The 56,076-nt window shown below is 60.5% G+C and carries 55 protein-coding genes, 2 tRNA genes, 1 other RNA gene and 1 pseudogene (2 of these 59 cut by a window edge); 46 read left to right on the top strand and 13 right to left on the bottom strand.

Features of this window, described 5'->3' with window-relative positions:
- The 3 genes in view from fliQ to flhB are tightly spaced (at most 36 nt apart) and all read left to right on the top strand, a layout consistent with a single transcriptional unit that may run on beyond the window.
- A protein-coding gene (gene fliQ / locus GYM54_RS07250) for a flagellar biosynthesis protein FliQ (RefSeq protein ID WP_131650101.1) crosses the window boundary here: on the top strand, positions 1-164 show its 3' portion. 106 nt of this gene lie to the left of the window's left edge; the window shows 164 of its 270 coding nt (coding positions 107-270); the start codon falls outside the window, past its left edge; its stop codon occupies positions 162-164.
- A 33-nt stretch (positions 165-197) separates the two neighbouring features.
- Positions 198-977 (top strand): flagellar biosynthetic protein FliR, encoded by a 780-nt coding sequence (fliR, locus tag GYM54_RS07245; RefSeq protein ID WP_131650102.1) that lies wholly within the window; start codon positions 198-200, stop codon positions 975-977.
- Positions 978-1,013: 36 nt separating this feature from the next.
- Positions 1,014-2,150 carry a flagellar biosynthesis protein FlhB gene (gene flhB / locus GYM54_RS07240; RefSeq protein ID WP_131650103.1) on the top strand — a complete coding sequence of 379 codons (1,137 nt, stop codon included), beginning with the start codon at positions 1,014-1,016 and terminating at the stop codon, positions 2,148-2,150.
- Between the two features lie 203 nt (positions 2,151-2,353).
- On the opposite strand, the gene sodC is transcribed toward flhB, so the two are convergent.
- The gene (sodC, locus tag GYM54_RS07235; protein ID WP_131650104.1) at positions 2,354-2,875 is read right to left on the bottom strand and encodes a superoxide dismutase family protein; all 522 of its coding nucleotides are present in this window, start codon (positions 2,873-2,875) and stop codon (positions 2,354-2,356) included.
- Between the two features lie 266 nt (positions 2,876-3,141).
- On the opposite strand from sodC, the gene flhA reads away from it, so the two are divergent.
- The 15 genes from flhA (at position 3,142) to GYM54_RS07160 (ending at position 18,210) form a co-directional block, all read left to right on the top strand.
- Complete coding sequence (gene flhA, locus GYM54_RS07230; RefSeq protein ID WP_131650105.1) at positions 3,142-5,262, top strand: flagellar biosynthesis protein FlhA; 2,121 nt, start codon at positions 3,142-3,144, stop codon at positions 5,260-5,262.
- 15 nt (positions 5,263-5,277) lie between these two features.
- A complete protein-coding gene (gene flhF, locus GYM54_RS07225; protein WP_181100852.1) occupies positions 5,278-6,558 on the top strand; it encodes a flagellar biosynthesis protein FlhF in 1,281 nt (426 codons plus the stop codon).
- A 91-nt stretch (positions 6,559-6,649) separates the two neighbouring features.
- On the top strand, positions 6,650-7,477 hold the full coding sequence (fleN, locus tag GYM54_RS07220) for a flagellar synthesis regulator FleN (RefSeq protein WP_131650107.1): 828 nt from the start codon (positions 6,650-6,652) through the stop codon (positions 7,475-7,477).
- A complete protein-coding gene (gene fliA / locus GYM54_RS07215; protein WP_197446038.1) occupies positions 7,474-8,220 on the top strand; it encodes an RNA polymerase sigma factor FliA in 747 nt (248 codons plus the stop codon). The genes fleN and fliA overlap by 4 nt, the downstream gene beginning before the upstream one ends.
- A 115-nt stretch (positions 8,221-8,335) precedes the next feature.
- Positions 8,336-8,710, top strand: coding sequence for a chemotaxis response regulator CheY (locus GYM54_RS07210; RefSeq protein WP_177493042.1), 375 nt, complete (start codon positions 8,336-8,338; stop codon positions 8,708-8,710).
- A gap of 23 nt (positions 8,711-8,733) precedes the next feature.
- Positions 8,734-9,528, top strand: coding sequence for a protein phosphatase CheZ (locus GYM54_RS07205; RefSeq protein ID WP_197446028.1), 795 nt, complete (start codon positions 8,734-8,736; stop codon positions 9,526-9,528).
- A gap of 12 nt (positions 9,529-9,540) precedes the next feature.
- On the top strand, positions 9,541-11,727 hold the full coding sequence (locus tag GYM54_RS07200) for a chemotaxis protein CheA (protein ID WP_197446027.1): 2,187 nt from the start codon (positions 9,541-9,543) through the stop codon (positions 11,725-11,727).
- A 314-nt stretch (positions 11,728-12,041) separates the two neighbouring features.
- Positions 12,042-13,130: a chemotaxis response regulator protein-glutamate methylesterase gene (locus GYM54_RS07195; protein WP_197446026.1), complete on the top strand. Its 1,089-nt coding sequence runs from the start codon at positions 12,042-12,044 to the stop codon at positions 13,128-13,130.
- The gene (locus GYM54_RS07190; protein WP_131650113.1) at positions 13,130-13,870 is read left to right on the top strand and encodes a flagellar motor protein; all 741 of its coding nucleotides are present in this window, start codon (positions 13,130-13,132) and stop codon (positions 13,868-13,870) included. The genes GYM54_RS07195 and GYM54_RS07190 overlap by 1 nt, the downstream gene beginning before the upstream one ends.
- Positions 13,871-14,019: 149 nt before the next feature.
- Positions 14,020-14,847 (top strand): flagellar motor protein MotD, encoded by an 828-nt coding sequence (gene motD, locus GYM54_RS07185; RefSeq protein ID WP_197446025.1) that lies wholly within the window; start codon positions 14,020-14,022, stop codon positions 14,845-14,847.
- 89 nt (positions 14,848-14,936) lie between these two features.
- Positions 14,937-15,725, top strand: a complete 789-nt coding sequence (locus GYM54_RS07180; RefSeq protein ID WP_131650115.1) for a ParA family protein — start codon at positions 14,937-14,939, stop codon at positions 15,723-15,725.
- 84 nt (positions 15,726-15,809) lie between these two features.
- Positions 15,810-16,634 (top strand): CheW domain-containing protein, encoded by an 825-nt coding sequence (locus tag GYM54_RS07175; RefSeq protein WP_197446024.1) that lies wholly within the window; start codon positions 15,810-15,812, stop codon positions 16,632-16,634.
- Positions 16,635-16,731: 97 nt separating this feature from the next.
- Entirely contained in the window at positions 16,732-17,211 is a 480-nt protein-coding gene (locus GYM54_RS07170) for a chemotaxis protein CheW (protein WP_181100870.1), read from the top strand.
- A 3-nt stretch (positions 17,212-17,214) separates the two neighbouring features.
- Positions 17,215-17,628 carry a DUF2802 domain-containing protein gene (locus GYM54_RS07165; protein WP_131650118.1) on the top strand — a complete coding sequence of 138 codons (414 nt, stop codon included), beginning with the start codon at positions 17,215-17,217 and terminating at the stop codon, positions 17,626-17,628.
- Positions 17,629-17,769: 141 nt separating this feature from the next.
- A complete protein-coding gene (locus GYM54_RS07160) occupies positions 17,770-18,210 on the top strand; it encodes a rhodanese-like domain-containing protein (protein WP_197446023.1) in 441 nt (146 codons plus the stop codon).
- Here the strand turns inward: GYM54_RS07160 and GYM54_RS07155 are convergent.
- Both GYM54_RS07155 and GYM54_RS07150 read right to left on the bottom strand, forming a co-directional pair.
- Positions 18,191-18,514: an EscU/YscU/HrcU family type III secretion system export apparatus switch protein gene (locus GYM54_RS07155; RefSeq protein ID WP_131650120.1), complete on the bottom strand. Its 324-nt coding sequence runs from the start codon at positions 18,512-18,514 to the stop codon at positions 18,191-18,193. The genes GYM54_RS07160 and GYM54_RS07155 overlap by 20 nt on opposite strands.
- Positions 18,511-20,034 carry a flagellar hook-length control protein FliK gene (locus GYM54_RS07150; RefSeq protein ID WP_197446022.1) on the bottom strand — a complete coding sequence of 508 codons (1,524 nt, stop codon included), beginning with the start codon at positions 20,032-20,034 and terminating at the stop codon, positions 18,511-18,513. The genes GYM54_RS07155 and GYM54_RS07150 overlap by 4 nt, the downstream gene beginning before the upstream one ends.
- A 132-nt stretch (positions 20,035-20,166) precedes the next feature.
- Between GYM54_RS07150 and ccmA the strand changes: the two genes are divergently transcribed.
- From ccmA to GYM54_RS07075, 15 genes are all read left to right on the top strand, one after another.
- Entirely contained in the window at positions 20,167-20,802 is a 636-nt protein-coding gene (gene ccmA / locus GYM54_RS07145) for a cytochrome c biogenesis heme-transporting ATPase CcmA (RefSeq protein WP_197446021.1), read from the top strand.
- Positions 20,799-21,470 carry a heme exporter protein CcmB gene (gene ccmB, locus GYM54_RS07140; protein ID WP_131650123.1) on the top strand — a complete coding sequence of 224 codons (672 nt, stop codon included), beginning with the start codon at positions 20,799-20,801 and terminating at the stop codon, positions 21,468-21,470. The genes ccmA and ccmB overlap by 4 nt, the downstream gene beginning before the upstream one ends.
- 148 nt (positions 21,471-21,618) lie before the next feature.
- A complete protein-coding gene (locus GYM54_RS07135; RefSeq protein ID WP_197446020.1) occupies positions 21,619-22,371 on the top strand; it encodes a heme ABC transporter permease in 753 nt (250 codons plus the stop codon).
- Positions 22,368-22,544, top strand: a complete 177-nt coding sequence (gene ccmD, locus GYM54_RS07130; RefSeq protein WP_131650125.1) for a heme exporter protein CcmD — start codon at positions 22,368-22,370, stop codon at positions 22,542-22,544. The genes GYM54_RS07135 and ccmD overlap by 4 nt, the downstream gene beginning before the upstream one ends.
- Positions 22,541-23,008 carry a cytochrome c maturation protein CcmE gene (gene ccmE, locus GYM54_RS07125; RefSeq protein ID WP_131650126.1) on the top strand — a complete coding sequence of 156 codons (468 nt, stop codon included), beginning with the start codon at positions 22,541-22,543 and terminating at the stop codon, positions 23,006-23,008. Before ccmD ends, ccmE begins: the two co-directional genes overlap by 4 nt.
- Positions 23,005-24,978, top strand: coding sequence for a heme lyase CcmF/NrfE family subunit (locus GYM54_RS07120; RefSeq protein ID WP_197446019.1), 1,974 nt, complete (start codon positions 23,005-23,007; stop codon positions 24,976-24,978). Before ccmE ends, GYM54_RS07120 begins: the two co-directional genes overlap by 4 nt.
- Position 24,979: 1 nt before the next feature.
- Positions 24,980-25,513 carry a DsbE family thiol:disulfide interchange protein gene (locus GYM54_RS07115; protein ID WP_197446018.1) on the top strand — a complete coding sequence of 178 codons (534 nt, stop codon included), beginning with the start codon at positions 24,980-24,982 and terminating at the stop codon, positions 25,511-25,513.
- On the top strand, positions 25,510-25,983 hold the full coding sequence (locus GYM54_RS07110) for a cytochrome c-type biogenesis protein (RefSeq protein ID WP_197446017.1): 474 nt from the start codon (positions 25,510-25,512) through the stop codon (positions 25,981-25,983). The genes GYM54_RS07115 and GYM54_RS07110 overlap by 4 nt, the downstream gene beginning before the upstream one ends.
- Entirely contained in the window at positions 25,980-27,197 is a 1,218-nt protein-coding gene (gene ccmI / locus GYM54_RS07105; protein WP_197446016.1) for a c-type cytochrome biogenesis protein CcmI, read from the top strand. Before GYM54_RS07110 ends, ccmI begins: the two co-directional genes overlap by 4 nt.
- A gap of 88 nt (positions 27,198-27,285) precedes the next feature.
- On the top strand, positions 27,286-27,654 hold the full coding sequence (locus tag GYM54_RS07100; RefSeq protein ID WP_231752256.1) for a hypothetical protein: 369 nt from the start codon (positions 27,286-27,288) through the stop codon (positions 27,652-27,654).
- 122 nt (positions 27,655-27,776) lie between these two features.
- Positions 27,777-28,073: a flagellar protein FliT gene (locus tag GYM54_RS07095; protein WP_131650132.1), complete on the top strand. Its 297-nt coding sequence runs from the start codon at positions 27,777-27,779 to the stop codon at positions 28,071-28,073.
- Positions 28,074-28,418: 345 nt separating this feature from the next.
- Positions 28,419-29,888 (top strand): sigma-54 dependent transcriptional regulator, encoded by a 1,470-nt coding sequence (locus GYM54_RS07090; protein WP_131650133.1) that lies wholly within the window; start codon positions 28,419-28,421, stop codon positions 29,886-29,888.
- A 210-nt stretch (positions 29,889-30,098) separates the two neighbouring features.
- Complete coding sequence (locus GYM54_RS07085; protein ID WP_197446037.1) at positions 30,099-31,205, top strand: PAS domain-containing sensor histidine kinase; 1,107 nt, start codon at positions 30,099-30,101, stop codon at positions 31,203-31,205.
- Positions 31,206-31,210: 5 nt separating this feature from the next.
- Positions 31,211-32,617 (top strand): sigma-54 dependent transcriptional regulator, encoded by a 1,407-nt coding sequence (locus GYM54_RS07080; RefSeq protein ID WP_197446015.1) that lies wholly within the window; start codon positions 31,211-31,213, stop codon positions 32,615-32,617.
- 68 nt (positions 32,618-32,685) lie between these two features.
- Entirely contained in the window at positions 32,686-33,345 is a 660-nt protein-coding gene (locus tag GYM54_RS07075) for a thiopurine S-methyltransferase (protein ID WP_197446014.1), read from the top strand.
- A gap of 70 nt (positions 33,346-33,415) precedes the next feature.
- On the opposite strand, the gene GYM54_RS07070 is transcribed toward GYM54_RS07075, so the two are convergent.
- The 4 genes from GYM54_RS07070 to GYM54_RS07055 form a co-directional block, all read right to left on the bottom strand.
- Complete coding sequence (locus GYM54_RS07070; protein WP_131650136.1) at positions 33,416-34,060, bottom strand: DUF2959 domain-containing protein; 645 nt, start codon at positions 34,058-34,060, stop codon at positions 33,416-33,418.
- Positions 34,061-34,174: 114 nt separating this feature from the next.
- A complete protein-coding gene (gene htpX / locus GYM54_RS07065; protein WP_131650137.1) occupies positions 34,175-35,047 on the bottom strand; it encodes a protease HtpX in 873 nt (290 codons plus the stop codon).
- Positions 35,048-35,167: 120 nt separating this feature from the next.
- Positions 35,168-35,605, bottom strand: a complete 438-nt coding sequence (locus GYM54_RS07060; RefSeq protein ID WP_197446013.1) for a hypothetical protein — start codon at positions 35,603-35,605, stop codon at positions 35,168-35,170.
- 4 nt (positions 35,606-35,609) lie between these two features.
- A complete protein-coding gene (locus GYM54_RS07055; protein WP_131650139.1) occupies positions 35,610-36,821 on the bottom strand; it encodes a pyridoxal phosphate-dependent aminotransferase in 1,212 nt (403 codons plus the stop codon).
- Between the two features lie 508 nt (positions 36,822-37,329).
- Here GYM54_RS07055 and msrB point away from each other — a divergent pair.
- From msrB to GYM54_RS07040, 3 genes are all read left to right on the top strand, one after another.
- Entirely contained in the window at positions 37,330-37,728 is a 399-nt protein-coding gene (gene msrB, locus GYM54_RS07050) for a peptide-methionine (R)-S-oxide reductase MsrB (RefSeq protein ID WP_181100909.1), read from the top strand.
- A 33-nt stretch (positions 37,729-37,761) separates the two neighbouring features.
- Positions 37,762-38,244, top strand: a complete 483-nt coding sequence (locus GYM54_RS07045) for a glutathione peroxidase (RefSeq protein WP_197446012.1) — start codon at positions 37,762-37,764, stop codon at positions 38,242-38,244.
- A 110-nt stretch (positions 38,245-38,354) separates the two neighbouring features.
- Complete coding sequence (locus GYM54_RS07040; RefSeq protein ID WP_219853029.1) at positions 38,355-39,188, top strand: ATP-binding protein; 834 nt, start codon at positions 38,355-38,357, stop codon at positions 39,186-39,188.
- A 167-nt stretch (positions 39,189-39,355) separates the two neighbouring features.
- Here the strand turns inward: GYM54_RS07040 and GYM54_RS07035 are convergent, their stop codons facing one another.
- Positions 39,356-40,039 carry a glutathione S-transferase family protein gene (locus tag GYM54_RS07035; protein WP_181100917.1) on the bottom strand — a complete coding sequence of 228 codons (684 nt, stop codon included), beginning with the start codon at positions 40,037-40,039 and terminating at the stop codon, positions 39,356-39,358.
- Between the two features lie 125 nt (positions 40,040-40,164).
- Positions 40,165-40,932 (bottom strand): hypothetical protein, encoded by a 768-nt coding sequence (locus GYM54_RS07030; RefSeq protein ID WP_197446011.1) that lies wholly within the window; start codon positions 40,930-40,932, stop codon positions 40,165-40,167.
- A gap of 213 nt (positions 40,933-41,145) precedes the next feature.
- Between GYM54_RS07030 and GYM54_RS07025 the strand changes: the two genes are divergently transcribed.
- From GYM54_RS07025 to GYM54_RS07015, 3 genes are all read left to right on the top strand, one after another.
- Positions 41,146-41,221 (top strand) — tRNA-Glu (locus GYM54_RS07025).
- 19 nt (positions 41,222-41,240) lie between these two features.
- A tRNA-Gly gene (locus GYM54_RS07020) sits at positions 41,241-41,316 on the top strand.
- A gap of 288 nt (positions 41,317-41,604) precedes the next feature.
- Complete coding sequence (locus GYM54_RS07015) at positions 41,605-42,534, top strand: ZIP family metal transporter (RefSeq protein WP_181100921.1); 930 nt, start codon at positions 41,605-41,607, stop codon at positions 42,532-42,534.
- A 66-nt stretch (positions 42,535-42,600) separates the two neighbouring features.
- Here the strand turns inward: GYM54_RS07015 and GYM54_RS07010 are convergent, their stop codons facing one another.
- Positions 42,601-43,587 carry an NAD(P)/FAD-dependent oxidoreductase gene (locus GYM54_RS07010; protein WP_181100924.1) on the bottom strand — a complete coding sequence of 329 codons (987 nt, stop codon included), beginning with the start codon at positions 43,585-43,587 and terminating at the stop codon, positions 42,601-42,603.
- A 458-nt stretch (positions 43,588-44,045) separates the two neighbouring features.
- On the opposite strand from GYM54_RS07010, the gene ffs reads away from it, so the two are divergent.
- The 3 genes from ffs (at position 44,046) to efp (ending at position 46,190) form a co-directional block, all read left to right on the top strand.
- Positions 44,046-44,142, top strand: an RNA gene (gene ffs, locus GYM54_RS07005) — signal recognition particle sRNA small type.
- Positions 44,143-44,443: 301 nt separating this feature from the next.
- Entirely contained in the window at positions 44,444-45,583 is a 1,140-nt protein-coding gene (gene earP, locus GYM54_RS07000; protein WP_197446009.1) for an elongation factor P maturation arginine rhamnosyltransferase EarP, read from the top strand.
- A 40-nt stretch (positions 45,584-45,623) separates the two neighbouring features.
- Positions 45,624-46,190, top strand: coding sequence for an elongation factor P (efp, locus tag GYM54_RS06995; RefSeq protein WP_003296422.1), 567 nt, complete (start codon positions 45,624-45,626; stop codon positions 46,188-46,190).
- A gap of 242 nt (positions 46,191-46,432) precedes the next feature.
- Here efp and GYM54_RS06990 read toward each other — a convergent pair whose 3' ends face one another.
- Both GYM54_RS06990 and GYM54_RS06985 read right to left on the bottom strand, forming a co-directional pair.
- The gene (locus GYM54_RS06990; protein WP_197446008.1) at positions 46,433-47,881 is read right to left on the bottom strand and encodes a DASS family sodium-coupled anion symporter; all 1,449 of its coding nucleotides are present in this window, start codon (positions 47,879-47,881) and stop codon (positions 46,433-46,435) included.
- A 610-nt stretch (positions 47,882-48,491) separates the two neighbouring features.
- Positions 48,492-49,841 carry a class II 3-deoxy-7-phosphoheptulonate synthase gene (locus GYM54_RS06985; RefSeq protein WP_197446007.1) on the bottom strand — a complete coding sequence of 450 codons (1,350 nt, stop codon included), beginning with the start codon at positions 49,839-49,841 and terminating at the stop codon, positions 48,492-48,494.
- 115 nt (positions 49,842-49,956) lie between these two features.
- Here GYM54_RS06985 and GYM54_RS06980 point away from each other — a divergent pair, with 115 nt between their 5' ends.
- The gene (locus GYM54_RS06980; protein ID WP_181100935.1) at positions 49,957-50,706 is read left to right on the top strand and encodes a spermidine synthase; all 750 of its coding nucleotides are present in this window, start codon (positions 49,957-49,959) and stop codon (positions 50,704-50,706) included.
- A 436-nt stretch (positions 50,707-51,142) separates the two neighbouring features.
- A pseudogene (locus GYM54_RS06975) lies at positions 51,143-52,845 on the top strand (DEAD/DEAH box helicase).
- Between the two features lie 648 nt (positions 52,846-53,493).
- Here the strand turns inward: GYM54_RS06975 and GYM54_RS06970 are convergent.
- On the bottom strand, positions 53,494-53,940 hold the full coding sequence (locus GYM54_RS06970; RefSeq protein ID WP_197445960.1) for a transposase: 447 nt from the start codon (positions 53,938-53,940) through the stop codon (positions 53,494-53,496).
- Positions 53,941-54,384: 444 nt separating this feature from the next.
- Here GYM54_RS06970 and ihfB point away from each other — a divergent pair, with 444 nt between their 5' ends.
- Positions 54,385-54,669 carry an integration host factor subunit beta gene (ihfB, locus tag GYM54_RS06965; protein WP_045164450.1) on the top strand — a complete coding sequence of 95 codons (285 nt, stop codon included), beginning with the start codon at positions 54,385-54,387 and terminating at the stop codon, positions 54,667-54,669.
- A 134-nt stretch (positions 54,670-54,803) separates the two neighbouring features.
- Positions 54,804-56,076, top strand: partial view of a Wzz/FepE/Etk N-terminal domain-containing protein gene (locus tag GYM54_RS06960; RefSeq protein ID WP_197445961.1) — the 5' portion only. It continues 5 nt past the right edge of the window; the window shows 1,273 of its 1,278 coding nt (coding positions 1-1,273); it begins with the start codon at positions 54,804-54,806; its stop codon lies off the right edge, out of view.

The raw sequence follows: 56,076 nt of genomic DNA, 5'->3' as shown, positions 1-56,076 counted from the left end.
CGATGTTCCAGGCCGCCACGCAGATTAACGAACAGACGCTGAGCTTTCTGCCGCGCCTGCTGGTGATGCTGCTGACGTTGATCTGGGCCGGGCCCTGGCTGGTCAGGGAACTGATGGAGTACACCCAAGGCTTGATTCAGAACATTCCATTGATCATCGGCTAGTCGTGATGATCACCGCCCGCATGGTGCGCCCCGATGCTTGAACTCAGCGATGCGCAGATCGGCGCCTGGGTCGGGCAGTTCCTGCTGCCGCTGTTTCGCATCGCGGCGCTGCTGATGAGCATGCCGATCATCGGTACCCAGCTGGTGCCGATGCGGGTGCGGCTTTACCTGGCGCTCGCCATTTCGATCGTGTTGGTTCCCGGGTTGCCGCCAGTGCCGGTGGTGGAGGCGCTGAGCGCGCAGGCATTGGTGCTGATTGCCGAACAGATTTTGATCGGGGTGATGCTGGGCTTCGTGCTGCAGTTGTTTTTTCAGCTGTTCATCGTCTCGGGGCAGCTGCTCGCTATGCAGATGGGGCTGGGTTTCGCGTCGATGGTCGACCCGGCCAATGGTGTTTCGGTGCCGGTGATCGGCCAATTCTTCAACATGCTGGTGATCCTGCTGTTCCTGGCGATGAACGGCCACTTGGTCGTGCTGGAAATCCTCACCGAAAGCTTCACCACTCTGCCGATCGGCGGCTGGCTGGTCGGCACCAATCATTTCTGGGAAGTGGCGGGCAAACTGGGCTGGGTGCTGGGGGCCGGACTGCTGCTGGTGTTGCCGGCGATTACCGCGCTGCTGGTGGTGAATCTGGCCTTCGGTCTGATGACGCGCGCCGCGCCGCAGTTGAACATCTTTTCGATCGGTTTTCCGCTGACCTTGGTGCTCGGCCTGATCGTGGTCTGGATCGGCATGGCCGATATCCTCGCGCAGTACCAGACTTTCGTCAGCGAGGCGTTAGGCATGCTTCGCGAACTGATCGGACTACGCTGATGCCAATGTCTTGTTCACAGCTGCCGGAGGCCGCGCATGGCTGAGAGCGAAAGCGGTGCCGATAAAAGCGAGGAACCCACGGAGAAACGCCTCCGTGAATCCCGCGAAAAAGGTCAGCTCGCCCGTTCCCGTGAACTGAGCACCGTCGCGGTGACGCTAGGTGGCATCGGCGGTTTGCTGGCCTCTGGCGGCAGCCTGGCCGGTAGCCTGATGGCCATGATGCAAAGCAATTTCGAGCTCAGCCGCGAAACGCTGCTGGATGAGAGCGCCATGGTGCAACTGCTGATGAGCAGCGGGATGATTGCGCTGGAGGCCATCATGCCGCTGCTGATCGTGCTGCTGATCGTGTCCATTATCGGGCCGATCTCGTTGGGCGGCTGGTTGTTCTCGGGTAAGGCGATGGCGCCCAAGTTCAGCCGCATGAACCCCGGCCCCGGTCTGAAACGGATGTTCTCGACCAAGGCGCTGGTCGAGCTGCTGAAGGCGCTGGGCAAGTTTCTCGTGGTGTTGCTGGTGGCACTGGCGGTGCTCAACGCCTATCAGGACGACCTGCTGTCCATCGCCAAACAGCCGTTGGATCTGGCCATCATGCACAGCGCCGAGGTGGTGGGCTGGTGCGCGCTGTGGATGGCCTGCGGTCTGATCCTGATTGCCGCGGTGGACGTGCCGTTTCAGCTCTGGGACAACAAGCAGAAGCTGATGATGACCAAGCAGGAAGTGCGCGACGAGTACAAGGACAGCGAAGGCAAACCCGAAGTCAAATCGCGGATACGCCAGCTGCAGCGCGATGCCGCTCAGCGCCGGATGATGCAGGCGGTGCCGGAAGCCGATGTGGTCATCACCAACCCGACCCACTTCGCTGTGGCGCTGAAATACGACGGCGACAAAGGCGGGGCGCCGATGCTGGTGGCCAAGGGCGGCGATTTCGTGGCCTTGAAGATTCGCGAGATCGCCAACGAGCATCAGGTGACGGTACTCGAATCTCCGGCACTGGCGCGGGCGGTGTACTACTCCACGGAACTTGACCAGGAAATCCCGGCGGGGCTCTATCTGGCCGTGGCGCAGGTATTGGCGTACGTCTATCAGCTACGCCAGTACCGTTCCGGCAAGGGCAAACGGCCGGATCCGCTGGGCAATCTGCCGATTCCGCCAGATCTGCGAAGGGATGAATGAGTGGCCCGAAAGCTGCGTTCGAGTTTGAACCTTCGTAGTTGTCGTAGGGTGGGCTTCAGCCCACCGCAGGAAGGTAGCTCGAATCTGGTGGGCCGGGCGGCGCTCCGCTTCAGCCCACCGCCACCGCCACCGCCACCGCAGCACTGTAGCCTGGGTCTGGAGGGCTAAAGCCCACCCTACGTGCTACGTACTTCCAGCTGCTCTTACTCAATCACCCCGCAGGCAACCCGAGCGCCGCCGCCGCCAAGCGGCTGTGGATGGTCGGAATGGTTGTCGCCACCCTTGTGGACCATCAGCGCCAGGCCTTTGATGTCGCCAAGGCTTTTCAGGCGGGGCGCGAGAACCGGCTGGCTGGCGTTGCCGGCACCGTCGACCATCAGCGCCGGAAGATCGCCCATATGGCCGTCGCCCCAGGGCTCGCCATGCTTGCCGGTGTTCTGCGGATCCCAATGACCACCTGCTGCGCCTGCCGCGACGGCTTCGCCGTCCTTGTCGGCCGGCCCGCAATCGCCTTTTGCGTGAATATGGAAACCATGGGCGCCGGATTCCAGGCCCGACAGTTCGGGACGGAATACCAGCCCGTACTGGCTGCTTTCGATCTTGACGGTGCCGACGGATTCGCCAACGCCTTGGGCGGTCACGGCCTTGACCGGTACGCTGAGGGTTTCGGCATGCAGGCCCATGGCCGTGCAGCCGGCAAGCGCCGCGATAATCCACTGTTTCATGGCAAAACTCCTGGTAGGTGAATAAAGCGGCAGGGCCGCCAGTCGCAGCACCGTCAGCCACGCTTCGGGCTGGCGACGATGCTAGGAGTGAGACTGCCCAGTCCCCGGTCGGTTCGAATACCGCTATGCCAGTCGGCATCGTCCTGGACGGTGCGCGCCGCCCGAACCGAACTCAGTGGTCTTGAGCAAGTTGGACTCCTTCTTGCTATAGCCTCGGCAGGGCGCGCTTCGCGTCAATTCTTTGGTCTGCTTTGCCGGGGTCTACATTGGATCGCACGCAACTCATCAACATTCGCAATGGCCTGGCGGGCGCAGGTCGCGGCAACCTTGGCGTGCCGCTGCTGCTGCTTGTGATGATGGGCATGATGATGCTGTCGGTGCCGCCGTTCCTGCTGGATCTGCTGTTCACCTTCAACATCGCGCTGTCCATCGTCGTGCTGCTGGTCAGTGTCTATGCGCTGAGGCCGCTTGATTTTGCGGTGTTCCCGACGATCCTGCTGGTCGCCACGTTGATGCGATTGGCGCTGAACGTGGCCTCGACTCGGGTGGTGTTGATCAATGGCCACGAGGGTGGCTCCGCAGCCGGACACGTGATCGAGGCCTTCGGCAACGTGGTGATCGGCGGCAACTACGTGGTCGGTATCGTCGTCTTCGCGATCCTGATGATTATCAACTTCGTGGTGGTCACCAAGGGCGCCGGGCGGATTTCCGAGGTGAGCGCGCGCTTTACCCTCGACGCGATGCCTGGCAAGCAGATGGCGATCGACGCTGACCTCAACGCCGGACTCATCGACCAGGCCGAAGCCAAAAAGCGCCGCGTCGAAGTGGCTTCCGAGGCGGATTTCTATGGCTCGATGGACGGTGCCAGCAAGTTCGTGCGTGGCGACGCCATCGCCGGCCTGCTGATTCTGTTCATCAACCTCATCGGCGGCGTCGGCATCGGTATGGCGCAGCACGGCATGAGCTTCAGCGAGGCGGGTCAGGTTTACGCCTTGCTGACCATTGGTGACGGCCTCGTCGCGCAGATCCCTTCGCTGCTGCTATCGACCGCAGCCGCCATCATGGTGACTCGCGTGACCAGCTCCGAGGACATGGGCCAGCAAGTCAACCGGCAGATGTTCGCCTCGCCCAAGGCGCTGGCGGTGTCCGCCGGCATCATGATTGCCATGGGTTTGGTGCCAGGCATGCCGCATATGTCTTTTCTCGGTCTCGGCGCGGTTGCCGCGGGCGGTGCTTACTGGATCTGGCATCGCCAGAAGCAGGTCAAGCAGCAAACCGAGCAGGAAGAGCAGAAGCAGTTGGAAACGCTGCCTGCGCAGCGCGCGGCAGAAACCAAGGAACTGGGTTGGGATGATGTGACGCCTGTCGATATGGTCGGCCTGGAGGTGGGTTACCGGCTGATTCCGCTGGTCGATCGCAACCAGGGTGGGCAGCTGTTGGCGCGAATCAAGGGCGTACGCAAGAAGCTCTCGCAGGATCTCGGCTTCCTGATGCCCTCGGTGCATATCCGCGACAACCTCGATCTGTTGCCCAACGCCTATCGTTTGACGCTGATGGGGGTGAGCCTGGCCGAAGCCGAGGTCTATCCGGATCGCGAGCTGGCGATCAATCCGGGGCAGGTTTTCGGGCCGCTCAACGGCATCGCCGCCAAAGACCCGGCGTTCGGCCTGGAGGCGGTGTGGATCGAGCCCGGCCAGCGCGATCAGGCGCAGTCGCTCGGTTACACCGTGGTCGATGCTAGCACCGTGGTTGCGACTCACCTGAACCAGGTCCTGCACAAGCATGCCCACGAGTTGCTGGGTCATGAAGAAGTGCAGCAACTGATGCAGTTGCTGGCCAAGAGCTCGCCAAAGCTCGCCGAAGAGCTGGTGCCTGGGATGATTTCCCTGTCCACCTTGCTCAAGGTGTTGCAGGCGCTGCTGCAGGAGCAGGTGCCGGTACGCGACATTCGCACCATTGCCGAGGCCATCGCCAACGTCGCCGTCAAGAGTCAAGATCCCGCCGCCATGGTGGCTGCCGTGCGGGTCGCGCTCTCCCGCGCAATTGTGCAGAACGTTGTAGGGCTTGAGCCGCAGCTGCCTGTGATCACGCTTGAGCCCAGGTTGGAACAGATATTGCTCAACAGTCTGCAGAAGGCTGGTCAGGGCTCCGAAGATGGCATTCTTCTGGAGCCCGGAATGGCCGAAAAATTGCAGCGTTCCCTGGTAGAGGCGGCACAGCGTCAGGAAATGTTGGGTAAGCCGGCGATTCTGCTGGTGGCGGGTCCGGTCCGCGCGATGCTGTCGCGCTTCGCCCGGCTCGCGGTACCGAACATCCATGTCCTCGCCTACCAGGAAATACCGGATAACAAGCAGGTCACCATCGTTTCGACGGTGGGTCAGAATTAATCGAGGGTACAGGCCATGCAGGTCAAACGTTTCTTCGCAGCCGACATGCGTATCGCCATGAAGATGATTCGTGACGAGCTGGGCGCCGATGCCGTGATCACGGGCAACCGTCGTGTCGCTGGCGGCGTCGAGCTGACGGCCATGCTTGATTACCCGATGGAGCCCGCTGCGCCCAAGAAGCCGAACGCGGCCCTGGAAGCCGAGCTGCGCAAAACCCAGGCCCGTATCGCCAGCGCCCATGCCGAGCTGAGCGCGCCGTCGCGCAGTGCCGCTGGCCAGGATCGTCAACTGCTTGACGAGAAGCCGACAGCGGTCGCTCAGCCGAAGCCGGTCGCTGCTCCGGCAGCGGCTGACTCGCGTGCGATGGAAGCCATGCAGTCCGAGCTTCAGGGGCTGCGTGAGCTGATCGAAATGCAGCTCGGCTCGATTGCCTGGGGCCACGAGCAGAACCGCCGTCCGCAGCAGGCCAATCTCTGGCGCCGGCTGCAACGTATCGGCCTGCCCGCCGACCTGTCGCGCGCCTTGCTGGAAAAGGTTGCGAATGTGTCCGAGCCGCGCCAGGCCTGGCGAATGGTGCTGGCGCACCTGGCCCAGGCGGTCAAGGTCACCAAGGTCGAGCCGCTGGAAGAGGGCGGCATCATTGCGCTGGTCGGTCCGGCCGGTGCCGGCAAGACCACCACGCTGGCGAAACTCGCGGCGCGCTACGTGCTCAAGCACGGCGCCCAGAGCATCGCCCTGGCGAGCATGGATAACTTCCGCATCGGTGCGCAGGAGCAGCTGAAGACCCTGGGCCGCATCCTCGACGTGCCGGTCATTCAGATCGATCCCAGCCAGCCGCTGAGCAAGTCACTGGAGCCGCTGGCCCGCAAGCGCCTGATCCTTATCGATACCGCAGGGCTGCCGGCCAATGATCCGATGATGCGCGCGCAACTCGATACCTTGGCCGACCGCGGTATCAAATCGAAGAACTACCTGGTGCTGCCGGCGACCAGCCAGAGCCAGGTGCTCAAGGCGACCTGGCATCACTATCGCCGTTGTGGGCTGGCCGGCTGCATTCTGACTAAACTTGATGAAGCCGGTAGCCTGGGTGACGTGCTCGGCCTCACCATTAGCCAGCATCTGCCGATCGCGTACCTCACCGATGGGCCGCGCATCCCCGACGATCTGCAACTGCCGCGCAGTCATCAGCTGGTCAGTCGCGCGGTGAGCCTGCAATCGGAGGAGAATCCCAGCGAGGAAACCATGGCCGACATGTTCTCCGGTCTGTACAACGGTTCTTCACGGAAGGTCGGATGAACGCTTTGCTCCGTGATACACACAAAGAAGACGCGTTCGGGCTGAACGCATCGAAGGCCCAAGGGCTCAAGCAAGATATAGGCGTGTGAAAATGGGTATGCATCCCGTACAGGTTATTGCAGTTACCGGCGGCAAGGGTGGCGTCGGCAAGACCAACGTGTCGGTCAATCTGGCGCTGGCGCTGGCCGATCTTGGTCGTCGGGTGGTGCTGCTCGATGCCGACCTTGGCTTGGCCAACGTCGACGTACTGCTGGGTTTGACCGCCAAGCGAACGCTGGCCGATGTCATTGCGGGCGAATGCGACCTGCGTGACGTATTGATTCAGGGGCCGGGTGGCATCCGCGTCGTGCCCGCGGCATCCGGCACGCAAAGCATGGTGCAGCTGTCTACACTGCAGCATTCAGGACTGATCCAGGCGTTCAGCGATCTCGGCAACGATATCGACGTGCTGATCATCGACACCGCGGCAGGCATTGGCGACGGTGTCGTGAGTTTCGTTCGGGCCGCGCAGGAGATTTTGCTGGTGGTGACCGACGAGCCTACTTCGATCACCGACGCTTACGCGTTGATCAAGCTGCTCAATCGTGACTATGGCATCAGCCGTTTCCGTGTGTTGGCGAACATGGCACACGCGCCCCAGGAGGGCCGCAACCTGTTCGCCAAGCTGAGCAAGGTGACCGAGCGGTTCCTCGATGTAGCGTTGCAATACGTCGGCGCGGTTCCGTACGACGAGGCGGTACGCAAGGCGGTACAGAAACAGCGCGCCGTTTATGAGGCCTATCCGCGAGCCAAATGCTCGCTGGCGATCAAGGCCATTGCGCAGAAGGTGGATACCTGGCCATTGCCGGCGACGCCGCGGGGCCATTTGGAGTTCTTTGTGGAGCGCCTCGTCAGGCCCGCCACAGAGCCTAACGACTGACCGCGGCTGGACTCGTTATGTATTACAGCAAAGCTCAGGCAAAAGACTCGCAATACCAACTCATCGATCAGTACGCGCCGTTGGTCAAGCGCATCGCCTATCACCTGCTGGCGCGCTTGCCGGCCAGTGTGCAGGTCGATGACCTGATGCAGGCCGGCATGATCGGCTTGCTCGAGGCGTCGAAGAAGTATGACGCCGGAAAAGGTGCGAGTTTCGAGACCTACGCCGGTATCCGCATCCGCGGCGCAATGCTCGACGAGGTCCGCAAGGGCGACTGGGCGCCGCGTTCGGTGCACCGCAATTCACGCATGGTCAGCGAAGCGATCCGGGCGATCGAAGCCAGAACCGGTCGCGATGCTAAAGATCAGGACGTTGCGGCCGAACTTAAATTGAGTCTCGATGAGTACTACGGCATTCTGGGCGACACTCTGGGCAGCCGCTTGTTCAGCTTCGATGATTTGCTGCAGGAAGGTGAGCACGGGGAGTTTGGAGAGGATGCCGCCAGCGCCCATCCGGAGCCGTCCCGCGATCTTGAAGACGAGCGTTTTCAGCAGGCGCTGGCCGAGGCCATCGGCAACCTGCCCGAGCGTGAAAAGCTGGTGCTTTCGCTGTATTACGACGAAGAATTGAATTTGAAGGAAATCGGCCAGGTGCTAGGGGTCAGCGAATCGCGAGTGAGCCAGTTGCACAGTCAGTGCGCGGCGCGCCTGCGGGCTCGCCTTGGCGAGTGGCGCGGGCGCTGATCGATTCGCAAAAAAGCACTATAGGCCGCTTACGAGCTTCATTCATGAGGCCCGCAACAGACCGTGAGCAGGTTCTGGGGATTCGGGATTTACGGAGGTTTACTTGGACAAGAATATGAAAATCCTCATCGTCGATGATTTCTCGACCATGAGACGGATCATCAAGAACCTCTTGCGCGATCTGGGCTTTACCAACACTGCCGAGGCAGATGACGGCACCACCGCGCTGCCGATGCTCAAGAGCGGCGGCTTCGATTTCCTCGTCACTGACTGGAACATGCCCGGCATGAGCGGCATCGATCTGCTGCGTGCCGTCCGTGCCGACGAGCGCCTGAAGCATCTGCCCGTATTGATGGTCACCGCCGAGGCGAAACGCGACCAGATCATCGAGGCCGCGCAGGCGGGCGTAAACGGTTATGTGGTCAAGCCATTCACGGCTCAAGTGCTCAAAGAGAAGATCGAAAAGATCTTCGAGCGCGTCAACGGCTGAAGCAGTAACGCCGCGAGGGCACTATGACGCAAGCAGACCAAAGCCTGGCGGAGTTCGAAGCGACTCTGAAGGCTCACGCACCCCAACTGATCGAGAGTTTGCAGCAGGGCCGCTTCGACGAAGCGGCACAGATGTTCAACGAGCTCAATCAGGCCCGTAATAACGGGCTTTACCAGGAAGTCGGCAAGCTGACCCGCGAGCTGCATAACGCCATCGTCAAGCTCGAGATGGATACCTGCGCTACGGGCGGCGATCCGTCACCCATCACCGACGCCACCGATCGTCTTTCCTATGTCGTGGAAATGACCGAAAAGGCCGCCAACCGCACCATGGATCTGGTCGAGGAGTCGGCGCCGCTGGTGAACTACGTCAGTTACGAAGCGCAAAGCCTGGTCGCCGACTGGCAGCGCTTCATGCGCAGAGATATGAACGCCGAGGAGTTTCGGGAGCTGGTTCGCCGCATTGACCAGTATCTGCAACGCTCCCTGAGCGACAGCAGCCAGCTGTCGCAGAATCTCAGTGAAATCATGTTGGCGCAGGATTTCCAGGACTTGACCGGTCAGGTGATCAAGCGGGTGACCCGGCTGATCACTGAGCTCGAAAGCAACCTGCTCAATCTCGTGTTGATGGCCGGCCAAGTCGACCGCGTAGCGGGCATTCAGCATGACCGCGAAGCGATGCGCGTCGAGCAGGAAAAGAAAAAACAAGAAAAAGAGCCTTCCAATGGTGAAGGTCCGCAGATGCATGCCGATATACGTGAGGATGTCGTATCCGGGCAGGACGATGTCGATGATCTGCTTTCGAGCCTGGGCTTTTAGGGGAAGGTGAATATGAGCTTCGACGCCGATGAAGAAATCCTCCAGGACTTCCTGGTAGAGGCCGGCGAGATTCTCGAACTATTGTCAGAGCAGCTGGTGGAGCTGGAAAGCAGCCCCGATGACACCGCCTTGCTCAATGCGATTTTTCGCGGTTTCCATACGGTAAAAGGCGGTGCCGGCTTTCTCCAGCTACATGAGCTGGTCGAGTGCTGTCATATTGCTGAAAACGTCTTCGACATCCTGCGCAAGGGTGAGCGTCGCGTCGACTCGGAATTGATGGATGTCGTGCTGCAGGCATTGGATTCCGTCAATGAAATGTTTGCCCAGGTTAGAGAGCGCACCACGGTAACCCCGGCGACTCCAGAACTGCTGGCGGCGCTGACGCGTCTGGCCGAACCGGCCGGGGACGAGCCGGTCGTCGAGACCCTTGTCGAGCCCGAGCCCGAGCCCGAAGCCGCGACGGCGGACAACGAATTCGAGCAGTTCCTTGGCGCGCTGGAAAATTCCGCCGAGGCCTCGACCGCAAGCGTCAGCGATGAGATCACTGACGACGAATTCGAATCCTTGCTTGATCAGCTTCATGGCAAAGGCCAGTTTGCGGCGGAGCCCATTCCGGCATCGGCCGCACCGCTCGCTGAAGCGCCTGTCAGCGACGAGATTACCGACGACGAATTCGAGGCGTTGCTCGACCAGCTGCACGGCAAGGGTCACTTCTCCGAGCCGGCTTCTGCTGCGCCTGCGCCGCCTGTCGAGGCGAACAAGCCTGCTGCAGCAGGGGGTGATGAAATCACCGACGACGAGTTCGAAGCCCTGCTGGACCAGTTGCACGGCAAAGGTAAGTTCGAACCCGAAGCGGCGCCCGTAATTCCAACACCTGCTCCGGCCGCTCCTGTCGCCGCTGCATCCTCTGCAAAGAAAAGCGCGCCCGCGAAATCCGCGCCTGCGGCAGCGCCAGGCAAAGCCGCCGCTGCTCCGGCCAAAACGGACACGGCAGCCAAAGCTGCCCCTGCACCCGAAAAGCCGGCGAGCGAAGCCGAGACTACTGTGCGGGTCGATACCGCGCGGCTCGATGAAATCATGAACATGGTCGGCGAGCTGGTGCTGGTGCGTAACCGTCTGGTGCGCCTGGGCTCCAATAGCGGCGACGAAGCCATGGCCAAGGCCGTATCCAATCTGGATGTGGTGACCGCCGATCTGCAAAGTGCCGTGATGAAAACGCGCATGCAGCCAATCAAGAAGGTCTTCGGGCGCTTTCCGCGACTGGTTCGGGATCTGGCCCGCAGCCTCAAAAAAGAGATCAACCTGGAACTGGTCGGTGAAGAAACCGATCTGGACAAGAACCTCGTCGAAGCACTGGCCGATCCGCTGGTGCACTTGGTGCGCAACGCCGTCGACCACGGTATCGAGACGCCGGAGGAGCGCGAAGCAGCCGGCAAGCCTCGCACCGGCAAGGTCGTGCTGTCGGCCGAGCAGGAAGGCGACCACATCCTGCTACTTATCACCGACGATGGCAAAGGAATGGACGCCGAGGTTCTGCGTGCCAAGGCGGTCGAGAAAGGCTTGCTGGACAAGGATGCGGCCGACCGCCTGAACGACCTGGAATGCTACAACCTGATCTTCGCACCGGGCTTCTCTACCAAATCGGAGATCTCCGACGTGTCCGGCCGCGGTGTCGGCATGGACGTGGTCAAGACCAAGATTTCCCAGCTCAACGGCACGGTCAACGTGTTTTCCGCCAAGGGCCAGGGCTCGCGTGTGGTCATCAAGGTACCGTTGACGCTGGCGATCATGCCCACGCTCATGGTGATGCTCGGCAACCAGGCGTTCGCGTTCCCGCTGGTGAGTGTCAACGAGATATTCCACCTTGATCTGTCCCGCACCAACGTGGTGGACGGCCAGGAAGTGGTGATCGTGCGCGACAAGGCGCTGCCGCTGTTCTACCTCAAACGCTGGTTGGTGCGTGGTGCCGAGCAGGAGGAGCAGCGCGAGGGCCATGTGGTGATTCTGAACGTCGGCAATCAGAGCATCGGCTTCGTCGTCGATCAGCTGGTGGGCCAGGAGGAAGTAGTCATCAAGCCGTTGGGCAAGATGCTGCAGGGCACACCGGGCATGTCCGGCGCGACCATCACCGGCGATGGCCGCATCGCCTTGATCCTCGATGTTCCGAGCATGCTCAAGCGCTACGCGCGCCGGATCTGATCGGTTCGCAGCGGCCCCGAGCGGGCCGCCGTCGCTAGGGTCTGTTGACGTTTCGTTTGCGGCCGCGCCGGAGCCTGTTTTTGCGCGGAGCAAGGCATGAGGAGAGAAGTTTGGTTATTCCAAATGAACGACGAATAACGCCGCGCCGCGCAAAAACAGGCCCGGCGCGAAGGGTTGCGCGGCAAATGACGCCATGCGGCGTTGCGGGACTTGGCAAGGGAACAACCATTACCTGCGTCCCGCGCCTTGCCTGGCGTCATTTGGCGCAGCAACGCGGCTCGCGCCGAAGCGTCAACAGACCCTAGGAGTGTGTTATGGCAGTCAAGGTCCTGGTGGTGGACGATTCCGGCTTCTTCCGCCGCCGTGTCTCGGAGATCCTTTCTTCCGACCCGAATATTCAAGTGATCGGAACCGCCACCAACGGGCGCGAAGCCATCGATAAGGCCATCGAACTGAAGCCCGACGTAATCACGATGGATTACGAGATGCCGATGATGGACGGCATCACCGCCGTGCGACAGATCATGCAGCGCTGCCCGACGCCGGTTTTGATGTTTTCCTCGCTTACCCACGAAGGCGCACGGGTAACCCTTGATGCGCTGGATGCGGGAGCGGTGGATTTCCTGCCGAAGAATTTCGAAGATATTTCCCGTAACCCGGAGAAGGTCAAGCGACTGCTGTGCGAGAAGGTCAACACGATATCGCGCAGCAATCGCCGCTATAGCAGCACCGCGGCAGCCGTAGCACCGGCAGTTCGTCCTGCGGCTACTTCTTCGGGATCGGCTCCAGCGGCGCCACGCACCGCAGCCCCCGCACAGGCGTCGGCGGCGCCTCGGCGCAAGGCGTATCGACTGGTGGCCATCGGCACCTCGACGGGCGGCCCGGTAGCGCTTCAGCGTGTGCTGGCTCAGCTGCCTGCCAGTTTTCCGGCTCCTATCGTGTTGATCCAGCATATGCCGGCGGCCTTTACCAAGGCGTTCGCCGAGCGTCTGGACAAGCTCTGCAAGATCCGCGTCAAGGAAGCCGAAGACGGCGACCTGCTGCGTCCCGGACTCGCACTGTTGGCGCCGGGCGGCAAGCAGATGATGGTCGACGGACGCGGTGCGGTGCGCATCCTGCCCGGTGATGAGCGTCTGCATTATCGGCCCTGCGTGGACGTGACCTTCGGCTCCGCCGCCAAGGCGTTCAACGACAAGGTATTGGCGGTCGTGCTGACCGGCATGGGCGCCGATGGCCGGGAAGGCGCGCGCATGCTCAAGCAGAGCGGCAGCCAGGTGTGGACGCAAGACGAAGCCAGCTGCGTCATTTATGGCATGCCGATGGCGGTGGCCAAGGCCAACCTCAGCGACGCCGTCTATGGCCTCGATGACATCGGCCGCCATTTGAGCGAGGCGTGTATCTGATGGATGTACTCAGCCTGATCGGGCTGGTCCTCGCGTTCGTCGCCATCGTCGGGGGTAATTTTCTCGAAGGCGGTCACGTCTCGGCATTGCTCAATGGCCCCGCCGCCCTGATCGTGCTGGGCGGTACGCTCGGCGCGGTACTGCTGCAGACGCCTATGGCCGTGTTCATGCGCGCCATGTCGATTGTCGGCTGGATATTCTTCCCGCCGCGCGTTGATATGGCCCGTGGCATCAGCCTGGTGACTGGCTGGAGCGCCACGGCGCGCAAGGAAGGGTTGCTGGGCCTCGAGCCGATCGCCGAAACCGAGTCCGACCCCTATGCCCGCAAGGGCTTGCAGTTGCTGGTCGATGGCGCGGAGCCGGAAGTGATTCGCAGCATCCTCGAAGTCGATTTGTACACCCAGGAAACCCGCGATCTCCGTGCGGCGAAAGTGTTCGAAAGCATGGGCGGTTACTCGCCCACGGTAGGGATCATCGGAGCCGTAATGGGGCTGATCCATGTGATGGGCAATCTCGCCGACCCCAGTCAGCTGGGGAGTGGCATAGCCGTTGCATTCGTTGCCACCATCTACGGCGTCGCCTTCGCCAACCTGCTGGTATTGCCGATGGGTAACAAGCTTAAGAGCGTGGTGCAGAAACACACCACCTACCGCGAGATGTTGCTCGAAGGTGTTCTATCGATTGCCGAAGGCGAAAACCCCCGCTCGATAGAAATGAAGCTGCAAGGCTTCATGGACTGACCGCCTACGGCGCGCAATTTCGCCGCCGCAGACACGAGAACGAACATGGCAAGCGCTCCGATCACAGCCACTCATCGCTGTTATGCCGCCGTTCCGATGGTGTGTGTAGCTGTGCCTGGCCGCTCGTATCCTTTGCGAGGGGTCTGACCATGGCCCGACGCAGAGCACATGAGGAGCCAGAGAACCACGAACGCTGGCTGGTTTCTTACGCAGATTTCATCACGCTGCTGTTCGCTTTCTTCGTGGTGATGTATTCGATCTCCTCGCTCAACGAGGGCAAATACAAGATCCTCTCCGACTCGCTTGTCGGGGTTTTCAATCAGGTCGACCGGGCGGTCAAGCCGATCCCGATCGGCGAAGAGCGGCCCCGCACCACTGAACCCGACGTCTCGCAAGTAGACGAACCGCAATCATCACGAGAGCCGATCGACCCGCTACAGAGCATCATGCAGAGCATGCAAGAGGCCTTCGCCGATCTCATCGACGCGAAACAGCTCACCGTACGCGGCAACGAGCTCTGGGTGGAGATCGAGCTGAATTCCAGTCTGCTGTTCCCCAGCGGCGATGCGTTGCCCAACGATCATGCGTTCGACTTATTGGAGAGGGTTGCCGGGATTCTGGCGCCCTTCGATAACCCGATACATGTGGAAGGTTTCACCGATAACCTGCCGATCAGCACGAACAAGTTTCCGACCAACTGGGAGCTTTCCGCAGCACGCGCCGGTAGCGTGGTGCGGATGCTCGCGGCCGATGGCGTCGATCCATCGCGTCTGGCCGCGGTGGGCTACGGTGAGTTTCAGCCTATAGCCGACAACGCGACAGCGGAGGGCCGCGCGCGTAATCGCCGGGTGATACTGGTCATTTCCCGCAATCTCGATGTGCGGCGCAGCATCAGCGGGGTAGGGAGTAGTAATGCCCGCGCTGCCGGAGTGGCGCAGCACTCTGGCACACAATCTGCTTCCAGTGAGAGTCGTTAGGTGCCGCTTGCGGTGTCGTCAATTCTCCGTCGTCGGTCATGCCGACACGGCCTTTCCCGGTCTGGTTCGATCCGGATGGAAAACGAGTTATGAGAGTCTGGGCTGTAGCCAATCAAAAAGGCGGAGTGGGTAAAACCACCACCTCTATCGCACTCGCCGGATTGCTGGCCGATTCCGGCAAGCGGGTCGTGGCGCTGGATCTCGATCCCCATGGGTCGATGACGAGCTATTTCGGTCATGATCCCGATAATCTCGAGCACAGCGTCTTCGATCTGTTCCAGCACCAGGGTGCTGTGCCGGAAGGGCTGCCTTGGCAGTTGCTGTTGCCGACCAGTCACGAACGGATCTCGCTGTTGCCGTCGAGTACGGTACTGGCGACTCTGGAGCGCCAGTCACCAGGCCAGAACGGGCTCGGTCTGGTCGTTGCCAAGAGCCTTTCGCAGCTGTGGCAGGATTTCGATTACGCCATCATCGACAGCCCGCCGCTGCTCGGTGTGCTGATGGTCAACGCGCTGGCGGCCAGCCAGCAGCTGGTCATTCCGGTGCAGACGGAATTCCTGGCCATGAAGGGCCTTGAACGGATGGTCAGCACGCTCGCGATGATCAACCGCTCGCGCCGGCAGGCGTTGCCCTACACCATCGTACCGACCATGTTCGACAGGCGTACCCAGGCATCGATGAATACCCTGAAGGTGCTACGCAATAACTATCAGGCCAATCTCTGGCAGGCATACATCCCGATCGATACGCGCCTGCGCGATGCCAGCCGCGCCGGTGTGACGCCTTCGCAGCATGACCCCAACAGTCGAGGAGTCATTGCCTACCGCGCGCTGCTCAAGACGCTGTTGGCCGCGCAGGCTTCTCCTCAGGTTGCTTGAAGACGACGTACGGCCTGATCACGGTTCAAGTTCGCCGTGGTCGTGGCCGATAGCCTATCCAGTTGGTTCGCACGAGTTGGTTTCATGAGCCGTACCCTTCTTAAAGAAAGCCGATCGCAACAGACGCTGCAGTCCTATCTCGACGCGCTGCTGCAGGATGCCGTCATGGAGCTGACCGAATCGGTCAGCCACGACGAGTTCCAGGCTGCAGTGCTGGAAGAGCAGCAACGCGACGTCCAGCGGGTGGTTCCGCTGCGGCAGGTCGTGCCCGAGCCGGAGCCGATTCCCGCGCCTGTGCCTGTGCTGGTCGAGACGGAAGCCTTGCTTGAACTGCCGCCCGAAACGCCGGCTGAAAAGGCACCGGTACTGGTCGAACCGATTGCGGATATCAAGTTGCAGGCGCACCTGCCCGGTGGCCCGCCGGCACAAGGCGGCCAGCCGGAGTGGGGCGAGGAACCCTTCGAATGCTTGCTGTTCGATGTGGCCGGCCTAACCTTAGCGGTGCCTTTGGTCAGCCTCGGTTCCATTTATCCGCTCGCCGGTCAGGATCTGACGCCGTTGTTTGGCCAGCCCGCCTGGTTTCTCGGCATATTGCCAAGTCAGGCCGGCAACCTGAAGGTTCTGGACACGGCGCGCTGGGTCATGGCCGACCGTTATCGCGACGATTTTCGCGAGGGGCTTCAGTATGTGGTTTCGGTGCAGGGATATGAATGGGGGCTGGCGGTGCATCAGGTCAGCCGCTCGATTCGCCTGGACCCGAGAGAAGTCAAATGGCGCTCGCAGCGCACTCAACGGCCATGGCTGGCCGGAACGGTGATCGATCATATGTGCGCGCTGGTGGATGTGGCCGCGCTTGCCGAACTGATTGCCAGCGGCGCGACCCGTCATCTCAAGGGCGTACCGTCGTAGAACGAATTGCACAACCAGGGGCTCGCGACGAAACGTCAACAGACCCTGAATAACCGATAGAATCGACCGCCACAGCGGCATATGAAGAGGTGGGGCTATGAAGATGACTTCCGCACAGGGTTCCGATGATCCGGTTCTGCAGTGGGTAACCTTCCGTCTGGACAACGAGACCTATGGCATCAACGTCATGCAGGTCCAAGAGGTGTTGCGTTACACCGAGATCGCACCGGTGCCGGGCGCGCCTAGCTATGTGCTCGGCATCATCAACCTGCGGGGCAACGTGGTCACGGTGATCGACACGCGTCAGCGCTTCGGTCTCGACACGGCGCCTGTTTCGGACAACACCCGCATCGTCATCATCGAGGCGGATCGCCAGGTGGTCGGCATTCTGGTCGACAGCGTTGCCGAGGTGGTTTACCTGCGCCAGTCGGAGATCGAAACCGCACCCAACGTCGGTAACGACGAGTCGGCGAAGTTCATTCAGGGGGTCTGCAACAAGAACAACGAGCTGCTGATTCTTGTCGAGCTGGACAAGATGATGAGCGAAGAAGAATGGGCGGACCTTGAGAGCATCTGACAGATGATGGCGTCGCTGGTCGCGGCAGTCGTCGTGCTTGCCCTGTGCTGCCTGGCACTGCTGGGCTTCTGCATCTGGCTGTTCCGTCGCCAGCGGCAGCAAGCCCAGTTGCAAGTGCGTGAAGACGCCGCTCGCGACAAGCGCATCAAGGAACTTGCCGCACGTCTGGATACTTACCTCGATGGCAGCGTGCGCATGGGCAAGAATCTGCACGAACTGTCACGGGTCGTTGCGCCACTGCCTGAAAGGCTCACTCAGCTTGAGCAGCGCGATCCGAACAACTTCACCTTTTCCCAGGCTGCCAAGCTGATTGGCATGGGTGCCAGCGATGATGATCTGACGCAGTCCTGCGGGCTGTCCCAGTCGGAAGCCGAACTGATGCGCAAGCTGTATCAGGCGCGACGCAAACCGAGCTAGCTCCGCCCTTCCTTTCGTTGTTGCGGTTGCGTGACGAATGTCCGCAGCAGTGAACGATATGACTATTGCTTCCTCCAAATTAGGACAGGGTTCTGCCATTGTTCGTTGCAGACCCATGCCCAGAAAAGCGAGGAGGATGTGATGCTGCGCATTCTGATGCTGTGTCTGCTGGTCGCACCGATGTCGCTATGGGCGGCGGAAGCGCCGGTAGCGGTAGAAGGGGCGATGACCGTCAATGTGTTCCAGGCCAGGCAGCTGCATGATCTGGGGGCCGTGTTTATCGATGTGCGTCCGAGCCGTGAATGGGGCTGGGGACATGTCGAAGGCGCGGTGCATATGGATCTGGCTCGCGAATTTCTCGGGCTGGCGCATACCGATTGGCCTAGAACCGTGCCGCTGGTGGTCTATTGCGACAGCGAAGTCTGTCCGGCCAGCGCCGAGGCGGTTCGCCTCGCGGTCGCTTGGGGTTACGAGCAGGTGTTCTATTTCCGAGAAGGCTATTTCGCCTGGGTGCTGGCAGACTTCCCGCAGGAGAAGAATGGCTTCAGCGGCATCACGACGCTCAACGCTCAGGCCCATTGAGTAGCGGAACGTCCGGTGAATGCCGTTGCTCGGAAAAGCCGGGCGGGCATTTGCCCTTCAGATACCAGGCGAACGCGATGATTTCGGCGATGGTGCGATAAAGCGCCTCAGGTATGGCATCGCCCAGTTCCAGACGCGCCAGCAGTTTCACCAGCTCGGCATTTTCATAGATTGGTACTTCATGCTCACGGGCGATCGCCAGTATCGCTTCGGCTAGTTCATCGTCGCCTTTGGCCGAAAGTGTGGGCGTGTTGGCGCCGTCGTAGGTGAGCGCGATGGCCTGTCGTGGTGTGTGGGCTGTCATGCGGTTTCATCCACGAAGCGTTGATCGAGAGTGGTTCGCGGGCCTTGCGGTGGCGTTCCCTGGCGGCAGGCCAGCTCACTGACGGACAGCCCGGCGGTGACGAGACGCTGCCGCAGGTGATCCAGCTCCGCCGAGATCAGCGCAGCGGTACCGCTGCGTTCGGCCCATATCTGACTCGACAGGCTGCCCTGCAGCAGCTGCGCCTGCACCTGTATCAGGCCCAGGGGCGCCACATCGAAGGCCAATTCGACTTTCCAGAGGGTTTCCGGTTTCTCCTTGCGGTTTTGCGCGGGTTCGTCTTCACGCTGGAACTTCACCTGCAGCGGGACGATGTCGCGCTGATCGCGCATTGGAATTTCGATCTGCCATGTCGTGACCTGAGTGCCGTCCGGGTTGGTCTGGGTCTGGGCCAGGCTGGACAACTGATGCGTCTGTAGTCGCGATACCGCGGCCGCGGCAAGTTTCAGCAGCAACTCCAGGTCAGCCTCGTCGTCGGCATTTGGCGCCAACCGGTTCGGCAGTGGAAAGCTCTGCGCTTGGTGGCGTGCGTTGGGTTGTCCAAGCGCGCCCAGTGCATTGCGAGCAAAAGCCGGTAGCGCCTGCCCGAAAGCCCCGCCGGCCTGCATAGCGGTCTGCGGGGTGCCGCCCGGTAATCCGGGCAACTGGGCAATCAGGCGGAGCAGGGCTGCTTTCATGTCGTTTGGCAGGTCGTCCGCCTGTCCACTCAACAGGCTTGATTCGAGAAACGCCCCGCTGCGCGCCAATGCCTGTGCCAACGTTTTTGCATCGCCGAGCTGTTGCATGTCCGGAACCAGACCGAGCAAACGTTCGGCCGCGCCGCGCAATTGATCGGGCAATGTGGAGCTGGACGTGAGCGCGCCAAACAGCCCTTCGATAGAACCCTGGCGGCTATGTTGTGCAGCCAGCTGCTGGCCCAGCACCAGCTGATCGAGACGACCGCTCAGAGGCATGAACGACAGGGACTGATCGCCCTGGACTCGGGCTGTTATTAGACTACCCGGCGCGAGCGGCATGGCCGATTCGACGTTCAGCTTCTGCCCGGCAAGAGGGGAGTTGAGCAGGCTGATCACGACCTTGAACAGGGTTTTGCCGTCCTGCTGTATCTGCTGGCTGGCCGTCACCTTTCCCTGCACGACCGTGCCCAGCGGAAGCAGGTCGAGGTCGATGCTGCTTTGCGGCTGGCGGTTGCCGGGTTGCAGCGCGGCAATCAGGCGGGTGTCGGATAGCGCCGTAACGAGCATGGCCGCTCCAGGCGCGGCGGATCTGGCGCTGCTGGTTTCGACGGTTGCTTGCCGGCCGTTCTCCAAGGTCAAGCGCAGCGTCAGCTGAAAGCTCTGCAGCGCTTCCTTTATGCGGACAACCTCGGCCTCGGCACTTTCCCCGGCGACGAGCAATCCTTGCATCGGTTGCAGCAGTTTCAACGCCATCTCGGCCGGCGATGCCGTCGGGCGAGACGGGCCGGAGGCGGGGATCGCCGGGGTACTTTTGATCTCGGTCATTTTTACTTAAATGCTCTTACAACCTTTCGCCTTTGTGGCCTTCGGTGCCGGGGCTCGGCATGTATAATCCGGCCGCCCGACCTGATCTCGCTGTAGCGGCCGGGCTTCTTCCATCTTGAGGGTAGCCCTAGCGTGTCCAGTCCCTTTCTAGAAACTGTGGCGCTTTCCTGCGAGCGGGACTGGCGTCTGCTGTTCGAGAGGTTAGACCTACGGATCGCCAAAGGGGAAATGTTGCAGATCGCCGGCCCCAACGGCAGTGGCAAGACCAGTCTGCTGCGACTGCTGTCCGGGCTGATGCAGCCAACCGCGGGGAAGGTGCTGCTCAACGGTCATGACCTCGAAAGCCAGCGCGGCGAACTGGCCCGCAACCTGTTATGGATCGGCCACGCGGCGGGTATCAAAGGGCTGCTCAGCGCGGAGGAAAACCTGACCTGGTTATGCGCACTGCACCAGCCTGCGAGCCGCGATGCGATCTGGCAGGCGCTCGAGGCGGTAGGACTGCGTGGTTTCGAGGATGTGCCCTGTCATACGCTTTCCGCTGGCCAGCAGCGCCGCGTCGGTCTGGCCCGGCTGTATCTGTCGCCGCCGCCGTTATGGATACTCGATGAACCCTTCACTGCGCTCGACAAGCATGGCGTGGCGCAACTCGAGAAGCATCTGGCGATCCACTGTGAGCAGGGTGGCATGGTCGTGCTGACCACCCATCATTCGCTCGTCGAAAAACCGGCGAGCTTCAGGGAAATCGATCTAGGGCAGCGGGCCGCATGAGTAACGTGTTCACGCTGCTGTTGGCTCGCGAATCCCGATTGTTGTTCCGTCGACCGGCTGAGCTGGCCAATCCGCTGGTGTTCTTTGCGATCGTCATCGCCTTGTTTCCCTTGGCGGTCGGCCCCGAGTCGCAATTGCTGCAAACGATCTCGCCCGGTCTGATCTGGGTGGCGGCTCTATTGGCCGTGCTTCTCTCGCTGGACGGCCTGTTTCGCAGCGATTTCGAAGACGGCTCGCTCGAACAGTGGGTCGTTTCGCCGCACCCACTGGCTCTTCTTGTGCTCGCCAAGGTGCTGGCACACTGGCTGTTTTCCGGGCTGGCTCTGGTTCTGCTGGCGCCGTTATTGGGACTCATGTTGGGCATGCCAGCCAGCGCGCTTCCGGTGCTGCTGGTCTCGCTTCTGTTAGGCACACCGGTGCTCAGCCTGTTGGGCGCAGTCGGGGCGGCATTGACTGTCGGACTCAAGCGTGGGGGCTTGTTGTTGGCGCTACTCATTCTTCCGCTCTATATCCCCGTGCTGATTCTGGGCAGCGGGGCTCTGCAGGCGGCGTTGCAGGGACTGCCTGCGCTCGGTCACCTATTATGGCTTTCCAGCCTGACTGCACTGGCAGTCACGCTGACTCCCTTTGCAATAGCCGCTGGCCTGAAGATCAGCGTCGGTGAATGACGGGTTGCATGATGTATTTTTCCAGTACTGAAACGCGAATTGCCGGGGCGAGACGAGCGGCTTCGATGAATTTACTGATTGCGAACAAGTGGGTGCTGGCCTCTTTCGAGGCAGCATCGGCAGGCGCCGTGGAAGTGAGGCGGGTTCTATGAACTGGACATGGTTCCACAAGCTGGGTTCGCCCAAATGGTTCTACGAGATCAGTAGCCGCTGGATGCCGTGGCTGGCCTGGGCGTCGCTGATTCTGATCTGCGTAGGAGTAGTCTGGGGCCTGGCGTTCGCGCCGCAGGACTACCAGCAGGGCAATAGCTTTCGGATCATCTATATCCACGTGCCGGCTGCATTCCTGGCCCAATCGATCTACGTGATGATGGCGATAGCCGGTGTCGTCGGGCTGGTGTGGAAGATGAAGCTGACCGACGTCGCCTTGCAGCAGGCCGCGCCCATCGGTGCCTGGATGACGTTCATCGCGCTGCTCACCGGTGCGGTATGGGGCAAGCCGACCTGGGGTGCCTGGTGGGTATGGGACGCACGGCTGACATCGATGCTGATTCTGCTGTTCCTGTACTTCGGCATCATTGCGCTCGGCCAGGCGATCACCAACCGCGACAGCGCGGCAAAGGCCTGTGCGGTGCTCGCCATCGTCGGGGTGGTCAATATCCCGATCATCAAATACTCGGTGGAGTGGTGGAACACCCTGCATCAGCCAGCGACCTTCACCGTGACGGAGAAGCCAGCCATGCCAATGGAAATGTGGCTGCCGCTGCTGGTCATGGTGTTGGGCTTCTACTGCTTCTTCACGCTGGTGCTGTTGATGCGCATGCGCCTGGAGGTGCTGCGCCGCGAGTCGCGAAGCAGCTGGGTCAAGGCTGAAGTGAACGCGCTGGTGGGCAAGCCATGAACTTTTCGTCTTTTTCCGAATTCATCGCCATGGGGAATCATGGCCTGTATGTCTGGACGTCGTACGGCATCAGCCTGGCTGTCCTGATCCTGAACGTGGCGCTGCCAATGATGGCGCGCCGACGTTATCTGCAAGACGAGGCGCGCCGTTTGCGCCGGGAGGAAATGAAGTGAATCCGGTGCGCAAAAAGCGTCTGTTCATCGTGCTGGCCATTCTGGCCGGTGTGGGCATTGCGGTGGCGCTGGCGCTGACCGCTCTGCAAGAGAACATCAACCTCTTCTATACGCCAACGCAGATCGCCGCGGGCGAAGCCCCGGAAGGCACGCGGATTCGTGCCGGCGGCCTGGTCGAAGCCGGCTCGGTGACACGTAGCAGTGATTCGCTCACCGTCTCCTTCCGCGTTACTGATAACAACGAAACGGTCACCATCCAGTACCAAGGCATCCTTCCCGATCTGTTCCGTGAAGGGCAAGGCATCGTCGCCCTTGGGCGGGTCAATGCCGATGGCGTTCTGATCGCCGACGAGGTACTGGCCAAGCACGACGAAAACTACATGCCGCCGGAAGTCAGCCAGGCGCTGGAGAAGAGCGGCATGATGAAGCATTACGAAGGCGACAAGCAGGAGTATGCGAAATGATCCCTGAGCTCGGCCATCTGGCAATGATCCTGGCGCTGTGCCTGGCCGTCGTGCAGGGCACGCTTCCGCTGATCGGCGCCTGGCGGGGCGACCGCCAGTGGATGGGACTGGCACAACCGGCGGCCTGGGGGCAATTCAGTTTTCTGGCATTTTCCTTTGCCTGTCTCACCTACGCCTTCATGGTGGATGACTTCTCCGTCGCTTATGTCGCGCAGAACTCCAACAGCGCCTTGCCCTGGTACTACAAGTTCAGCGCCGTTTGGGGCGCGCATGAGGGCTCGCTGCTGCTATGGGCCTTCATCCTGTCGGGCTGGACCTTTGCCGTGTCGATCTTTTCGCGGCAACTACCGGAGGACATGCTCGCCCGGGTGCTGGGCGTGATGGGGTTGATCAGTATCGGCTTCCTGCTGTTCCTGATCGTCACGTCCAACCCGTTCGAGCGTCTGCTGCCACAAGCGCCGATGGACGGCCGCGATCTCAATCCGTTGCTGCAGGACTTCGGTCTGGTGGTGCATCCACCGATGCTCTACATGGGCTATGTCGGTTTCTCGGTGGCCTTTGCGTTCGCCATTGCCGCGCTGCTGGGTGGCCGCCTCGATGCGGCCTGGGCGCGCTGGTCGCGTCCCTGGACATTGATTGCATGGGCCTTTTTGGGCACAGGTATCGCCTTGGGTTCCTGGTGGGCCTATTACGAGCTGGGCTGGGGCGGCTGGTGGTTCTGGGACCCGGTGGAAAACGCATCCTTCATGCCCTGGCTGGTGGGCACCGCGCTGATCCACTCGCTGGCAGTGACGGAAAAGCGCGGCGTGTTCAAGAGCTGGACGGTCCTGCTCGCGATCGCGGCCTTCTCGCTCAGCCTGCTGGGTACCTTCCTGGTCCGCTCCGGTGTCCTGACTTCGGTTCATGCTTTCGCCACCGATCCGGAGCGGGGAGTCTTCATTCTGGCGTTTCTGCTGTTGGTGGTAGGCGGCTCGCTGACCCTGTTCGCCCTGCGTGCGCCGGTCGTGAAGAGCCAGGTGGGTTTCGGCTTGTGGTCGCGTGAGACGCTGCTGCTGGTCAACAACCTGCTGCTGGTGGTCGCCACGGCGATGATTCTGCTGGGAACGCTGTATCCGTTACTGCTCGACGCGCTGTCTGACACCAAGCTCTCGGTCGGGCCGCCGTATTTCAATGCGATGTTCCTGCCGCTGGTCGGCGCGTTGATGCTTGCCCTTGGCGTGGGTGTGCTGGTGCGCTGGAAGGACACGCCAGTGAAGTGGCTGATGAGCATGCTGACGCCGGTACTGATTACCAGCGCCGTGCTTGGCGGCCTGGGCTCGATGCTGTTCGGCGACTTCCACTGGGCGGTGCTCGCGGTCTGTCTGCTGGCCGCCTGGGTGGTTACCGCCGGGGTACGCGACCTTCTCGACAAGACCCGTCATAAAGGTCTGCTGAAGGGCGTGCGCAGCCTGGCGCCGAGCTATTGGGGCATGCAGTTGGCGCATTTCGGGCTGGCCGTCTGTGCCATCGGTGTGGTGCTGACGAGCCAGCAGAGCGACGAGCGTGACCTGCGCCTCGCGCCCGGCGAATCACTGGAGTTGGGCGGTTACAGCTTTGTCTTCGAAGGTGCCACGCATTTCGAAGGGCCCAACTACACGTCCGACAAGGGCACCATCCGCGTCTTCGATGGCGACAAGCAGATCGCGACCCTGCACCCCGAGAAGCGCCTCTACACCGTGCAGCAGATGCCGATGACCGAGGCCGGCATCGATGCCGGTTTCACCCGTGATCTCTACGTGGCGCTCGGCGAGCCGCTGGAAAACGGTGCCTGGGCTGTGCGGGTACACATCAAGCCGTTCGTTCGCTGGATCTGGCTGGGTGCGTTGATGATGTCTTTGGGCGGTGTGCTTTCGGTCAGTGACAAGCGTTACCGAGTGAAAGTCAGAACCCGTGTCCGTGAGGCGCTCGGTATGGCCCAGCAAGGAGCCTGAGATGAAAAGATTGTTGATGTTGCTGCCGTTGGTAATTTTCCTGCTGGTGGCGGGATTCCTCTACAAGGGGTTGTACCTCGACCCCACGGACATCGGCTCGACGATGATCGGAAAACCGATGCCGTCGTTTTCTCTGCCGTCGCTCGAGGATCCGCAGCGGCTGGTCAGTGCAGAGGACATCAAGGGCAAACCGTCGCTGGTGAACGTCTGGGCAACCTGGTGTCCGACCTGCAAGGCCGAGCACGAGATGCTCAACAAGCTAGCAGCCCAGGGTGTCCTTGTTTACGGAATCAACTACAAGGACAACGGCGATGCGGCTCGCGACTGGCTGCAGATGTTCGGCAATCCGTACGGCTTCAATGTCGAGGATCCCGACGGCAGTCTAGGCCTTGACCTAGGTGTCTATGGCGCGCCGGAGACCTTCGTCGTCGACAAGCAGGGCATCATTCGCGACAAGTTCGTCGGAGCCATCGACGAGCGCGTCTGGGCCGAAAGGCTCGGACCGCTCTATCAGGCACTGGTGAACGAGCAATGATCCGTTTCTTCGCTACCGCGCTGCTGGGTCTTCTGCTCAGCCTCGCTGCCCATGGCGCAATCGACACATACGAATTCAAGAGCGAGGCCGATCGGGAACGATACCGCACGCTGGTCGAGGAGCTGCGCTGCCCCAAGTGCCAGAACCAGAACATCGCCGACTCCAACGCGCCCATTGCCATGGATCTGCGCCGCGAAATCTATCGCATGCTGGATGAAGGGCAAAGCAACGAGCAGATCGTCGACTACCTCGTCGCTCGTTATGGCGACTTCGTGCGCTACAAGCCGCCTGTCAATGCCAAGACACTCGTGCTCTGGTACGGCCCGATCGCCTTGCTGGCGCTGGGGTTCGCCGTGCTGGCGATCATCCTGATACGCCGCCGCCGTGGCGCAGCCAGCCAGGCGTCGAACATACTTTCCGAGGCCGAACGCACGCGCCTCGCCACGTTGCTGGATAAAAAAGAACCATGATCGATTTCTGGATAGGCGCGGGCCTGCTATTGCTGGCCGCCCTGGCGTTCCTGCTGCTTCCGGTGTTGCGGGGGCGTCGCTTACAGGCAGAAGAGGACCGAACTGCGCTAAACGTCGCGCTTTACCAGGAGCGGCTCGGTGAGCTGACTGCACAGCAAGCAGCCGGAACCCTTACGTTGGAGCAGTACGAGATGGGCCGCGCCGATGCGGCGCGGGAGCTACTCGACGACACCGAGGGTAGTGACGCACATCGCAGCAGCAACCTGGGCCGGGCCGTTCCGCTGATTGTGGCGATCCTGGTGCCCTTGTTCGGCTATGGTCTGTATATGCATTGGGGTGCGAGCGACAAGCTGCAACTGACGCGGGAGTTCGCGGTGCAGCCTGGAAGCATCGAAGAGATGACCGCGAGGCTGGAACGCGCGGTCAAGGCACAGCCCGAGTCTTCCGAGGCATGGTATTTCCTGGCCAGAACCTACATGAGCCAGGAGCGTCCGGCCGATGCAGCGGCGGCTTATGAGCAGGTCGTCAATCTGGCCGGGCGCCAGCCTGAACTGCTGGGACAGTGGGCGCAGGCGCTTTATTTTGCCGAAGGTCGGAGTTGGACGCCGCGCATGCAGCGACTCACCGATGAAGCCCTGCAGGCAGACCCCCATGAGGTCACCAGCCTTGGCCTGCTCGGCATCGCCGCTTATGAAAACGAGCGGTTCGATGAAGCAATAGGCTTCTGGGAACGACTGGTGGCGACCTTGCCTGCCGAAGACCCTTCGCGTGAGGCCATCCAGGGCGGCATCGCCCGAGCGAGGGAGCAACTGGGCGAAACGGCTTCTGGCAGTGGGTCGAAATCTGCTGGCGAGCCGGTTGCAGCTAGCAGTGCAGCCCTGACAGTCGATGTGCAGCTGGGCGCGGCACTTGTCGACAAAGTTAAGCCTACTGATACGGTATTCGTCTTTGCTCGTGCGGTTTCCGGCCCGCCGATGCCGTTGGCGGTGAAGCGTCTGACCGTAGCCGATCTGCCGGCCACCGTCAGTTTGTCCGACGCCGATGCAATGACTCCGCAGCTTCGCTTGTCCAACTTCGAGCAGGTCAGGTTGTTCGCTCGCGTTTCCCGGGATGGAGACGCGACCCGGGGCGAATGGCAAGGCAGCAGTGAGCCATTGACGTTGAACAATGAAGATGCGATTGAGCTGACTATCGATCAACCGGAAGCGCCCTGACGTAGAGGCGCTCGAGAGGGCAGGGCTAATGGTGAGAGGTTCGGTTTCGGCAGGTGTCTCTTTCCTGCCTCGAATGGGCGCTGTAACGATGCTGGCGCTCCTGCTGGGCGCTTGTGCCGGCAATCCGTATCAGGCTTCGGAGCCGGCACCTACGCCGACTCCGCCGGCGTCCGAGCCTCGCGAGCCAGTCATAAGCCCGCCGCCGGTACGTACACCACCGGCGCCGCGCCCGCCGGCCACGCAAAAAAGCCATCCACGTTATGCGCCGCCGCCTCATGCCCCTGCGCATTGGGACAATCGCCTGGGTGTCTATGTCGTGGAGGGACGGAACATGTTCTATCGCGAGCGGCTTTATTACCGCTGGGATGGCGACTGGTATTGCGCCGGTCGTCCGGATGGCCCTTGGGAGCCGGTCGCGCCTCCCAGCGTCCCTACTGGATTACGCAGCTTGCATTGATCGTTTTTAATCGGTCGTACTAAAGGCTGATCGAAACTGGCCGATACAGGCTTCAGTCGCAGTAGACTCCCGAGCGGCCTTGCAGGCTCGACCTTTGTAACCAGTTCATCCGGAGCGGATCCATGAGTGCAGCAGTCAAACGTCTTGAGGAAACCGGCAACGCCTTGCGCGATGCGATGGTGCAGCAGGACTGGACCGCCATCAGTGTCCTGGATCTGCAATGCCGGCAGGTTGTCGAAGCTGCGATGAATGAAGCCCGCGAGGATGAGCCTGCGATTCGTCAGCGTCTGGAAGAGTTGGTGAGCCTCTATCGTGAATTGGTCACGACTTGTCAGACCGAGCAGCGCCGCGTCGCTGATGAACTCATTCAGCTCAATCAATCCGCGCATGGCGCAAAGGTCTACAAGCTGTTTGGCTGATCTACTAGCCGTTAGCGCGATGCCTTGCCTGTATCGCTAGGTTCTGAGTCCGCCAATGCTCCTGCCGATTACGTCTCGCGTTGCCTCTGACGCAGCAAATCCCATCCGTTCTGCCCATACCAGACGTGCAGAGGATCGATTGGTTGTTTAGCTGATCCTCAGTGCGCTCCGCTCTCCGTTCCCCACGAAAAATACGACGCTTTCCGTGCTTTTTGTCGTTGAACTACGTCATAAATTTGACTCGACGCGTTTTTTTTAATTAACTACGTCTCATCTGCCGAGACGTAGTCGTTTCTGCCGGAGACGAGCGCAGGCCTCCTATCAGCCTCTAGAGCTATAAACAAGATGTGGCGTGAAACCAAGATTTTGTTGATAGACGACGACAAGGATCGTCGCCGGGATTTGGCGGTCATTCTCAGCTTTTTGAGTGAAGACCATATCGCTTGCGCCAGCAGCGAATGGAAAGCCGCTGTCGATGCGCTGGAATCGAGCCGCGCCGTGCTGGGCGTCCTGCTGGGTGAGGTGTCGGTCAAGGGCGGCGCGGTCGAACTGCTCAAACAGATCAGCAAGTGGGACGAGAACCTTCCGCTTATGCTGATCGGCGAGCCCGCCCCGGCGGATTGGCCTGATGAGATCCGTCGTCGGGTGCTGACTAGCCTCGAAATGCCGCCGAGCTACAACAAATTGCTCGATTCACTTCATCGGGCTCAGGTCTACCGGGAAATGTATGACCAGGCGAAGGCGCGCGGACGACAGCGCGAGCCCAATCTGTTTCGCAGCCTGGTGGGCACCAGCCGCGCGGTGCAGCATGTCCGGCAGATGATGCAGCAGGTCGCCGATACCGAAGCGAGCGTATTGATTCTCGGTGAGTCGGGGACTGGCAAAGAGGTCGTTGCACGCAACCTGCATTACCATTCCAAGCGCCGCGGCGGGCCTTTCGTGCCGGTCAATTGCGGGGCGATTCCCGCTGAACTGCTGGAAAGCGAACTGTTCGGTCATGAGAAAGGCGCGTTTACGGGGGCGATCACTTCCCGTGCCGGTCGTTTTGAGCTCGCTGAAGGCGGGACTCTGTTCCTCGACGAGATTGGCGACATGCCGTTGCCAATGCAGGTCAAGCTATTGCGGGTTCTGCAGGAGCGCACCTTCGAGCGTGTGGGTAGCAATCGCACGCAGAATGCTGACGTACGCATCATCGCGGCGACCCACAAGGATCTGGAGAAGATGATCGTGGACGGCAGTTTCCGTGAGGATCTGTATTACCGTCTCAATGTGTTCCCCATCGAAATGGCACCTCTGCGCGAGCGTATCGAGGACATTCCGCTGCTGATGAACGAGCTCATCTCGCGTATGGAACACGAGAAGCGTGGCTCCATCCGTTTCAATTCGGCGGCCATCATGTCGCTGTGTCGTCACGACTGGCCCGGCAACGTGCGAGAGTTGGCGAACCTCGTCGAGCGTATGGCAATCATGCATCCGTACGGCGTGATAGGCGTTATGGAGTTGCCGAAGAAGTTCCGCCATGTGGATGACGACGACGAGCAGTACGTGGTCGACTTGCAAGACGAAATTGAGGCACGCGCGACTATCAACACCCCTCTTGTCGCAGCCGGGACGCAGGCCATGCTGCCCATCGAGGGTCTCGATCTGAAGGAGTACCTGGGCAATCTCGAGCAGGGTCTTATTCAACAGGCCCTTGAGGATGCTGGCGGCGTCGTGGCACGTGCCGCTGAGCGCTTGCGTATCAGACGGACGACGCTGGTCGAGAAGATGCGCAAGTACGGCATGAATCGGCGCGAGGACGATCTCGACGAGTAAAACTGTTTGCAACGCCGCCGTCTTGGTGGCGTGACGCCTGCCTTCCTCCTGCCTTCTGGGCATGATCCTTGCTGCTAGTCATTTCACCGACCATCTTTTTGACGGATACGCGTGCCAGTGACTTCAGCATTCTCTTCATCGGCTTCCCGGCGACCGGCCGAAACGACCGCGAGCGAAGAGCTTGAGCAATCGCTCGAGTTGTTTACCCGCATGTCCGGCCGGTTGGGCGAATCTCAGCAGCTGCTGCAGATGCGCGTAGCCGAGCTGAAAGATCAGCTGGCTGAAACCAGCGCGCAGCGCCTGCGCGAATTCGACGAGAAGGAGCGTTTGGCCAACCGGCTCCAGAGTCTGCTGGATCTGTTGCCCGGCGGCGTCATCGTCATCGATGCGCAGGGCGTGGTTCGAGAAGCCAATCCAGTTGCCCAAGAGCTTCTCGGCGAGCCGTTGGAAGGTGTGCTCTGGCGCGAAGTGATCGCCCGCAGTTTCGCCCCGCGTCGGGACGATGGTCATGAAATCTCATTGAAGGATGGGCGTCGCGTGTCCATCGCCACGCGCTCGTTGAACGGCGAACCAGGCCAGCTGGTATTGCTCACTGATCTGACTGAGACGCGACGGTTACAGGAGCAGCTTGCGCGCCATGAGCGCTTGTCTGCGCTAGGGCGAATGGTGGCTTCGCTGGCTCATCAGATCCGCACACCGCTTTCCACGGCGCTGCTTTATGCAAGCCATCTGGAGCAGGGCGGGCTGACTGCCGAGCATCAGCAGCGCTTCGCCGGGCGCCTGAAGGACCGGCTGCACGAGCTGGAGCATCAAGTTCGCGACATGCTGGTTTTCGCTCGGGGCGATCTGCCGCTGGAGGACCGCCTGACCCCAGCCGAATTGCTCGCGGCGCTGCGTGCGGCGGCCGAGGCGCGAGTGGGCGATATCACCATACGTTGGCAATGCGATGCGCACTCAGGTGCGCTGCTGTGCAACCGCGACACGTTGGTCGGTGCTTTGCTCAATCTGATCGAGAATGCGCTTCAGGCTACCGGCAACGACCGTCGGCTGAAGGTGCATCTCTACGCTCGGGCTTCGGCGCTGCGCATCAGTATCAGCGACAACGGTTCGGGCATCGACGCCACGACTCTGGCACGACTCGGCGAGCCATTCTTCACCACGAAGGCGACCGGGACCGGGTTGGGGCTGGCGGTGGTCAAATCGGTGGCGCGGGCGCATTCCGGTTCGCTCGAGCTGCGCTCGCGGCCGGGTCGAGGTACCTGCGCCACCTTGCAATTGCCGCTGCTTGCAGTGCTGTCACCGACAATTTCGGAGTGAAGCCCATGGCTGCGAAGATTCTATTGGTCGAGGACGACCGCGCATTGCGCGAGGCGCTGGGCGATACGCTCGAACTCGGCGGCTATGCCTACCGCGCGGTCGAGAGCGCCGAAGCCGCGCTGCAGGCGCTGGAGCAGGAAGGTTTTGGCCTGGTGGTCAGCGATGTGAACATGCCCGGCATGGACGGTCACGCATTGCAGGTACTGATTCGCCAGCGATACCCCCAGGTGCCGGTCTTGCTGATGACTGCATACGGAGCTGTCGAGCGCGCAGTCGAGGCGATGCGCCAGGGGGCGGTCGACTATCTGGTCAAACCGTTCGAGCCGAAGATGTTGCTTGGGGTGGTTGCTCGGCACGTCTGCGGCCAGCTGGGCGCGAGCGGCCAGGATGGCCCCGTCGCCGTCGAACCGGCGAGCCGACAGCTGTTGGCGCTGGCTGCCCGCGTCGCGCAGAGCGATTCGACAGTGCTGATTTCCGGTGAATCCGGAACCGGCAAAGAGGTGTTGGCCTGCTACATCCATCAGCAATCGGCACGTGCGAACAAGCCCTTCGTCGCAATCAACTGCGCGGCGATACCGGACAACATGCTCGAGGCCACGCTGTTCGGCCACGAGAAGGGCGCCTTCACCGGCGCTATCGCGACTCAGCCGGGAAAATTCGAGCAGGCCGACGGCGGCACGCTGCTGCTCGATGAGATTTCCGAAATGCCACTGGCGCTTCAGGCCAAGTTGCTGCGCGTGTTGCAGGAGCGCGAGGTCGAGCGTGTAGGTGGCCGCAAGCCAATTGCGCTGGACATTCGTATTGTCGCCACCACCAACCGCGATCTGGCTGACGAGGTGCGCGGCGGGCGGTTCCGTGAAGACCTGTTCTATCGCCTTTCCGTGTTTCCGCTCGCCTGGCCCGCGCTGCGCGATCGACCTGCGGACATCGTGCCGCTTGCCGAGCGACTGCTGGCCCAGCACGCCGTGAAAATGCGCCAAGCAAACGTCCGCCTTACCGCCGAGGCGCGTCAAAGCCTGCTCAGTCATCCATGGCCCGGCAATGTCCGCGAGCTGGACAACGCCATTCAACGCGCCTTGATTCTGCAGCAGGGTGGTCTGATTCGGCCGGAGGACCTGTGCCTGAACGCCGTGACCGGGTTTGCCCCGCGAGCGCAGATCACGACGGTTGATGCCGTGCCGTCGATGCCTGCAGCCGTAGCGCCACCAGTGCCGACCGAGGCCGCTGGCGCGCTGGGAGAAGATCTGCGTCGTCGCGAGTTCGAGCTGATCATCGATACCTTGCGTGCCGAGCGGGGCCGCCGCAAGGAGACGGCTGACCGTCTGGGCATCAGCGCGCGAACACTGCGCTACAAACTTGCCCAGATGCGTGACGCCGGCATGGACCTGGATGCCGCCTTGTATGCCAGCTAAAAACCCTTGAGCGTTCGGTGCGGTTGGCTCTGATAAGCTCGACCGTCGATGCTCATGAGGATTTGGATATGGATGAAGGGTTCTGGCAGCGGCGCTGGGCGCGCAACGAGATCGGCTTTCATCTGAACGAGGTCAATCCTTATCTACGCCGTCACTGGCCGGGTATGCAATTGGCTGAAGGTGCCCGCGTGCTAGTGCCGTTGTGCGGTAAGAGTCTCGACATGCTCTGGTTGGTCGCGCAGGGTTTTGCAGTGCTCGGCGTTGAGCTGAGCGAACGTGCCGTGGAAGTTTTTTTTACCGAACAAGGTCTGGACGCTGAAATCAGCACCCGTGGTGAATTCAAGGTGTATCGTGCCGGCGCGCTGGAAATCCGCTGTGGCGATTTCTTTGCCCTGAGCAGTAGCGATGTTGCTGATTGCGACGGGCTCTACGATCGTGCTGCGCTGATCGCATTGCCGGCGGCCATGCGCCAACGCTATGTCGAGCATCTGACGAGCATTCTTGCGCCGAGCTGCCAGGGTTTGCTGATCACCCTGGATTACGAGCAGGAGCAAATGTCCGGTCCGCCATTCGCTGTGAGTGACGCTGAGGTTCGCCGATCCTTGGGCTCGCGTTGGGACGTCGAGCTGCTGGAACGGGCGAACGTGCTGGATGGCAATTGGAAGTTTCTTCAGCGCGGTCTGTCGCGTCTGGAGGAGACCTGTTATCGACTCGGTGTGCGGCGGTAGGGTGTTTGCAAGGCCTGCAAAGCGGGGATGTCACGTGCAGGCTCGCGATCAACCCATGAATTCCTTCGCATCACTGATTGCTTTGCAGCTGACGAATGAACACGTCGGCCTCATCTATCGCCCGCTGCATGTCGGCCAGTAACTGATCGACGTTCCCCTCCAGCGTGCGGTATTCCCCCTGCAGTGCACCGATGGCGCGAGCGTTGAGGTTGTGCTTTAGGAACAGCACCTGGTCGCGCAGCACGTCGAGCACAGGGTCGATGCGCTTTTCCGCCGCCTTCATGCGTTGCAGTAGCACTCGATAGTCTTTCTGGGTGCGTTCCAGATCCTTGGCGCTGGCTGCCTTCAGGCTCGCATTGTTGTATTCACCAAGTTCCTGTTTCCACTCCCTGAACAATGCATTGGCGACGTCCTCGACCGCCTCGATCCTGTTTCGCACATCGCGCGCGCTGCTCTCGCTGGCTTCGAATTCGCTGTTGAGCGCCTCGTAGCGCTCTTCCAGCTCACCACCTTGAACCTGCACCACGCTGCGATAGCGCTCCAGGGCGTCCTTGAATTGTTCCTTGGCCTGTTGCTGGGAATCGCGGGCATCTTCAACGCGGTCCACTAGAATGTCGCGCTTGTGCAACCCGACCTTTTCCATCGCGGAGTAGTAGGCGCTCTGGCAGCCAATCAGGGCGAGCAGGGCGAAACCGAGCAGGAGGAAGCGGCGCATGGTGATATTCCTTGTTCGATGAATGCGCTTGGTTCGACAGGCATACAGCCTCTATGTGCAAAGCCTGGGCGAAAAAAAGGGCGGCCTAAGCCGCCCTTGTCCCGCCGCGCTCGATTAGCCGCGCTGACGCAGGGCTTCGATACGATCTTCCAGCGACGGGTGAGTCATCAGCAGTCCGGCCAGGCCGTTGCGCAGAGCACCGTTGATGCTGAAGGCCTTGAGGCTGTCCGGCATGTCTACCGGCACGCCCTGTTCCGCACGCAGGCGCTGGAGGGCGCCGATCATGGCGGAGGTGCCGGCCAGCTGTGCGCCGGCCTCGTCGGCGCGGAACTCACGTTTGCGCGAGAACCACATGACGATGATGCTGGCGAGGATGCCCAGTACCAGTTCGGCGAAAATGGTGGCGACGAAGTAGCCGATACCGTGGCCGTCTTCGTTCTTGAGAATCGCCTTGTCGACGAAGTTGCCGAAGATCCGCGCGAAGAACATGACGAAGGTATTCACCACGCCTTGTATCAACGCGAGTGTAACCATGTCGCCATTGGCCACGTGTCCGATTTCATGCGCCAGTACCGCCTTCACCTCGTCGGGCGAGAAGCGCTCGAGCAGGCCCTGGCTGACCGCCACCAGCGCGTCGTTCTTGTTCCAGCCGGTGGCGAAGGCGTTGGCTTCGTAAGCGGGGAAAATACCCACTTCAGGCATCTTGATACCGGCGTCGCGGGAAAGCTGTTCGACGGTTTGTAGCAACCACTGTTCATGGCGGGTGCGAGGCTGGCTGATGATCTCGGTGCGGGTACTCATCTTCGCCATCCACTTGGAAATGAACAGCGAAATAAGTGCTCCAGCGAAGCCGAATACCGCACAGAAAGCCAGCAGGCTGCCGTAGTTCTGACCCGTATAGCGATCCACCCCGAGTAGCTTCAGGGTGACGCTGGCAACGACCAGTACAGCCAGGTTGGTGGCCAGAAACAAGAAAATGCGCATCATGTTGCGGCAGACTCCAAGGGGAACAATAAGGAACGATAGGCTATATAAGGTGCCGGTCGGCGCTATTCAACCGAGCGACTATTTCAAGCTATGTCGCCTATGGTGCGGGTGCGCTCAGGGTCAGCTGGAGAGTGAGCTAGTGAAAAGCTCACGGGTCAGGTGCGCCAGTCGTTCGCCATGGCCGTCGCGTAGCGCCTGGCGCATTTGGTGTGCCAGGCTCGAGCGTACCCGGTGCACGCTGGGAGGTAATGTTTCGTCAGCCTGCGCGACGTTGGGAACGGCACTGGTCAAGCGCAGGAAGGCCTTTTCGGTAAGCACCGCCTGGTCGATGGCCAGGAGCTGAATGGTGCTTTCGAAGCGTAGATAACCTTCTTCGGCCAACCACAGCAGTGCTGCAAGGCAGCTTTGGTGTCGCTTGCTGGGCAGGCCGAATTCGTCGGGCTCTTCATGGCCGATCAGGTCTTCCACGTATAGCGTGATCTTCCGCGGAAAGGCTTGGTAAAGCATCAATAGCCCGGCCGCGGCATCTCGCTGGAAGTCGTCGATCTGTAGATCCATTCAGCTACTGGCTGTAGGTCTTAAGGAAACTACCGATGCGACCGATCGCCTGTTCCAGATCATCGACCCGCGGTAGCGTGACCACGCGGAAATGATCCGGCCAAGGCCAGTTGAAGGCAGTGCCCTGAACGATCAGCAGCTTCTCGGACAACAGCAGGTCGAGTACGAACTTCTCGTCATTGTGGATCGGGCAGATCTTCGGATCGATGCGGGGGAAGGCATAGAGCGCACCCATCGGTTTTACGCAGCTGACGCCGGGGATGTCGTTGAGTAGTTCCCAGGTGCGGTTGCGCTGTTCGAGCAGCCGGCCCGGCGGCAGCACCAGGTCGTTGATGCTCTGATATCCGCCTAATGCGGTCTGGATCGCGTGCTGCGACGGCACGTTTGCGCACAGGCGCATGTTGGCCAGGATGTCGAGGCCTTCAATATAGCTTTGCGCCTTGTGCTTGGGACCTGAAATGACCACCCAGCCTGAGCGGAAACCGGCGATCCGGTAGGACTTGGACAGGCCGTTGAAGGTCAGGCAGAGCACGTCCGGTGCAAGCGAAGCGGTGCAGATATGTACGGCATCGTCATACAGAATCTTGTCGTAGATTTCATCGGAGAACAGCACCAGTTTGTGCTGGCGCGCCAGTTCGACCATCCCCTCGAGCACTTCGCGAGGGTAGACCGCGCCGGTCGGGTTGTTCGGGTTGATCAGTACCAGCGCCTTGGTGTTCGGCGTGATCTTGGCCTTGATATCCGCCAGATCCGGCCACCAATTGGCCTGCTCGTCGCAGAGGTAGTGCACCGGTTTGCCGCCCGCCAGGCTCACGGCGGCGGTCCAGAGTGGGTAATCCGGGGCTGGGATCAGTACCTCGTCACCGTTATTGAGCAGCGCCTGCATGGACATCACGATCAGCTCGGACACGCCGTTGCCGAGGTAGATGTCTTCGATGGTCACGCCTTCTACCTGCTTCTGCTGGTAGTACTGCATGATGGCCTTGCGCGCGCTGAACAGACCTTTGGAATCACTGTAACCTTGCGCGGTGGGCAGGTTGCGGATCACGTCCTGAAGGATTTCTTCGGGAGCTTCGAAACCGAACGGCGCCGGATTGCCGATGTTCAGCTTGAGGATGCGATGACCTTCCTCTTCCAGTCGTTTGGCGTGCTTGAGCACCGGCCCGCGGATGTCATAGCAGACATTGGCGAGCTTGTTCGATTTGCTGACCTGCATGATCCTGAGTGTCCCGAAGTGAAGACGTGCCCGGCTCTCTTTGGCTGGCGACGTTTGGCATGAACCCGGGCGCCTTGGCAGCCTGAAACCCCGCTGCCAGACTAGGCGTCTAAGAGCAACGCATCATACGTGCGGCCCGATCACCGGAAAAGGTACAGATCCGCCTTTTTTAGAGAGGGTCTGTTCCGCTTCGTTTGCCGCCGCGCCGGCGCCCTGTTTTTGCGCGAGGCAAGGCCGCGCCCGCTCCCGGCGGGCTTGCGGCATTCACGCCATCCATGGAGATCGCATGAGGAGAGAAGTTTGGTTGTTCCAAATGAACGACGAATAACGCAGCATCGCGCAAAAACAGGCCCGGCCCTTCGGGTTGCGCGGCAAATCTCGCCATGCGGCGTTGCGGGACTTGGCAAGGGAACAACCATTACCTGCGTCCCGCGCCTTGCCTGGCGAGATTTGACGCAGCAACGCGGCTGGCGACCGAAACGGAAACAGACCCTTAGGAGGTATACCGATGGACAAGCTAGAAAAACCGCTTGAAACCTGGCGTGAAGAGCTCTCCGACGAGCAATTTCAGGTCTGCCGACTAGGCGCGACCGAGCGCCCCTTCACCGGTAAGTACAACGACACCAAAACCCCTGGCATCTATCATTGCGCCTGCTGCGATGCGCCGTTGTTCGACTCGGACGCCAAGTTCGCGTCCGGCTGCGGCTGGCCGAGCTATTTTCAGCCGGTCAGCGATACGGTTATCACCAGCCTCGACGATTTCAGCCACGGCATGCATCGTATCGAGGTCAAATGCGCCCGCTGCGATGCACATCTGGGGCATGTATTTCCGGATGGCCCGGCGCCGACTGGCATGCGCTACTGCATCAATTCCGCCTCTCTCGATCACAAGCCGCGCGACGCCTGACGGCCCATCGCAGTGCCTTACCGGGACACCATCATGCGCGATCCGCTGTTCGAGATTCCTTGCATCACCATTGACGGTAACGAGACCACCCTGGCCGATTTCGGTGGCACCGTGCTGCTGGTGGTCAACACGGCCAGCCAGTGCGGCTTTACCCCTCAGTACAAGGGGTTGGAGGCGCTCTGGAAACAGTATCGCCAACAGGGGTTGGTGGTGCTCGGGTTCCCCTGCGATCAGTTCGGCCATCAGGAACCGGGCGACGAAGCGCAGATCGCTACTTTCTGCGAACGGAACTTTGGTGTCAGCTTTCCGCTTTTCGCCAAGGTTCAGGTCAATGGTGGTGACGCACATCCGCTGTTCGTGCAACTGAAGAAGCGCGCACCCGGTTTGCTCGGCAGCAAGGCGATCAAATGGAATTTCACCAAGTTTCTCATCGCTGATGGAGGTCGCTCGGTGGAGCGGTTCTCGTCGCGTACGGCTCCTGAGGCGCTCGCAGAGCGCATCGAATCCCTACTTTAATCATGCTGCGGCACTGCCTGACGCATGTGCCGCGCCTGTTCATCTGAATATCTGGAGTTGTTCGAGTGGATGCCGAGCTGAAAGCCTTTCTGCAACGTGCCGATGCGCTGATGACGCGCCTGGAACCCCTGCTGCCAGCGCCGAGAGCGCCAGTCGATTGGAGCAACAGCCTGGCGGCACGCTGGCATCGTGAAGGGCAGGGTGGTTATTTACAGCCACTGCAGGTGTCGCTGGACCTGAATCTGGCTGATCTGATCGGCATCGACCGACAGCGCGAGCTGCTGGCGAACAACACCCGCCAGTTCGTGTCGGGCCTGCCGGCAAACCACGTACTGCTCTGGGGCGCGCGCGGGACCGGCAAGTCTTCGTTGATCCGGGCACTGCTGGCCGAGCATGCACCGGCAGGTCTGCGCCTCATTGAAATCGAGCGGGATCATCTGGCTGACCTGCCTAAAGTGGTCGATCAGCTCGTCGGCCAGCCTCAGCATTTCGTGGTGTTCTGCGATGACCTGTCATTCGAGGCGGGTGAGGGCGACTACCGCGTACTGAAAAGCGTACTGGACGGTTCCCTGGAGCGAGCGCCGGAAAATGTGCTGCTGTATGCCACGTCGAATCGCCGGCATCTGGTCCCTGAGCGCCAGAGCGATAACGAGAATTGGCAGATGATCGACGGCGAACTGCATCCCAACGAGGCGGTGGAAGACAAAATCGCCCTGTCGGATCGCTTCGGGCTCTGGCTTTCGTTCTATCCCTTCAGTCAGGAGCATTATCTGAACGTGGTGCGGCACTGGATCGGCTCGCTGGCCGAGCAGGCCGGCCTCACCTGGAGCTGGGATGAGGCGCTGGAGAAAGATGCGATTCGCTGGGCCACGGCACGCGGTAACCGCAACGGCCGCTGCGCCTATCAGTTTGCGCGGCAGTGGGTAGGGATTCGTTTGCTCTGAAACTTGGGTTCAGACGCCAGATATAGCTGCAAGCGGGTGTGTTTGGCTTTCTGCTGCGCCGGGAATGATCGATTCGCCGCGGGCGGCCACCACGGAGTCGGCGTACCCGCTGCTCTTATAGGAGGGCCGCCCCGGCGCGAAGGCTTTTGGCTTCGGGGCAGGATGAATCAATCCGGCTGCTTCGCCTTCTTACCCATCTCGATGAGCTTTGCCGTCATGCGCTGCTCGCCCGGTAGCACGCTTTCCACCGAAGCAAGCCCTTTCATCCGGATGAAGTGAGCGGCCAGTGCCGGCCAGCGATTGGCATCAATCAGTGCGCCGCCATGTTCCATGTTGATCAGCTGGCAGGCGAAGGCGAGGTCCGCCATCGAAAGCTGGTCGCCGACAAAGTACGTTTTGTCGCCGAGTTGGCGCTCGAGATAGTCGAAGTGCGGCGGTAGCTTTTCGTTCAGAGCGGCCTGCACGCTTTCTTCGTTACAGGCGTGACCGGAACTTGGCTTCAGCACACGATTGCGGAAAACCCCGAAGGTCGTCAGAGGCGCTAGTTCGTAGTCGGCGTACTTCTCCAACCAGCGGATCTGCGCACGTTCCACCGCACTGTTACCGTACAGCCGAGCCGTCTGTTCGTACGTTTCTTCTAGGTACTGGCAGATTACGCTGGAGTCGGCGAGGCTGAGTTCGCCATCTTTGAAGGCTGGGATACGGCCAAGCGGGTTGAGCTGCAGATACCACTCAGGCGGTGTGAATGGCATGACGACTTCTAGCTGGTAATCCAGACCCTTTTCCAGCAGGCAAAGGCGTGCCTTGCGAACGAATGGCGACAGTGGGGCACCGAACAAGGTCAGGGACATTGATTTTTCTCCGCGGCAGGACAGGCGCGGCGGAACCGGTGAGTGGATGAGTATTGACGTGCGAAGCACCGGAGCACGATGCGTTCGCCGCTCAAGCCATTTCGTGCACTCGTCCGGGCCTACGCCTAGTAGATATTGTTCTTTTTCCAGTCATCTTCGCTTTCGAAGTTCTTCAAACCTTCGGCCAGCTCGCTGGGTTCGTCAAGCTTCGGTTGTTGCTGAGTCTGCTCGAGCTTGTTGGCATGGGTGTAGCTCGCTTCGAGCTGCGCCAGTTGGGATTGGAATTCGGCAGGGTTGGGTTGCTTGCGGACGTGCTGAATGCCGCGTTCGAATGCGAGACGAGCCTTGTGTGCACTGCCTTGCTTCAGAGCCTGCTGGCCGATATTGGTGAAATATTCAATATGCAACATCACCGTCATGTGCTGGATGTGCTGGATCCAGCGTTTGGCTGCAGCCGTATCGAGCTGGTTCTGCTTATTGGCCCAGACGATCTGCGCATAGAGGTCTTCCAGCCGCAGGCGAATTTCCTTCGCCTGAGCTTCTGTGTCTACTTTGACTGGTGTGTTCTGCACCTCGATCTCGTCGCCCTTGGCGACAGCGCTGCGCAGCGTGTCAACTCGGGCACTCACAGTGCTGTTCTTCTTGTCCAGCTGTAGCAGTCGTTCACCCAGATGCAGCTCCAGCCGCGCCAGCAACAACTTGAGCGCTGGCGTCATCATTTGGGCTGGTAGACCATCGGACAGATTGGCGCAGCGACGCATGCGATCGCCTAGCTCAGCTCGAACGCGCGCTTTCTCCAGGTTGTTCTTTTCGACGATCTGGTTGATCACACCAATGGCTATCAATATGAACAGGCCAGCAATGACCAATCCTGCAATCAGAACCGGGGACACGGGGCGCACCTCTCTAACCGGGCGGTTTCTGCCGAGTGTAGAGCGTTAGATGGCAAGCTGATAGCTCAAAAGCAGCTTCATTTAATCGACCTTTAAAAAATTTCAGCAAGGCGCTTGACGGCCCTATTCGAGCTCCATAGAATGCGCGCCACTTGCAGCGTGAAGCACAACACAGACGCTGGAAGCCGGAAGAAATATGAAGTTCCGGGCTGCGTCCCCTTCGTCTAGTGGCCTAGGACACCGCCCTTTCACGGCGGTAACAGGGGTTCGAGTCCCCTAGGGGACGCCATTTTTGTTGTAGATGTAACGCGGGAATAGCTCAGTTGGTAGAGCACGACCTTGCCAAGGTCGGGGTCGCGAGTTCGAGTCTCGTTTCCCGCTCCAAATAAGCTGCGAAAGGTCAAGACCAATCGCAAGCACAAAAAAAGCGACCTAGAGTCGCTTTTTTTGTGTCTGCAATTCCTGTCCGTTGTCACATCGAATGCCGGGCAGCCGCTCAAGCTCGACCCAAGCCCAGCATCGTTCAAAGCCCTGGCCAAACTCACCGAGCCCGTTACGGTCCTATCCTATAGACGCTCGTCGGCAGCGGGGCCCGCTTGGTAGAACGACCGCTCGGTCGGCCCCTTCGTCAGCTACGAGCGACGAAAAGATTTCGATATCGGGGCCTTCATCATGGCAAGCACTCAAAGCGCCGCAGCAACGCTGCGCTCGGCATGGATTGCTCATGCACAGGCAAATCCCGTCGTCGCGCTAGGGCTCATCGGTACGGTTCTGGTCGTGTTGATATTGCTCGGCGCCAGTGCTTACAGCGCATTTCAGAACGGCGATGAAAGCAATATCCGCTATGCGCTGCTCGGCGGCACGGCGGGCTTCGCGGCGACGGCGCTGGGCGCGCTGATGGCGATTGCGCTGGGCAATATTTCCACGCGCACCCAGGACAGCATGCTTGGCTTCGCCGCGGGCATGATGCTCGCGGCCAGTTCGTTCTCCTTAATCCTTCCGGGGCTCGCGGCAGCACGGGATCTGTTCGACAGTGGCCCTGCGGCCGCATTGACCGTGGTGGTGGGCCTCGGCTTTGGCGTGCTGTTGATGCTCGGGCTGGATTATTTCACGCCGCACGAGCATGAAAGCGCCGGTGCCTTCGGGCCTCATCACCAGCGCATGAGCCGGGTCTGGCTGTTCGTGTTTGCGATCATCCTGCATAACATTCCAGAAGGTATGGCGATAGGCGTGAGTTTCGCCAAAGGCGATCTGGAGGTTGGTTTACCGCTCACCACCGCGATTGCCATCCAGGACATTCCCGAAGGGCTGGCCGTTGCGTTGGCCTTGCGCACAACCGGCCTGTCCGCCTGGCGAGCGATACTGGTCGCGGCTGCGTCAGGCCTGATGGAGCCACTCGGCGCCGTGGTGGGCTTGGGGATATCCAGCGGTCTGGCTGTCGCTTATCCGGTCAGCCTCGGATTGGCCGCTGGCGCGATGATCTTCGTGGTATCGCACGAAGTGATTCCCGAGACTCACCGCAATGGTCACCAGACGCCAGCGACGGTCGGTCTGATGGGTGGTTTCGCGGTGATGATGTTTCTGGATACCGCGCTGGGCTAGTAAGGAAACATCGACCTGCCGGTTACCGATATCGCTGCATCGCCTCTGATGACGGCGCAAGTCTGGTCAAAGTTGCTCGAGCAGCCGCCGTGCGGCCTCTTGGCCACTGAGCCAGGCGCCTTCGACGCGGCCCGACAGACACCAGTCGCCACACGCATATAACCCAAGATGGGTATCAGCCAGCGCGCCCCATTCATGGGACTGGCTGGGGCGTGCATAGAGCCAGCGATGGGCAAGGGTGAACTCCGGTGCAGGTACGACGCAGTCGATCAGCTCGGCGAATGCGCCGTGCAGGTGCTCGATCACCGATTCTTTGAGCATATCGACGTGTTGTCGGCTCCAGGCGCTACTCGCATGCAACACCCAGGTGTCGAGATGATCGTCGCGTCCGGGTCTGCTGTGATGGCGGGCCAGCCAATCAAGGGCATCGTCCTGAACGAAACACGCGTCGACACTGGTTTCGAGCGGCTTGGCGAAGCCCAGAGCAACGGACCAGGTTGGTTCCATGGCAACGCTGGCGGCGACGGCGGCCAGCTTCGGTGCCGCAGCGAGCAATGTACTGGCCTGAGGGGCGGGAATGGCGATGACCACCTGACTGAACGGGCCGTGGTTGTTTCCCTCGGCATCGACAAGCGTCCAATATTCCTCGCCTCGGAAGACTTCCGTCACGCGGCAGGAAAGCTTGACCGGCAGCTCGCCAAGCAACCCGGCGGCAATTGCATCCATACGCGGGGTACCGACCCAGCGCAGCTGCTCGTCGGCCGAAGGAGACAGTTGGCCGTTACGCGACTGGTAAAGGTTGGGTGACCACTCGGCAGCCCAGCCCTCGGCTTGCCATTGATGGACGGTCTCGGTGAAACGACGATCGCGGGCGGTGAAATATTGGGTGCCGAGGTCGAGATGGCCAGCATCGCTGCGTTTGCTGGTCATGCGTCCGCCGAGTCCGCGGCCTTTGTCGAACATTTGGACGGACTGCCCTGCGGCACGTAGTGCCTGCGCTGCGGAGAGCCCTGCGATGCCGGTACCGACAATGGCGATAGGAGCTTTGCTCATGCTTACCTCTTTCGATAGCGCCGCCAGTCTCCGCTGCGCGACAACTGCGCTGGTTCGTTCGGTCCTGGTGCCGTTTGGAGAGCAAAACGGCGATGCTGATGCCTTCTCTATCCTCAAACAGACCGTAGGTTTTGCCTAGGGGTTCGGATCGATGAAGCGTGCGCGGCGTGCATATTTTCTTACGGACTGACGAGCGGTGGGGCCGGTGAGTAAGGCACGGGCGTGCTTTAAGTTGGGCCCGCTCATGAAGCTTCGTGTCATTGGTCTTGCTGGTCGCAGACGCTTCGTTCGTCAATAAGCCAAGCCTGCAGCGTCATCGACGCGACGCCGCCATTTGGTAGGCTCGTTAAAGCCCGACGAGTCAATGCGTTAGCGCGTAAAGGGATTGGTTGTAAGTTGGGAATAAGCCGGTACAATGGCGCCGCTCGCCGCCAGGCGGGTTTCGTTATGGTGGGCCCTGCCGGTCCCCTCGCAACGATCAGCCGTGAACCCGGTCAGGCCCGGAAGGGAGCAGCCGCAGCGGTGACATTGTGTGCCGGGGTGTGGCTGGTAGGGTTCACCTCCATAACGACGATCTCATTCCCCCTTATTTCTATCGTTCGATGCACCGACCTCTTTATGAGATTCGGCGAGTCTGCGTGCCCGCTTGTTTCTCATGATCAATGGCGGACGGGGGTCGAAAGCATAAAGCTCCGCCCCGAGCCGGGCCTCCTACAAAGGAGCCAACGCGCACCGAACTATTGTAGGAGGCGCGACCTCGCGGCGAATGCAGGCCGCAGGCCTGCCGTGATCTGTATTCTTCGCGAGTATCATCCAGGCTCGATTACCTGGCATCTCTCGTTCAAGGAGTATTGGTTTGTCGGTCAAAGCAAGCTGGGACATCTTCTGTGTGGTCGTCGATAACTACGGCGACATCGGCGTGACCTGGCGTCTGGCGCGGCAGTTGGTTGCCGAGCATGGTCAGCGGGTGCGTTTGTGGGTCGACGATCTCGATACCTTTGCCCGACTCTGTCCGGGTAGCAGCGCCACGGCCAGCCAGCAATGGCATGACGGTGTCGACGTGCGGCACTGGCTGCCCGAATGGCCTGGCGCCGAGCCTGCGGACGTGGTGATAGAAGCGTTCGCCTGCCAGTTGCCCGCCGCCTATATCGAGGCGATGGCCAATAGCGAGCGCCGCATTCTCTGGCTCAACCTGGAATACCTGAGCGCCGAGGACTGGGTGGTCGGCTGTCATGCTCTACCTTCGATGCAGCCCGATGGCCTGCAGAAGTACTTCTTCTTCCCGGGATTCGAGCAGGGCACTGGCGGCCTGATTCGCGAAGGTGACCTGATGGCGCGAAGGGAGGCGTTCCAGTGCGATCCGACGCTGCGCGAAGCTTTTCTGCAGAGCCTTGGTTTAACGGCAGAACCCGGCGCGCGATTGGTCTCGCTGTTCGCCTACGAAAACCCGGCCGTTGCGGGATGGCTCGATGCATTGGCGGTGGATATGCGCCCAACGCAACTAATGGTTCCTGAAGGTAGGGTCCTCGGCGATGTCGCACGCTGGCTAGGGGTAGAGCAGCTTCGAGCCGGCGATCGCCATAGCCGTGGGGCGCTGCAGATCGCTGTGCTGCCGTTCATGACTCAGAACGAGTACGACATGTTGTTGTGGTGCTGCGACTTCAACGCCGTGCGCGGCGAGGAATCGTTCATCCGCGCGCAGTGGGCTGGGCGCACATTGGTCTGGCACATCTACCCGCAGGAGGAAGATGCCCACTGGGTCAAACTCAACGCCTTCCTCGAACTCTATCTGTGCGACCTGGCGCCAGCGGTCGCCGTCGCGCTCAAGAACTTCTGGCATGCCTGGAACAAGGGCGAGGGGAGCGGGGCGGCCTGGTCCGACTTGCTCCGTCATGAGGCGGAGCTGATCGCTCATGCCGAACGCTGGACGCACAAGCAGGTTGCCAACGGCGATCTAGCCGGAAAGCTGGTGTTTTTTTACACAGATTGGCTATGATACGCGGCCTGTTTTGTCTCTAATCCCATCGGATATTCGTATGAAAACCGCACAAGAGTTCCGTGCCGGCCAGGTGGCCATCATCAACGGCGCACCCTGGGTCATCCAGAAAGCCGAGTTCAACAAGTCCGGCCGTAACAGTGCCGTGGTCAAGATGAAGCTGAAGAACCTGCTCAATGGTTCCGCTACCGAGACCGTATACAAGGCCGACGACAAGCTTGAGCCGGTGATTCTCGAGCGTAAGGAAGTGACCTACTCCTACTTCGCTGACCCGCTCTACGTCTTCATGGACGAAGAGTTCAACCAGTACGAAATCGAAAAAGACGACCTCGAAGGCGTGATGACCTTCATCGAAGACGGCATGACCGACGTCTGCGAAGCTGTCTTCTACAACGACAAGGTGATCTCGGTCGAACTGCCGACCACCATCGTTCGTGAAATCGTCTACACCGAGCCGTCCGTACGTGGCGACACCTCCGGCAAAGTCATGAAGACTGCCCGCCTGAAGAACGGTGCAGAGCTGCAGGTTTCCGCCTTCTGCGAAATCGGAGACTCGATCGAGATCGATACCCGTACCGGCGAGTACAAATCCCGCGTCAAGGCCTGACCTTCGCAGGATTGCAAAAAGCCCGGCGATGCCGGGCTTTTTTGTGGGTGGGTGAACAGGAACGGGAGGGTTGCCAGCGCCTTCGCGATTCAGCTGGAATCTCTTCCTGTTTCGGCGCGACCGCACCGGAACCCGGCGCGGAAAGTTGTGTGGCTCGTAGGACCGAGCTTGTTCGGCTTCTTCAATCTTGCGACCGAATGAATTCGGGCCCTACGGTGCAGCCGCAGAATGGTGTCAGAGGCTCAGTTGGCCCAGAGCCAGCCGACCATCAGATAGCAAAGGCCAGTCACCAGGAACACGCCAAAGATGTTCAAAGCGAAACCGGCCTTGATCATCGACTGAATGCTGACTTGACCGGTGCCGAACACGATGGCATTCGGCGGGGTCGCCACCGGCATCATGAAGGCGCAGCTGGCGGCGATGGCGGCGGGAATCGCCAGCATTTCCGGTGGCAGGCCCTGTGCCACGGCAAGCGCGCCCAGCAGTGGCAAAAAGGCGGCTGCAGTCGCGGTGTTGGAGGTGATTTCGGTGAGGAAGGTGATCACCAGCGCCACCAGGCCGATCATCAGAATCAGTGGGAGCATACCGAAGCCCTGCAGGCTTTCGGCAATCCACTCGGCGAGCCCTGAAGCGCCGATCACACCGGCTAGCGACAAGCCGCCGCCGAAGAGTAACAGAACCCCCCACGGGACTTTGTTGGCGGTATCCCAGTCCATCAGGAACACCCGGTTCTTCATGTCGACCGGGATGAGGAACAGGATTAGCGCCGCGGCGATGGCGATGCTGGTGTCGTTCACGCCATCGATGTACTCGACCAGAAACGGCTGGAAAATCCACGCCGCCGCAGCCAGGCTGAACACCACTGCGACCATTTTCTCTGCCTTGGACATGGGGCCGAGCGTAGCCATTTCCTGTTCCAGCATGGCGCGGCTATCTCCGCCGGCCAGTTTGAAACCGCCACGGGTCAGCCACCACCAGATGAACAGCAGCATGCCGACGCTGACCGGCACGCCTAGCAGCATCCACTGGCCGAAGCCGATATGAACGTCATAGGTGTCGCGCAGAAAAGCGGCGAGCAGGGCGTTGGGCGGTGTTCCGATCAGAGTCGCAATGCCGCCGACGCTTGCCGCATAAGCGATACCCAGCAGCAGGGCGGTGGCGAAGCGTGTGCCTTCTTTTTCCTCGCTGCCTTCAACGAGCAGGGCAATCACGGAAATGCCGATGGGCAGCATCATGATGCTGGTGGCGGTGTTGCTCACCCACATACTGATGAAGGCCGTGGCGATCATGAACCCCGCAATCTGCCGGCTGGGCGCGTTGCCGACGGCCAGCAGCGTCGCCAATGCGATGCGCTTATGCAGGTTCCAGCGCTGCATGGCCAGGCCAAGCAGAAAGCCGCCAAAGAACAGAAAAATTGTCGGGTTGGCATAGGGCGCGGTGGCCTTAGCCAGCGTATCGATACCCAGCAAGGGAATCAGCAGGATGGGCAGCAATGAGGTGGCCGGGATCGGGATGGCCTCGGTGGCCCACCAGACGGCCATCAACGCCGCCATACCGACGGTTAACCAGGCGACGTCCGAGAGCCCGCCAGGCGGATCGGCCAGGATGCAAAGCAACAAGAGCAGCGGTCCGAGAAAAAGGCCGATGGAGGCTGCCAGGGCCGCTTCTTTGTTCTCTGGTGAATCGGTCATGAAGGTTTCCTCTTTCGATGACCCGGCTGCGAGAGGGCGTAGGAAATCCGGGTCAAATGCAGCGCGGATTCTACAGCCATTAATTAGCAAGCGAATTAGTGGTTAGACTAATGATTAGTTTGCTAATTAATACGGACTCCACTGCTGGCCGATCACGATGACGTACTGCATCAAGCGATTTAGACAGCACTGCGCGGTGTGGTGCCGGCCTCTTGTCAATCCGTGCAGGCAAGCCGCAGTACGACAGGAGAAGCCTTGAGCGGCTTCAAACTGCCGCAGCGGGGGCAACGCGTAGGGTGGGGCTTCAGCCCACCGGGATTTTCAAGTTTGATTGGTGGGCTGAAGCGGAACGCCGCCCGGCCCACCCTACAAGCCGCCCAATCACGATGGCGTACCGCATCAGGAGATTCAGACAGCACTGCGCGGTGTGGTGCTGGCCTCTTGCCGATCCGTGCAGGCCGCAGTACGACAGGAGAAGCCTTGAGCGGCTTCAAACTGCCGCAGCGGGGGCAACGCGTAGGGTGGGCTTCAGCCCACCGGGATTTTCAGGTTTGATTGGTGGGCTGAAGCGGACCGCCGCCCCGGCCCACCCTACAAGCGGTAAGAGTTATCAGCTCGGCCGCACCTGCTTCAGCGTCTCGGCAATCATGAACGCCATTTCCAGCGATTGATCGGCGTTGAGCCGCGGATCGCAGTGGGTGTGATAGCGATCGGAAAGGCCGTCCTCGGTAATCGGGCGCGAACCGCCGATGCACTCGGTGACGTTCTGCCCGGTCATCTCGATATGAATGCCGCCCGGGTAGCTGCCCTCGGCGCGGTGCACGTCGAAGAACTGCCGCACTTCGGCGAGAACCCGAGCGAAGTCCCGAGTCTTGTAACCGCTGGATGCCTTCATGGTGTTGCCGTGCATCGGGTCCGAACTCCACAGCACCTGGCGGCCTTCGGCCTGCACCGTCTGGATCAGGCGTGGCAGACCTGCTTCGACCTTGTCGGCACCCATTCGCACGATGAGGTTCAAGCGACCCGGATCGTTCTCTGGATTGAGTATATCGATCAGGCGGATCAATTCCTCGCTGTCCATACTTGGCCCGACCTTCACCCCGATCGGGTTGCCCACGCCGCGCAGAAACTCGACATGGGCACCGTCCAGTTGCCGCGTGCGGTCGCCGATCCAGAGCATATGCGCCGAGCAGTCGTACCAGCCGCCGGTCAGGCTGTCCTGACGTACGAATGCCTGCTCATAGTTCAGCAGCAGCGCCTCGTGAGCGGTGAAAAAGCTGGTTTCGCGTAGCTGCGGTGCGTTGTCCATCCCGCAGGCGCGCATGAATCTGAGCGCCTGATCGATCCGCGCGCCCAGCCGGTGGTACTTCTCCGCCATCTGCGAGTTGGCGATGAAATCGAGATTCCATTGATGCACCTGGTGCAGATCGGCAAAACCGCCCTGGGCGAAGGCGCGCAGCAGGTTCAGGCTGGACGTGGATTGATGATAGGCCTGCAGCAGACGATCCGGATCCGGCACGCGGCTTTTCTCGTCAAAATCGATACCGTTGACGATATCGCCGCGGTAGGCGGGCAGGGTGACGCCATCGATGGTCTCGTTGCCAGAGGAACGCGGCTTGGCGAATTGCCCGGCCATGCGGCCGACCTTAATCACCGGGCAGCCCGCGGCGAAGGTCATGACCACTGCCATCTGGAGCAGCACCTTGAAGGTGTCGCGTATTTTCGGTGCGGAAAACTCGGCGAAGCTTTCCGCGCAATCTCCACCCTGCAGAAGGAAGGCGCGGCCCTGGGTCACCTCGGCGAACTGTCGGCGCAGCTCCCGCGCCTCGCCAGCGAATACCAGCGGCGGCAGGCTCGCCAGGGTCGCCTCGACACGCTGGAGATGCTCGGCGTCAGGATAGTCGGGCTGCTGCTGGATGGGTTTGTTTCTCCAGCTGGTCGGGTTCCAGGTATGGCTCATCGAATAGATTCTCTGCGCGAAAAGTGCGCGGATTTTACCTGATGCGCTGCGCCGTAGCTGATAGCCCTTGCCAATCAGGCTGCTAAGATGCGCCGACCGGTTTGGAGTGAGCGCAATGGACAAGCAGGAAGTAATGCTGGCCGAAGTACATGACGCTTTTGGCTTGATCCGCGTGCTGGAAGTAGGGGATTACCGATTTCTCGAGTTCGGCGCGGCGGTCGAGCAAAGCTGTGTGTTCACGCGAGACCCAAGCTGGTTGGAGTACGACTACACACGCGCCATGCTGATGGGCGGCCTAATGCATGCACAGCCCGAGACCGCCCTGTTTCTCGGCCTCGGCGCGGGGACGCTGACTCAAGCGTGCCTCGAATTCCTGCCTCTGGAAGACGTCGAGGCCATCGAACTGCGCCCGGACGTGCCGGAGCTGGCAATGCGTTATTTGGGCCTGCAGAGCGACTCGCGGCTCTACATACGCATCGGTGACGCGTTAGAGCTGCTCGACTCGGCCGAAACCGCCGATCTGATATTCGTCGACCTCTACACCGATGTGGGCCCGGCCGCGGCGCATCTGGCATGGCGCTTTCTCGAACGCTGTCAGCAGAAGCTGAACCCAGACGGTTGGCTGATCATCAATCAGTGGGGCACTGACGAAGACAAACCGCTTGGTGCTGCCCTGCTGCGCGGTCTGTTCCACCGCCATTATTGGGAGTGCCCGGTGAAGGAGGGCAATGTCGTACTGTTCGTTCCGGCCGATCTGGAGCAGATGCTCGATATACCCGCCTTGCGCGAGCGCGCCGCGACCCTGGCACCGCGTCTTGGTTATTCACTGGATTCACTAATCGATGCGCTACGACCAGCCAGTTAAAGGCAGGGAGGTCGCAGCCTCACGCCGCCCCGAGGCGAAAAGCAAAGGAAGCTGTTGCCAATTGGTTCGGAAAAGGCTCCGAGCCTTGTAGGGTGGCCGGGCGGCGTTCCGCGTTAGCCCACGCTGACCGCTTTGCACCAACCCCAACACTTAACGCAGACATAGCCAAAGCAAAACGCGGTCCCCCGCCGAGTCGCCACGAACTTAACCCACAAGACAAAATGCGCGCACAGCTTCACAGAATTCCGGTATAGTACGCGCCGGCTGAAACCCAGCCTGCGTTCAGGTACTGCAACACACGAAGCGCTGCTTCGGCTGCTGTCCGCTTCTCGCGGCTGTCCTAGACGATTCATCATTCAATACGTTTTCGCAAACCCCGCCGACCAGGCTGCCAGGGTGACCTTCGGGTTTTGCATGGCATGCGCAGCTTCGGAACATGGGTCTTTGCGGAGCATCAGGAAAAGACCCATGACCCAGGAAATCGGCGGCTTTGCCGCACTCGGTATTCATCCTTCTGTACTCGCTGCTGTTATCGCGGTGGGCTACGAAGAGCCTTCGGCGATCCAGAGCCAGGCTATCCCGGTAATTCTCGGCGGCCACGACATGATCGGCCAGGCCCAGACCGGTACCGGCAAGACCGCAGCCTTCGCGCTGCCCATTCTGTCCAAAATCGATCCGGCCAAGCGTGAGCCACAGGCGCTGATCCTCGCGCCAACCCGCGAACTCGCCCTGCAGGTCGCTACCGCGTTCGAAACCTATTCCAAGCAGATGCCTGGCGTTGGCGTTGTCGCCGTGTACGGTGGCGCCCCGATGGGGCCGCAGCTCAAAGCCATCCGCCAAGGCGCGCAAATTATCGTCGCCACCCCTGGCCGTCTGGTCGACCACCTAAGCCGCAACAGCGCGCTGCTGTCGACCATCCAGTACCTGGTACTCGACGAAGCCGACGAAATGCTGAAGCTGGGCTTCATGGATGACCTCGAAGTCATCTTCGAAGCCATGCCGGAAAGCCGCCAGAGCGTGCTGTTCTCCGCGACCCTGCCGCACTCCATCCGCGCCATCGCCGAGAAGCACCTGCGCGAGCCGCAGCACATCAAGATCGCCGCTAAGACCCAGACCGTCGCCCGCATCGAGCAGGCGCACCTGATGGTTCATGCCGACCAGAAAATCCCGGCCGTGCTGCGTTTGCTGGAAGTCGAAGATTTCGACGCGCTGATCGCCTTCGTACGTACCAAACAAGCCACTCTTGATCTGGCCGCTGCGTTGGAAGCCAAGGGCTACAAGGCTGCCGCACTGAATGGCGACATCGCTCAGAATCAGCGCGAGCGCGTAATCGAATCGCTCAAGGATGGTCGTCTGGACATCGTCGTCGCTACTGACGTCGCTGCCCGTGGCCTCGACGTGGCCCGTATCACCCACGTATTCAACGTGGACATGCCCTACGATCCGGAGTCCTACGTGCACCGCATCGGCCGTACTGGCCGTGCTGGTCGCGAGGGTCGCGCACTGCTGCTGGTCACTCCACGTGAGCGCCGCATGCTGCAGGTCATCGAGCGCGTTACCAACCAAAAGGTTGCCGAGGCCCGTCTGCCTAACGCCCAGCAGGTGTTGGATGCGCGCATCAAGAAACTCACCAGCAGCCTGTCGCCGCTGGTAGCTGATGCCGAAGCCAGCCATGGCGAACTGCTCGACAAGCTGGTTGCCGATATCGGCTGCAGCCCTCGTGCATTGGCCGCTGCGCTGTTGCGCAAGGCTACCAATGGTCAGGCGCTGACTCTGGCTGACGTCGAAAAAGAGCAGCCGCTGGTTCCGACCAGCAGCCCGCGTGAACGCGCTGAGCGTTCCGATCGTCCAGAGCGCAGCGGTGACCGTGAGCGTCGTGCGCCGATTCCGCTGGCCGAAGGTCGCGCCCGTTGCCGTACTCCGCTGGGCGCCCGCGACGGCATCGCCGCCCGCAACCTGCTCGGCGCCATCCTCAATGAAGGCGGCCTGGCCCGCGAAGCCATCGGCCGCATCCAGGTGCGTGACAGCTTCAGCCTGGTCGAGCTGCCGGAAGAAGGCCTGGAGCGTCTGCTGGGCAAACTCAAGGACACCCGCGTCGGCGGCAAGCAACTCAAGCTGCGTCGCTATCGCGAGGATTGATCGTCCTGAGGTGATCAAAGGGGTGGGCTTGATAGCCCACCCCTTTTTTGTTTCACGACCCTACCGTTTTCAAGGAGGCCTGCTAACGAGCGCACCCCAAAAAAAGCTTCGCCCCGACGTCGGGCCTCCCACAAAAAGCACGCTGCCCCAACACTGCTTGTAGGAGGCGCGCCCCCGCGGCGAACGCGCACTCTATGCAGCTCAAAAGCAGAAAGCTTCGCCCCGAGGTCGGGCCTCCCACAAAAAGCACGCTGCCCCAACACTGCTTGTAGGAGGCGCGCCCCCGCGGCGAACGCGCACTCTATGCAGCTCAAAAGCAGAAAGCTTCGCCCCGAGGTCGGGCCTCCCACAAAAAGCACGCTGCCCCAACACTGCTTGTAGGAGGCGCGCCCCCGCGGCGAACGCGCACTCTATGCAGCTCAAAAGCAGAAAGCTTCGCCCCGAGGTCGGGCCTCCCACAAAAAGCACGCTGCCCAACACTGCTTGTAGGAGGCGCGCCCCCGCGGCGAATGCGCACCCTATGCAGCTCAAAAGCAGAAAGCTTCGCCCCGAGGTCGGGCCTCCCCAAAAAGCACGCTGCCCCGACACTGTTCGTAGGAGGCGCGCTTGCGGTGAAAGGATGGTGCAAAGCGCGGCAGTTTTTACCTATTACAACCAAACTGCATCCCAATGCGGATAATCGCCGATCCGCTCTACCAGCCCCGCCCTTAGCGGATTGGCAACGACATATCTCGCCATCGCCTGAAGATCCTCATCCTTGCGCAACGCGCGATCATGAAACCCATCCTGCCAAATCCGACCGCCGATATGCCTCGCTGATATCGACTTCACCCGCCCTACCAGTCGCGACAATGATTCTTGTCGCAACTCCAGCAGCCAATGCAGATGATCCGGCATCACAACAAAAGCTAATGTTTCGTGCGAGTCCCGTGCCGCATCGTCTCGCATGACGCGAATCAGCTCCCGAGCAGTGAGGAAGTCCTGGAAGATTGGCCGGCGATGTTTTGTAACTGCCGTGACCAGATAAATCTGTCCTTCATTGGACCATCGACCCGCACGTAGTCGGCTTGATGAAAAATAAGCGCCCTTGCTCATTCGAACTCCTTGTTATCTAGCCCGCAGCGTAGTGCCAATGCCTCACCCTGGCCGTGCCTCCCGCACAAAACTCAAACCCACCCCACACCCTCTTGTAGGAGGCGCGCCCTCGCGGCGAAAGCGACCCTTATGCCAGCACAAGAGCAAAGGCCTCGCCCCGAGGTTGGGCCTCCCACAAAAAGCACGCTGCTCGACGCTGTTGTAGGAGGCGCCCTCGCGGCGAATGCGAACCCCATGCCAGCACAAGAGCAAAAGCTTCGCCCCGAGGTCAGGCCCCAACAAGAGCAAAAGTATCCGAACTGCTTTCATGGGCGAGCCTACACCCAGACCATGCACCAGCTGTCAATGACCCTTACCATCGTCCAGGCTGTTCAAACTCTGAACAACATGCTACAAACGAACGCAACCCAAATGATCTAGCCGCTTGAAAACGAAGGGAAAACCATGACCAAGTCGGAGTTGATCGAGCGTATCGTCACCCAACAAGGGCTGCTTTCGTCCAAGGATGTGGAACTGGCAATCAAGACCATGCTTGAGCAAATGGCCCAAGCACTGGCGACCGGAGACCGTATCGAAATCCGCGGCTTCGGCAGTTTCTCTCTCCATTACCGCGCCCCGCGCGTCGGCCGTAACCCCAAGACCGGCCAGTCCGTCCCGCTCGATGGCAAATTCGTCCCGCATTTCAAGCCGGGCAAAGAATTGCGTGATCGGGTGAACGAAGAAGAATAACGAGCGCAGTCGCACTCATAATCTCTCTCTTAGAAGTCGCAAAATTTCAGCGTGAGCGAACTTTCCGGCTTAACCGTGCACTAACTCCGGTTCGCCTGCTTTGCATTGAAGCGCATTTATAACAAGGAGTTGGGATGACCGTGCAGTACCAAACCTCCACAGCTGAAGAGATAGACCTAGTCGAGCTGTTTCGGGCGCTTTGGCGTCAGAAGCTTCTGATTCTCGGAATAGCGGCGGTCGTTACGCTTATCGCAGCCGCTTACGCTTTCCTTGCGACTCCTTACTACCAGACAAGAACTTATCTACGCCCCGTCCCTCAGAGCAGCCTGGATCAACTCAACGAGACCGGCATCTACAAGCTCACCCCGGAAGAGGCCATCAACAGAGTAGCCGGTGCGCTTTCATCCTATGACAACCGGCTCGACTTCTTTCTGAATAACCAAGAGCTTTTCCAGCAGATTGAGAAGCGTGGCGACTCGCTTGAGCAGGCATTTGCCGATTTCAACGAAAACGCCTTCGAAATGCTCTTTCCTGATCCCAAGCGCACGGACAACCGAAGCGCCTTCGTCGGGCTTAGGCTGACCTACCCTAAAGGAATGGATGGCGCTGCGGTGGTCAATGGCTTCGTCGCGCATGTACTTGAGCTTGAGCGTCGCGAAATCGCGGAAGACCTTGAAAGCCTGATCAAAAACCGCTTGGCCAGCCTGGATATGAACATGGAGGCTCAGCGCGCAAGTTATTCGGCTACTAAAGAGGCGAAGATCGCAGCGCTGCTGGAAGAGGACGCCTTGAAGCGCGCCGAATTACAGGATGAACTCACAGCGTTACGTGTCGAGCTCAAGACCCGTCGAATGAACCGTATTCAGGAGCTTAACGAGGCGATCACAATTGCTGAATCACTTGGGATTCGTACCCCAACAAGCCCATCAGCTATGACGGCATCACCTCCTAGCGGTACTCAGGTCATTCGCACCGAGGTTACCAATCAGAAAGCGCCGCTTTACTTCATGGGTACCGAAGCACTAACTGCCGAGCGCGATGCGCTTGCAGCTCGGACTTCCGACGACTTCATAGAACCCCGCATCGCTGAAATTCAGTCGGAGCTGGCCATGCTCAAGCACAATCGGGAAGTAGAAATCCTGAAGGAGCGTGATGGCGAAGATCTTTATCTAACCAACCTCGCCGAGCTGCGTGAAGAAGCCGCCCGCCTGAAAGGCATCAAGCTAGACACGGAAAGGTTGAGGCTGGTCCGATTGGATCAGCCAGCTCTGCAATCTCTCAACCCAATCAAACCTAAAAAGACCATGATCCTGGCGTTAGGCATCGTGTTCGGTGGGATGCTGGGTGTGTTCGTCGCGCTGGTACGCAGCCTAGTAGCACGTAACAACGAACCAAACACCGCTCTTC

Origin of the sequence: Pseudomonas sp. MTM4, assembly GCF_019355055.1 — a bacterium.
In the GTDB taxonomy this organism is placed as follows: Bacteria; Pseudomonadota; Gammaproteobacteria; order Pseudomonadales; family Pseudomonadaceae; genus Stutzerimonas.
The sequence above is the reverse complement of the archived record's forward strand: the minus strand, read 5'-3'. Positions and strand labels throughout refer to the sequence as shown.

Bases quoted from the DNA above. Each gene is read 5' to 3' on its own strand.
- fliR (WP_131650102.1), top strand. From the start codon at position 198: ATGCTTGAACTCAGCGATGCGCAGATCGGCGCCTGGGTCGGGCAGTTC.
- flhB (WP_131650103.1), top strand. From the start codon at position 1,014: ATGGCTGAGAGCGAAAGCGGTGCCGATAAAAGCGAGGAACCCACGGAG.
- sodC (WP_131650104.1), bottom strand. From the start codon at position 2,875: ATGAAACAGTGGATTATCGCGGCGCTTGCCGGCTGCACGGCCATGGGC.
- flhF (WP_181100852.1), top strand. From the start codon at position 5,278: ATGCAGGTCAAACGTTTCTTCGCAGCCGACATGCGTATCGCCATGAAG.
- fleN (WP_131650107.1), top strand. From the start codon at position 6,650: ATGGGTATGCATCCCGTACAGGTTATTGCAGTTACCGGCGGCAAGGGT.
- GYM54_RS07210 (WP_177493042.1), top strand. From the start codon at position 8,336: ATGAAAATCCTCATCGTCGATGATTTCTCGACCATGAGACGGATCATC.
- GYM54_RS07205 (WP_197446028.1), top strand. From the start codon at position 8,734: ATGACGCAAGCAGACCAAAGCCTGGCGGAGTTCGAAGCGACTCTGAAG.
- GYM54_RS07200 (WP_197446027.1), top strand. From the start codon at position 9,541: ATGAGCTTCGACGCCGATGAAGAAATCCTCCAGGACTTCCTGGTAGAG.
- GYM54_RS07195 (WP_197446026.1), top strand. From the start codon at position 12,042: ATGGCAGTCAAGGTCCTGGTGGTGGACGATTCCGGCTTCTTCCGCCGC.
- GYM54_RS07190 (WP_131650113.1), top strand. From the start codon at position 13,130: ATGGATGTACTCAGCCTGATCGGGCTGGTCCTCGCGTTCGTCGCCATC.
- motD (WP_197446025.1), top strand. From the start codon at position 14,020: ATGGCCCGACGCAGAGCACATGAGGAGCCAGAGAACCACGAACGCTGG.
- GYM54_RS07180 (WP_131650115.1), top strand. From the start codon at position 14,937: ATGAGAGTCTGGGCTGTAGCCAATCAAAAAGGCGGAGTGGGTAAAACC.
- GYM54_RS07175 (WP_197446024.1), top strand. From the start codon at position 15,810: ATGAGCCGTACCCTTCTTAAAGAAAGCCGATCGCAACAGACGCTGCAG.
- GYM54_RS07170 (WP_181100870.1), top strand. From the start codon at position 16,732: ATGAAGATGACTTCCGCACAGGGTTCCGATGATCCGGTTCTGCAGTGG.
- GYM54_RS07165 (WP_131650118.1), top strand. From the start codon at position 17,215: ATGATGGCGTCGCTGGTCGCGGCAGTCGTCGTGCTTGCCCTGTGCTGC.
- GYM54_RS07160 (WP_197446023.1), top strand. From the start codon at position 17,770: ATGCTGCGCATTCTGATGCTGTGTCTGCTGGTCGCACCGATGTCGCTA.
- GYM54_RS07155 (WP_131650120.1), bottom strand. From the start codon at position 18,514: ATGACAGCCCACACACCACGACAGGCCATCGCGCTCACCTACGACGGC.
- GYM54_RS07150 (WP_197446022.1), bottom strand. From the start codon at position 20,034: ATGACCGAGATCAAAAGTACCCCGGCGATCCCCGCCTCCGGCCCGTCT.
- ccmB (WP_131650123.1), top strand. From the start codon at position 20,799: ATGAGTAACGTGTTCACGCTGCTGTTGGCTCGCGAATCCCGATTGTTG.
- GYM54_RS07135 (WP_197446020.1), top strand. From the start codon at position 21,619: ATGAACTGGACATGGTTCCACAAGCTGGGTTCGCCCAAATGGTTCTAC.
- ccmD (WP_131650125.1), top strand. From the start codon at position 22,368: ATGAACTTTTCGTCTTTTTCCGAATTCATCGCCATGGGGAATCATGGC.
- GYM54_RS07120 (WP_197446019.1), top strand. From the start codon at position 23,005: ATGATCCCTGAGCTCGGCCATCTGGCAATGATCCTGGCGCTGTGCCTG.
- GYM54_RS07115 (WP_197446018.1), top strand. From the start codon at position 24,980: ATGAAAAGATTGTTGATGTTGCTGCCGTTGGTAATTTTCCTGCTGGTG.
- GYM54_RS07110 (WP_197446017.1), top strand. From the start codon at position 25,510: ATGATCCGTTTCTTCGCTACCGCGCTGCTGGGTCTTCTGCTCAGCCTC.
- ccmI (WP_197446016.1), top strand. From the start codon at position 25,980: ATGATCGATTTCTGGATAGGCGCGGGCCTGCTATTGCTGGCCGCCCTG.
- GYM54_RS07100 (WP_231752256.1), top strand. From the start codon at position 27,286: ATGCTGGCGCTCCTGCTGGGCGCTTGTGCCGGCAATCCGTATCAGGCT.
- GYM54_RS07095 (WP_131650132.1), top strand. From the start codon at position 27,777: ATGAGTGCAGCAGTCAAACGTCTTGAGGAAACCGGCAACGCCTTGCGC.
- GYM54_RS07090 (WP_131650133.1), top strand. From the start codon at position 28,419: ATGTGGCGTGAAACCAAGATTTTGTTGATAGACGACGACAAGGATCGT.
- GYM54_RS07085 (WP_197446037.1), top strand. From the start codon at position 30,099: ATGTCCGGCCGGTTGGGCGAATCTCAGCAGCTGCTGCAGATGCGCGTA.
- GYM54_RS07080 (WP_197446015.1), top strand. From the start codon at position 31,211: ATGGCTGCGAAGATTCTATTGGTCGAGGACGACCGCGCATTGCGCGAG.
- GYM54_RS07075 (WP_197446014.1), top strand. From the start codon at position 32,686: ATGGATGAAGGGTTCTGGCAGCGGCGCTGGGCGCGCAACGAGATCGGC.
- GYM54_RS07070 (WP_131650136.1), bottom strand. From the start codon at position 34,060: ATGCGCCGCTTCCTCCTGCTCGGTTTCGCCCTGCTCGCCCTGATTGGC.
- htpX (WP_131650137.1), bottom strand. From the start codon at position 35,047: ATGATGCGCATTTTCTTGTTTCTGGCCACCAACCTGGCTGTACTGGTC.
- GYM54_RS07060 (WP_197446013.1), bottom strand. From the start codon at position 35,605: ATGGATCTACAGATCGACGACTTCCAGCGAGATGCCGCGGCCGGGCTA.
- GYM54_RS07055 (WP_131650139.1), bottom strand. From the start codon at position 36,821: ATGCAGGTCAGCAAATCGAACAAGCTCGCCAATGTCTGCTATGACATC.
- msrB (WP_181100909.1), top strand. From the start codon at position 37,330: ATGGACAAGCTAGAAAAACCGCTTGAAACCTGGCGTGAAGAGCTCTCC.
- GYM54_RS07045 (WP_197446012.1), top strand. From the start codon at position 37,762: ATGCGCGATCCGCTGTTCGAGATTCCTTGCATCACCATTGACGGTAAC.
- GYM54_RS07040 (WP_219853029.1), top strand. From the start codon at position 38,355: ATGACGCGCCTGGAACCCCTGCTGCCAGCGCCGAGAGCGCCAGTCGAT.
- GYM54_RS07035 (WP_181100917.1), bottom strand. From the start codon at position 40,039: ATGTCCCTGACCTTGTTCGGTGCCCCACTGTCGCCATTCGTTCGCAAG.
- GYM54_RS07015 (WP_181100921.1), top strand. From the start codon at position 41,605: ATGGCAAGCACTCAAAGCGCCGCAGCAACGCTGCGCTCGGCATGGATT.
- GYM54_RS07010 (WP_181100924.1), bottom strand. From the start codon at position 43,587: ATGAGCAAAGCTCCTATCGCCATTGTCGGTACCGGCATCGCAGGGCTC.
- efp (WP_003296422.1), top strand. From the start codon at position 45,624: ATGAAAACCGCACAAGAGTTCCGTGCCGGCCAGGTGGCCATCATCAAC.
- GYM54_RS06990 (WP_197446008.1), bottom strand. From the start codon at position 47,881: ATGACCGATTCACCAGAGAACAAAGAAGCGGCCCTGGCAGCCTCCATC.
- GYM54_RS06985 (WP_197446007.1), bottom strand. From the start codon at position 49,841: ATGAGCCATACCTGGAACCCGACCAGCTGGAGAAACAAACCCATCCAG.
- GYM54_RS06980 (WP_181100935.1), top strand. From the start codon at position 49,957: ATGGACAAGCAGGAAGTAATGCTGGCCGAAGTACATGACGCTTTTGGC.
- GYM54_RS06970 (WP_197445960.1), bottom strand. From the start codon at position 53,940: ATGAGCAAGGGCGCTTATTTTTCATCAAGCCGACTACGTGCGGGTCGA.
- ihfB (WP_045164450.1), top strand. From the start codon at position 54,385: ATGACCAAGTCGGAGTTGATCGAGCGTATCGTCACCCAACAAGGGCTG.